The sequence below is a fragment of the Emticicia sp. C21 genome, from assembly GCF_003418935.1.
Classification (GTDB): Bacteria; Bacteroidota; Bacteroidia; order Cytophagales; family Spirosomataceae; genus Emticicia.
Genome location: NZ_QVMT01000011.1, coordinates 57,672 through 115,342, shown reverse-complemented (window position 1 = coordinate 115,342; position 57,671 = coordinate 57,672). Strand labels below are relative to the sequence as shown.

Sequence of the window (57,671 nt, the reverse complement as noted above, 5' to 3'; positions counted from 1 at the left end):
AAAAAGTAGATACGCTAAAAGCATGGGACTACGAAGTAAAAGTAAAGCAGATTTTAGGTAAATTAGGTATCACAGATTTTGATAAACTCATTGGCAACCTATCTGGAGGCCAGCAGAAACGTGTAGCACTTGCCCGTGTATTGATTGAAGAACCTGACTTCCTGATTTTAGACGAACCTACCAATCACTTGGATCTAGATACTATCGAATGGTTGGAAGGCTATCTATCCTCATCAAATATTACTTTACTTTTGGTTACCCACGACCGTTATTTCTTAGATAAAGTCTGTAACCGAATCTTAGAAATCGCCGATAACCAGATTTATAAATTCACAGGAAATTATAATTACTATCTAGAGAAAAAAGAAGCTCAGGAAGCTGTAAATGCAGCTACCCAAAAGAATTATAGAAACCTGCTGCGGAAAGAATTAGAATGGATGCGCCGCCAGCCAAAAGCTCGCGGGACAAAATCGCAGAGCCGGATTGATGCTTTCTATGATTTGAAAAGCAAGACTGTTAAGAAAGGCCCTGAAGAAAAATTGGAATTGAGCATGAAGATGGAGCGGATGGGTAGTAAAATCATTGAAATACAACATGTGAGTAAGGCTTTTGATACGCAAAAGGTAATTTCGGAGTTTTCGTATACTTTCAAGAGGGGTGATAGAATTGGAATTGTGGGCAAAAATGGAATGGGTAAAACTACCCTGCTTGAAGTTATCACTGAGAAAGTAAAACCTGATATGGGTAGGGTTGTAACGGGCGAAACCATTAAAATAGGATACTATTCACAAGAAGGGCTGGATTTTGAAGATGGGCAAAGAGTAATAGATGTAGTGCGAGAGATTGCCGAATATGTAAAAATGGCCGATGGAAGCGAGCTTTCTATATCCAATTTCCTGACACTATTTTTGTTTCCACCGGCTATGCAATATAGCTTTGTTCATAAATTGAGTGGTGGCGAAAAACGTCGTCTGCAATTATTGAAAATATTGGTTCAAAACCCGAATTTTCTGATTTTAGATGAGCCCACTAATGATTTGGATATCTCGACGCTGAATGTACTGGAAGATTTCTTAATCAGCTTTGGTGGTTGTCTGTTAGTAGTATCTCACGACCGTTATTTTATGGACAAAATTGTTGACCACCTTTTTGTTTTCGAGGGTAATGGTCACATCAGAGATTTTCCGGGTAATTATACTGATTATCGTATCTGGAAAGATGAACAGCCTATTCAGAATGCAAATGGGAACGTAGAAAGTAGTTCTGATAATAAACCATCTATTGCGCCACAGATCCAGAAAGTAGAAAGTAAAAGAAAGCTAAGTTTCAAAGAACAAAAAGAGTACGAAAGTCTCGAGAAAGACCTTGAAAAATTAGAATCAAGCAAAGCGCAACTGCTTGATAAAATGAATTCTGGTAATGGTTCGCACGAAGAACTGGCAGCTTGGGCGAAAGATTTTGAGAAAATAAATGAAGATATTGCCGAAAAAGAAATGCGTTGGTTAGAATTATCAGAATTAGCTTAAGGTATTCAAAATGTATATGCTCCTTCTGTGTAATTTATTAATAAATTATTAAAACTATTTTCAACCTTTATATAAACACAAAACCTATGAATCTTTCTAAATGCATTCTTGTTCTTTTGTTAGGTATTTCTGTCAATAGCTTTGCTCAATCGAAAGGTATTCCTATTCAATCATACAACCACGTGGGATTATATGTAAAAGACCTACAGGCAAGCGCTAAATTCTATCGTGAAATTGTGGGTTTACAACCGCTTACGGTTCCTGATAACCTAACAGCTATCAGACGTTGGTTTCAGATTGCACCAGGGCAGGAATTACACCTTTTATTAGGGAGAAAAGATCCGGTAACTAATAATGATAAAAATGGTGGGCACTTTTCGTGGACTATCCCTGCAAAATCTGCCGATAGTATTGAGGCATATTTAAAGGAAAAAGGTGTAGCTTATCATCGCCAGCAAAGATTTGACGGAGCGTATCAGATTTACGTTACTGATCCGGATGGTTACGTAATTGAATTGAATGAGCCTAAAGTACAATAAAATCTATTCAGAAAAAGCTAAAAGATATTTCGATGGAACAGGTAAATAGTTGGTTACAATATTTAATGGATTCGGAAGAATTAATCCGAACGGGGGGCTTAGTAGCTATTACCCTGATTATTTTCATTGAAAACGGTTTCTTTTTTGGTTTCTTCCTTCCCGGCGATTATCTTTTGTTCCTTTCAGGCGTGTTCTGTGGTACCAAAATCCTGAATGTTCCACTCCCGCTATTGATGCTTTGTATATTTCTTGCAGCAGTAATAGGTTCGTTTGTTGGGTATTTTTCTGGTTGGTATTTCGGCGACCGGATACAAGCAAGGCCGGACTCCCTATTTTTCAAGAAAAAGCATATTGAAAGCACCCGTAAGTATTTTGCCAAATATGGTAGCCAGACATTGATCATTGCTCGTTTTCTTCCGGTAGTGCGCACGTTCTCCCCTATTCTGGCCGGAATTGTAAAGATGCAATTTTACAAGTTTTCAATTTTTAATGTTTTAGGTGGAGCTATCTGGGTACTTTCGCTTGTTGGCGGTGGTTTTTATTTTGGAGAGCGTTTTCCCGGAATTATCAATTACGTAGAATATATCATTATTTTCTTCCTTGCGGTAACAACCTTTACGGTTGTCAGAGGTTATCTGAACGCAAAGAAAGAATTGAATGAAAGTAAATAAATACTGGTGCAAACCTACAATAATACAGATTTACATCAGTATTTATTTCAAATGACTTTCTAGTTGCAATGATAACGTTCTGTTTATATTGCACATATTGGCCTGATTTTACATGTCGAACTCAAAAAGAAAAATTCAATTAAACAATCTACGGTATTTGATTAAGGAAGTGTTTAGTCACAGCAAAATATGCATCTTTCTTTGTCACTATCTAATCTTTTACACTTACTTTTGGTATAGATTTAAGACTTTTCTTTATAGCGACACGTCTTCGTCTGGCCACTTTAATTTCATATCCATTAGTCAGATAAATTCTCACGTCTTTTTGATACGACCGATACTGGCCGATATACAACTGATTAACAAGATAAGATTTGTGTACGCGTAAGAAGCCTTTTAGGCGCTCATCGGCTTCATGATGTTTAAGTGACAAAGAAGAGACAATCTTCTTGCCATCTTTTAGGTAAAACTCGGTATAGTTAATATCTGCTTTGAGATAAACTATATCCTGCGAATAGATATTATAATCTTTAAACATAACCAGGGAGTTTTAGAGGGTTTCGATTAAAATTCTTTGATAAGTGTAGATAAATAGCAGTTTGACCTAATTGAGAAATCACTTGCGATAGCAGTTTCATTCCTCTTTTTTTTATCAAAGTTCTAAAAGAAAGAAAGCAGATAAAATACTAACCTAATGGTATTTTTGATGGAATCTTCTACTGTCCAGACAGTATATGTCAAGCCCACAAAAGTATAAATACGCTGGTAGTCACATGATTATACGTGAGTCAGTTTAGAAATTGAAAAGTAAGTCGATAAGTTAAATCAGAATTTTGGGTCAATAAACTCCCACTCTCTGATGTGTGAAGGTTGGTGTTCTTTTTTGACAATAGCTTCAAATTGCTTTATCAATTCAGGGTGAAGACTACTAATGTCAGTAGTTTCTTTTTCGTCGTTTTTTAAATCGTAGATTTCCCAGTTGGCGTCTTTATCTTTTTTCATATTACTCTTCACGCCTTTAAAGTTACCCATACGAACAGCCACCTGTCCGCCCTTTTCGGGAAATTCAAAATAAAGGTAAGGATGATGTTTTTGCTGTTGAGTATTGCCTAGTAGGGTTGGCAGAAAAGAGATACCATCGTTTTTGGCTGGTTTTACTCCCGTAAGCTCAGCTAGTGTTTCCATCAAATCGTATTGGGTAGACACTAAATCCGAGATTTGTCCGGCTTTTATTTTCTTTGGCCATTTGGCTATAAAAGGTTCTCTGATACCACCCTCATACAAATCCTGCTTTCTGCCACGAAGTCCGGCTATGCTGTTGAAAAAATTAATATCAGCCCCACCTGTATCAAAAGTAGCACCGTTATCACTGCTGAACATTACCAATGTGTTTTCATCCAGGTTCAGTTCTTTTAGCAAGGCCATAATACGCCCTATCTGTTTATCCATATAGGTAATCATAGCAGCATAAGTAGATCTAGGGTAAAGGGTTGAAGCATAGCCTTTCTCTCCTCTATAAGGCTGCTCCTCAAATTGACCAATATACTCTTTCACAGCTTCTTCGGGAGCCTGAAGAGATAAGTGTGGGCCAGTGTAAGGTAAGTATAGGAAGAAAGGTTCGTCTTTATGTTGGCGGATATAAGTAAGCGTTTTCTCGGCCATCTTTGTTAATGAATAATCCTTGCCTTTGAATTTCTCAAATGCCTGGGGATTTGTTTCATCTTTCGGCAAAGCCTCATGTACCTTAATGTACGAATTGCGCAAAGTATCCCATTTACCATTTTCCCAAAGGTGAGTTGGATAGAAGTTATGTGCCTGTTTCTGGTCCAGGTAACCGTAGAAATAATCAAAGCCGTGTTTGTTAGGATCTCCGGTTGAGTTACTCATGCCCAATCCCCATTTACCAATAGCTGCTGTAGCATACCCAGCCTTTTTCATCAAATCAGCAATGGTAAAAGCACCTTCTGGTAAAGGCATCTGGCCTCCCTCTTTGTTGTCTTCAAAACCACCCAATTCGTAGTTCCCTCTGATATAGGCATGTCCTGCATGTTTGCCGGTCATAAGCATGGTTCTGGCAGGTGCACAAACAGGTGCACCGGTATAATGCTGAGTAAATCTTATGCCTTCTTTAGCCAGTTTATCCAGATTTGGAGTCTTGATTTTTGTTTGTCCATAACAACCTAATTCGCCATAACCCAGATCATCTGCATAGATATAAATCACATTAGGCTTTTTAGCTTTTTGGGCTTGTAAACTTAATGCGAAGAAGCATAGGAACAAGATTGCGACGATTCTCATTTCAATTGGTGGGTTATATCAGACTTATAGATGGTCTAAATTAAAGAAAGAGTATCACAAAACTATATAAGTCTTATGATACTCTTTAGTTTATAATTTATTTTATTTCTTCGTAATGGCCTTAATAGCGTCTACTTCGCTTTGTTTGTAAACAGAGCCATCAGTACGGAAAACCTCGTGGAACCACAAAGCAGGCTCTCCACCATTTGGCATCGGCTCATCCCATGCAAAGATTGTATTGGTTTTACCTTGTACCAACCCCCAATTAATCGCACCTACTTTGTATTTAGCAAATATTGGCAAACAGGTTTCAAAAGTACTTTTATGTTTGCGGGCCATATATTCGGTACAAATCAACGGACGTTTGTATCTGCTTTTCAATTCTTTAATTTGCGCCTCCAGGTTTTCAGCATCTTTATAATTATGGAAAGTAATGATATCTGAATTAGCAAACATAAACTCATTACTCATTGGATGGTCTGTCCACCAACCTGCAGTAATTGGTTGAGATGGTTTTGCAGCTCTTGCCCATTCAAATGATTTTCTTAATAATGGCATTACGGCATCATTATAGCCCGAATTGCTTGGCTCGTTGAATAAATCCCATACAACTACCCTTTTATCATTGGCAAAAGTACCGATAATATCTTTAGTGTAAGCTTCCAGGCTTCCCCATGTTCTTGAATCGAACAACATTTTGGTGCCCGGGCATCTTGCCCAACCTGAATTATGCTTGCCAATAATTGGCTCCATTTGCTTGCCTGCTTTTGGATTGTCATTCCAGCAAGAATCAAATAAGACAAACATGATTTTGATATGATGTTTATCTGCAATAGTCAGGAATTGGTTGATTCGGCTGATAAAACCAGCTTTGTCGGTATCATAAGGAATATTATGCAGAAACACTCTCATAATATTCATGCCCAAACCTTCTGCCCAACCTAATTCTTTATCAATTGTCGCTGGGTCAAAAGTATCGGCCTGCCACATTTCCAATTCATTAATGGCTGTGTTCGGAATATAATTAGCACCTACAAATTGTGGCTGCTTTGCATACCAGGCATTGGCTTTTTCTACTGTCCATCGTTGTGCGTTGGCAAGAAAGGAAACAAATAATAAGAGCAACAAAAGGCTTTTTTTCATGAGAATACGAATACTTGATTTATTTATGTTTAAAAACTATTTGAATTACAATTTAAGAGCGCTCATTTCTTTTATAGCATTATAAACTCTTTGGGAAAGAGTGCAAATAGTAGGTCAGGTAAAATGACTAGGGGTTAATATTACACAGGGTATTACAAAATTAATACTTTGTAATACCCTGTCAAATTAATCTGAATTTAAACTAACTCTTCTACTTTTTCCGCAGCCTTTTTCGTAACCTTTCTGATGGCATCTACTTCACTTTGTTTGTAGACAGAACCATCAGGTCTGAAAATATCATGAAACCATAAGTCCGGTTCATCTCCCTCAGGCCAAAGTTCGTCCCAAGCATAAATAGTATTTGATTTACCCTTCACTAAGCCCCAGTTAATGGCTCCTACATTGTACTTAGCTAATATAGGCAAACAGTCTTCGAAAGTGCTATCATGTTTTCGTGCCATATATTCGGTACAAATCACAGGTCTCTTATATTTTTTTTGCAATTCTATAATCTGTGCCTCCAGATTCTGCGGGTCTTTATAATTATGAAAAGTAATAATATCTGAATTAGCAAACATAAATTCATTACTCATATCGTGGTCATCCCACCAGCCAGCAGTTAAAGGTTGCGAAGGTTTGGCAGCTCTCGCCCACTCAAATGCCTTTTTCAACAGAGGCATTACTGCATCGTTATAGCCCGAATTACTAGGCTCATTGTAAACATCCCACATGACCACTCTTTCATCCTCGGCAAAAGTGCTGACAATGCCTTTAGTGTAGGCTTCCAGGCTACCCCACGTTCTTGAATCAAACAACATTTTAGTGCCCGGACATCTTACCCAACCCGAGTTATGTTTACCCGGAATAGGTTCTATTTGCTTGCCTGCCACCGGATTATCATTCCAGCAGGAGTCAAACAAAACAAAAATCACTTTTATATGATGCTTATCTGCAATTTCCAAAAATTGATTAATGCGACTGATAAAACCCTTTTTGTCGGTATCATAAGGAATATTATGTAGATACACTCTTATAATGTTCATTCCAAGGTCTTCTGCCCAACCTAATTCTCTGTCAATAGTTTCAGGATCAAAGGTATCAGCCTGCCACATTTCCAGCTCATTAATAGCAGTACTCGGAATAAAGTTTACACCTACAAACTGGGGTTGTTTAGCATACCAGGCATTAGCTTTTTCTACTGTCCATCTTCGCGCATCAGCAAAGTATGAGGCAGAGAAAAAAGGTGTCAAAAAGTTTTTTCTCATGACAAACGAATAATTATTTAGGTTATATAAATGTTTGGTTAAAATTACAATCGTTGAGCTTTCATTTCTTTAATGGCGTGGTCAACTGCACGGGCAGTGAGTGCCATATAAGTTAATGAAGGATTTTGAGTTGAAGTAGAAGGCATACAGGCCCCATCTGTCACAAATACATTTTTGCAATTGTGCATCTGGTTCCATTTATTTAGCATAGAAGTTTTAGGGTCTTTTCCCATTCTTACACCACCCATTTCGTGGTTTTCACTACCTGGATTTCTTTTGGTATCAGATGTCTGAATATTTTTGAATCCTGCTTTTGAATACATTTCTGAAAACTGTTCCCAGAAATCTTTCAGCATCTTATCGTCATTATCATCATACTGAACCGACACATGCAACTGCGGAATACCGTACTTATCTTTTAAATCTTTATCTAACCAAACCCGGCTTACTTCCTTAGGAATCGTTTCACCCATCATGTGGGAGTTTATTTGCCAAAGTCCCAATTTTGGTTGCATCAACTGGCTTTTCAAATCTTCACCAATACCTGTACCACTTGGTACCAAACCACGCGAAGTGCTGAAACCTGCGGCATACCCTCTCAAAAAGTCGGTTTCCTGCTTATATACATTCCGGAAACGAGGCACATAACTGCTATTCGGGCGTTTGCCCTCAGTCGTTGAATCCAGCAATCCATCATATTCGGCAGTAATTCTACCCCTGAAAGTATGGAATGCCATGTATTTCCCTAAAATGCCATTATCATTTCCTAATCCATTCGGAAAACGATTAGAAATAGAGTTCAGCAAAATCAGGTTAGAATTGACTGTAGAAGCATTCACAAAGATAATTCGGGCATAATACTCAATCATTTCTTTGGTATTGGCATCTACAATGCGCACACCAACTGCCTTTTGCTTTTTCTCATCATAAATAACCGAATGAACCACCGAATGCGGACGAAGTGTAAGCTTGCCTGTACGCATGGCCCAAGGGATAGTGGCAGATGCACTGCTGAAATATCCTCCATAGGGGCATCCTCTCTCACATATGACACGGTTCTGGCATTGAGCACGGCCTTGTTTATAATGAATATCTTTGGGCTGTGTCAAATGAGCCGCGCGGCCCATCACAACATATCTATCCTTATAATGAATTGACATTTGTTGTTTGAAGTGTTTTTCAACACAACTCATTTCGTGAGCCGGTAAAAACTCTCCATCCGGCAAAGTAGGCACACCATCCCGGTTACCAGAAATCCCTGCAAACTTTTCTACGTAACTATACCAAGGAGCAATGTCGGCATATCTGATAGGCCAGTCAGTAGCATAACCATCGCGAGCCGGGCCTTCAAAATCAAAATCGCTCCAGCGTTGGGTTTGTCTTGCCCACAACAACGAGCGCCCTCCTACCTGATAAGCACGCATCCAATCAAAAGGATGCTCCTGAACATACTCTTGCTCTGCATCTTTTACTAAAAAATGCAAGGTACTTTCACTAAAAATATAATGTCTGCTTGGGATTTTGTATTCTTCGATAACAGCCTTGGGCACTTGTCCTAAGTGTTCAAACTCCCATGGATTCTTTAAAGTAGTAGGATAATCTTTAACGTGTTCAATATTACGTCCACGTTCTAAAACAAGGGTTTTCAATCCTTTTTCAGTCAGGTCTTTCGCTGCCCAACCACCACTCATACCAGAGCCAATCACAATAGCATCGAAAGTACGTTCTTTAATGCTGTCAATATTCAAATACGACATCAGGAAATTCTTATTAGGGTTCTAAATCTGAATAGGTTAAATAGGTCTTTATTACGTTATTTCCTATGTAAATATTTTAATTTTCAGTCAAAAAATCAATACTTTTTCTAAAAATATTCTAATTCAATCGTTTCAATACTTGCTGACCCACTTTAGTACCTTGTGTTTGCCCATGTTCAATCGCATCTACAAAATGAATGCCTCCGTAAAACCGCGAAATAGCGGCCTCTTCAGCAGCAGCATTGAACGAAGCAAACGAGCGGGGCGGCAGGCCGTATCGTTTTTCAACCGTATCTATATAAGCAAAATTATCACCTAAAAAATGTGTCAGAATTACGGCCGATGTAGTTGAAATCGTTGAGTGGCCACTCAGGTATTCAGGAAATGGAGGGGTCTGTAATAATGGTCGCCAGTTAGGGTCAATGTATTTTCTGATGGCCGTTTCCGGACGAACACGATTACTCCGATACTTCTCTCCCCAACAGCCTATAAAACCATCCATTAATCCTATAGCTACTGCCGTATGAATCTGCAAACTTTTAGCAAGACTCAGGTTCTTTTGTTTACACACTATGCCAACAATCCCCATCCAATGCGCACCCGGAGAAATCTTTTTTACACCTACCATCAGGTGCCCGTTATCTTGCAAAGCAAAGGGATTACAATCCCAGAAAGCAGCTATCTCTCTATGCTCTTTTGACAATTTCTCGTTATAAAGGTTTAGCATTAATTGATAAAATTCTGATTTCTTATCCGTTGAAAAAGGAATAGGTTTTATGGGATCAAACTGATTAGCAGAATCAAGTGTGAAAGACCGGACAGTATGAAAATAAGGCTCAACCGGAGGGAAATAAGCAGGTGGTGTAGGAAACCAATCACCATCTTTACCTCCAGGTGTATAGCGTGGATAATTGCTGATTTTATTGTATTTATCTGCTTTCGCATAGGCTAATATCTGCTTGCTGATGTCTTGAGCATAGGTTAATGAGTTCTCCATCACTTCCTGCGAAAAACCAAGGGTCTGACAAGAATCTATCCATTTTTCCTCATAATCTCCTAGGATTTTTCCCGATGGCTGCATTTTCTTAGCGGTTTCCATCATGGCGAGAATAGCTGCTGCATCTGGTGAAAAAGCACCAGAAACTTTAGGTTTCTTTATATCTGGGTAGCCATTCAGTTTACCTTCCATTGAAGGAATAGAATCGTTGTTTTGAGAAGCAACTTCATAGCCTGCCAGACAGGCATAAGAAAAGAATCGTGATGCTAAAGGAGGATTTGATACATCATGAATCATGATGTCGGTCATTCGGTTAATGACGTTACTTATTTCCTTGCTATCAAGTTTAGGTAATTGTTCAGTTTTGTTTGTACAACCAATTGTTATATAAGCACAAACTAATATTAGTAATGCAAATCTCATTGGGATGAATAGTATTAAGGTTTTCTTTTTTAATTACTTTTTAAAAGTGTAGGTTTTCAATGCCTGCTGATTTATACCAAAAAGTAACAAATTATTCACAGCAAGTATGCTTCTTACATCACCTTTCACATTTAATCCGGACTGCTGTTGTTTAAGGGTAGAGAATTGTCCGGTTCCATCTCCCTTTAAAACAAGGCCAAAATTAGCATCATATCTACCAAATCTCAAACGCCCCCGATTAATGTTTCCGGCCAGTATAATATCTTTTTTTCCGTCATCATCTGCATCAATTGCCGACATAGCAAATACCGGAGAAAACTGCACTTCCAAAGGCAAGCCTTTTTCTTGAAACTTACCTTTGGTATCACTTAAAAATAGAGTCGTTTTGAGTGTGTTAATGGTTAGTTTTTTAGCATTGGTTAATTCTTCACTGGTAAAAATTTCTTTTATACTTGCATCAGCATAGCTTTTATAATCAGGAAAACGGGTACGCATAATACTTAGCTGGTCAAGTAATTCATCACGCGTTACATAAGGATAACTTTTGCCTTGAATATAAAAACAGAGAATTGGATCAAGTGAACCATTATCATCAAAATCTTTATAGAATAGTTCAGCGGGTTCTTTTTCACTGGCTTTTAACTGAGAGTTCAAACCTAAATTCCCAACCAACAAATCTGCTTTGTCATCATTATTAAAATCCTCAACCAGAAGCTTATTCCATAATCCGGTATATTGTTTCTCAAAATAAGTATTAGTTACATTAGCTAATTTACCTCCATTTAAAGCAAATACCTGAATAGGCATCCAATCTCCTACTATTATGAGCTCAGCTTGTTTATCATTGTTCAAATCATACCAGGCTGCGTCAGTTACCATACCTATGTTTTTGATTTCTTCGCCAATACTATTCGTCTGGTCAACGAATCGAGCTCTCCCGCCATTACTCTGGTTAATTAGAATATAACTCTGTGGTGTTTCAGGATAACGACCTGGAATTACTCTTCCCCCTACAAATAGGTCAGGTTTACCATCCAGATTTATGTCAGTTACTCTTACGCAACTTTTGCTGACTAACATTTTCGGCAAAGCATCGGTAGCCTTAGTAAAGTTGCCTGTGCCGTCGTTAATATACAAGCGGTCTTGCAATTTTGGGTCGTCAGTCATCATGCTTCCATAGCCTCCACTTACTACATACAAATCCGGGAAAGTGTCACCATTAGCGTCGAAGAAAATGGCATCAGCATCCTCGTTTTGCTTATCAGCTTCGAAAGCGGGCTGTAGTTTAGTGGTAAAGTTACCTCCTTTTATCTGAAGATGTAATGCTCCTGCCTGTCCACTGCCTCCACCTATAAAAATATCTTCCAATCCATCACCATTTACATCGGCTTTTGTCATACAAGGGCTGCTGAAGGACAATGGATTTATTAATAATGTTTGCTGTTTAAAATCATTAATGGTATTACTTGCTGCTATATATTTGATATCTACACTGGTTTCTTTGAATAATGGTACTTCCGTTTGTGTTGTCTGATTGGATGATTTGGCATCTTTCTCTTCAATAACCAATAGTTTATCTACAGCCATATTAGTCAATATATGTTGTTTTCCACTTAGCCAGACTATTTTTAATGAATCAATGGCTGTATCATTTCCTAAACCAAAATGTAAAACAGGTGATACGCTTGACTGATAACCTCGTGTTGGCATTTGTTCAAGGTATTGCACTTTTCCGTTTTTATATAAGGATACCTTTGCCCCTATTCCTAATTTATTCAATCCCTCACCATTGAGTTTAACTCTCAGATAATGATTTTTTAGCTGTTTATCTGCATCATTCTGATAGATAAAAGCTGCTTGATTAATATTACTCACTACTAAATCCAAATCACCATCGTTATCAAGATCAGAATAGGCAGCTCCATTACTATTGGCATTATGGTTCATACCCCAACTGTTTACTACGTTTTTAAATTGCAGATTCTGACCATTCTTATACATATAGTTAGTCAGGTTTGATGAAGGGATTTTCAAGACCAGATCGAGTACATTCTGGCGTTGAATATTTGCCTGATTATTCTGAATATAATCGCTCATATATTTCAGAAAATCCATATTGGTATAATCACGCAAATAACCATTGGTTATATAAAGGTCTTTCCATCCATCGTTATCATAATCAGCAAAGAGTGCGCTCCAACTCCAATCAGTGTTAGAAATACCAGATAATTGCCCAATTTCTGAAAATTGAGGATATTTAGTTGTTGAACTGTTATTCAAAACTCCCTGATTCAATTGCAACATATTACGCATATATTGATGGCCAAAACCTACTTTTATGTTGAAATCAAACTTTTCGTAATTGTCGGGTGCCATCAATAGTTTTTGTCGCTGATTGCTTTCCGGTAACATATCAAGCGTAAAAATATCTGTCAGTGCATCGTTATTAATATCAGCGGCATCGCTACCCATTGAGAAGTGAGAAAAATGGCCTACTGCCTCACTGATTTGATTGATAAAGCCGCCTTTTTTATTATTGATATAGAGAAAATCCGGGATAGTATAATCGTTTGAAACGTACATATCTTGCCAGCCATCATTATTATAATCGGCGATAGCTATTCCTAGCCCGTACGATAGTGCAGAGCTTAATAGGCCTGCCTGTTTGGTAATATCTTTGAAGATAGGCTCTCCGTTTTTTCCTTTGTCATGTCTGAAAAAACGCATACCATTTTCGGGATCTTCTTTTTTTAAAATCTGAGCAGTTGTGGCTTCGTCTAGTACCGGTAAAGATTTAGGATTATGGTTTAGTAAAAACATATCTAAATCTCCGTCTTTGTCATAATCAAAAAAGGCTGCTTGTGTGCTGGTTGCAGGGCTGTCTAAACCGTAGTCATGGGCCTTTTCTATAAATGTGGGAATGCCACTGGCATTTTTCCCCTGATTAATAAATAATTGGTTAGTACGTTTTTCAGGCAATAAATTACCTGAATAGCAAACATAAATATCTAATAAGCCGTCTCCGTTCACATCCGCCATCGTTGTTCCGGTTTTCCAAGGGCCTTCTCGTCCTGAAACCCCTGCAGTGGTGGTTATATCTTCAAAAACCATTGAACCTTTATTGAGATAAAGGTGATTGGACTGCATATTGCTCGTGAAATAAATATCATCTAAACCATCGCTGTTTACATCCCCTAAGGCTACACCACCCCCATTGTAAAAATATTCATACATCAACACATTAGTATTCAACCCTTCATTAATGATGTTCTGAAAATCAATATGTGTTTTTTCAGGAGCTAAAAGTGTAAAAAGCTGAGGCTCATTTGATGTTTTATCGGTAGGATTTTCAGCAGATTTCTTTTCGCTTTGGCAGGCCAGTAAAAACAATAATAGGTTTAGTGCAACGAGGTTTAGGGATTTCATCGGATAGGTATTAGGCTTCAATAACAAAAATTTTGGGTAGTTGGGTACCTGTAAGGCACTCAACTACCCAATTTATTAACATACGAATTAGTATCCAGGATTCTGTACTAAATTCTTATTACGGTTCATTTCATCGCGATGGATAGGTAAGAAATACATTTTATCTAACCATGTACGGTTTTCTTTCCCCGGATCAAGATCAGTTACTTTATACTCATAATTATAATTTTCAGGATCGTATTTGTATAATGTAACCGTTTTACCTGGTTTCAATGTACCTGTTATACTAATAATGTTGGCTTTTCTTCCCAGCGTTGTTGGTGCAATCATCCAACGGCGGGCATCGTAATAACGTTGCTCTTCAAATGCCATCTCGATACGACGTTCGTTACGATAACGTTGACGAAGTGCATCGCCTGACTCTGTTAACGCAGGCATACCCGAACGGAAACGGATTTTGTTCAACCAGGTACGCGCTTCTGCGTCTTCACCCAACTCTATACAAGCTTCTGCATAGTTAAATACTGCTTCTGTAAAGCGTAAAGCAGGCCAAGGTACTTGTTGCCATGTATTTTGGTCAACTATAGCAGGACTTGGGTCAATGAATTTGCGGGTATAATAACCAGTATAGCTTCCATTCCAGTCTTCAACCGTACTCTTACGTGTATCTAAACCAAAGTAAGCTACTTTACCTGAACCACTGCTTAATTCATATTGCCCGGTTTGGATCTGGTTAGCTGGGTCTTTAGCTGCAACGTCAGCTGTACGTGGTTTCCAAGGGGCACCATCATATAAAATCGACGCATAGAAACGTGGGTCACGATTTACATAAGGCTGACTGGCATGTTGTGGATTTTGCCAGTTGAATTTGGTACCATCCATCATTTCGAAATCATCAACATAGTGTTGGATAGGTGCATTACCTGCCCAGTTGTGGTAACCATTAGGGCCGTTAAACAAGCCTTGGCGTCCGCCGTCTTCCTGCTTTGCATTAATGAAATATCGACCAAAAAGCATTTCTTTCTCACCGCCATTTCTAGAAAGCGAGATGTTCATATAATTGGCAGTACCTTCTTCTTTGGTTGCAGGAGCAGATAAATTCAATGCATGCCCATAACCTGGTAAGTCTAGTACAGCTTTGGCAGCCGCTTTAGCTTTTGTCCAACGTTCAGCACGGCTACCGCTTGCAATAGCAAGTACTTCTGGTTTGCTGAATGCCGCCATTACAGTAGATTTTGCTTTGGCAGTATTTACATCATACAAATCGCTGGCTGCATATGTTAAAATACGTGCTTTAAGTGCTAAGGCTGCTGCTTTAGAAGCTCGTCCATTAGCCATAGTTACACCATTCAACAACGTAGCAGCCTGGTCACAATCTTTTACGATAAAGTTGATACATTCCTCCATCGTATTACGTGGCGCCAGATAGTCAGCTTCACCTAAAGCATATGGACGATCAACCAATGGTACTCCACCGTAGTTACGAACCAATTGATGATAAAGATACGCACGCATAAATGTGGCTTCTCCTTTCAGGCGCTCTACTATTTTGTTAGTATTTGTAAACGAAACCTTTTCAAGATTTGCCAATGCAAGGTTACAAGCTCTGATACGGATATACATCTGGCCCCAACTTGCACTGCGATTGTTACCTGTAGTGTTAGTACCATTTCCCCAACCTATATCAGCCGGATTTGAACGTGCTTCTGTAATTGTAGTGATACCACGACCCGGGTGAGTAAAAGAGGCTTCGTCGGTTAAAGATGCCTGCATTTCTTCACTGAATCCGCCCATGTGCAAACTTGCGTAAAGTTCAGTTACGAAAGCCTCAGCCAAGGCTGCATCTGACCAAACAGCAGATTCTGATACTTGGTCAAGCGGACTGGTATTTACAAAATCATCATTACAACTTGTTACAGCAAATCCCGCTATAACAGCCGCAGTTAATATTTTCTTAAATTTATTCATTGCTGTTTAAGTTAAATTTTTTAGAATGTTGCTGTTAAACCTACATTAATGATTTTTGATTGTGGATAGTACTGACCAGTTGAGTTATCAGTTTCCGGATCATACACTTTCAGTTTATCCCATGTCAACATGTTTAGTCCATTTACATAAACTCTAAAATTATTTAAACCAATTTTTGATCCCAAGGTAGCAGGAATAGTATAACCTACTTCGAAGTTTTTCAGACGGATATAGTCTGTACTTCTTAACCAATAGGTATTACCATTTGAGTAGTATTGGTCACTACGGTTAGCAATACGTGGGTGTACGCTACTTGGGTTGTCGATTGTCCAACGGTTTTCATAAATGTCCAACAAGAAGTTACCGATGTTACCAGACTCACCTGCACTTACATATTGCTTAGCACCTGCAGCTCCTTGGAACAGGATAGCAAGGTCAAAGTTTTTGTATTGTGCACTAATATTAGCACCACCTTGGAACAGAGGTAAGTTAGTATTATCTGTACGAACCTGATCGTCAGGTGTAATCTTGCCATCACCATTGTAATCTTTGTATTTCATATCTCCCGGGCGCAATTGGTTTACGATAGATTTGTAATCAATCGGGTTTGCGTCAATTTCTGCCTGATCTTTAAATACGCCATCGTATAAATAAGCCTGATATGTATTCATTGGACGACCGGTAGTACGTTGCCACTCAGGCGCACCTGGAGCTTCGTCCCAGAACACTACTTTGTTTTTAGCATATCCACCATTTACACTCACGCTGTATTTAAAATCACCAACCTGGCTCCGATAACCAATGTTAAATTCCCAACCTTTGTTAGAAACCTCTCCGATATTTTCAGCAGGAAGTGTCAAACCAGTAGATTGAGGAACAGAGGCATTTCTGAACCACAAGATATTTGTACGTTTGTTTGAGAACACATCAAATTCGAATGACAGTTTACCATTGAATAATGATCCTTCTAAACCTAAGTTAGAGTTATTGGCAACCTCCCAGGTAATATTATTATTAGGAATACGTGTTTCAAACAAGGTTTTTGTCTCCGTGTTATTGATAATATAACTACGGAATCCATAGGTTGATAAGTACTGATAAGTAGCTGCAGTAGTTGTATTAGGTAAATACACCTGATCATTACCCATTTGTCCCCATGATCCACGAAGTTTCAAATAGCTGACCATAGGTAATGCTTTCTTGATAAAGTTTTCTTCAGAAAGTACCCATCCTAACATCACACCTGGGAAGAAACCGTAACGTGTTTCTTTAGGGAAGATATCAGAACCATCATAACGCCACAAGAACTCAGCAAGGTATTTCTCACGGAAGTTGTAAGCAGCACGACCGAAATAATTGATACGAGCTGTATTGTAAGCACCACCACCGTTGTTTTTCTCAAGGTCACCACCAGCAAATAGTTGGTCAATAGCTGTAGAGATAAAGTAGCGGCGGAAGGCGTTGAAGTTAGTACCTGCAATAGTTTCACGGTTAGTACCTGCTAATACAGTGATGCCATGGTTACCGAATGTACGTTCGTAAGTAGCAATACCTCCTAGTAATATGTTCAACTGAGTTTCGTTACCAAGTGTCAAGCGAGGTTCGGCAGGACCGCGTTTACTTGCCACAAGTGTGGGTGTACCATCAGGGTTATTAGTAGTACCTTTTTCGTATAATGTCCAAGGTGTCTCCCAACGCCTAGTTGAACGTATACGTTTGTCAATAGCAGCAGTACCTGTAAATTTAAGGCCTTCAATACCAGGGATTTTGATATCTATCTGTCCATTAGTTTGGAAGTAATCCTGTTTATCATGCTCATAACCTGTTTGATTTGTAGTAATTACCACAGGGTTTTCACCGTTTTCGATGTCAGGACCTGGTAAACCATTTGGCCAGTAAGCAGGTTGATGTGGTTTACCACGCATCTGCATACGGAAGATAGCACCAGCCGGTTTTGTAGGGAATTTTCTGAACTCCTCACGGCCTAATAAACCTACTTGAATATTGATGTATTTATTAATTTTAGCATCAAGGTTTATTCTGATGTCATATTGCTCATAAGCTGTCGCTGATTTCTTATAGAATGCATCCTGGTTCTGATAACCTAGCGAAGTCAGGTATCTGATATTTTCTGTACCACCAGTTAATTGTACATTATGACGCGACTGTGGCGACCAGTCTTTCAAGGTTGCTGCATACCAGTCTGTGTTAGGATATAACCATGGATCTGAACCATCGGCATATTTCTGAATATCAGATGGGGAGAATGGAGCTTTGCGTTGATCACCGTTTGGTCTTGTATGTACACCTGTTGATTTATAAGCCTGATTGGCAGCAGCCCACTCACTTACTGGCAACTGATAGATATCAAGGTCATTCAACATCTGAACATACTGAGAAGCATTTGCTAAGGCAGGAACAACAGTTGGTCTTGCCCAACCCTGGTTGAATGAGTATGATAACTCAGGTTTACCTGTTTTACCTCTTTTCGTAGTAATCAGGATAACCCCGTTGGCCGCACGTGAACCATAAATGGCAGCAGAAGCATCTTTCAATACAGAGATACTTTCAATATCGGCTGGGTTCAAACGAGATAAACCACCGGCACGGTTAGGTATTCCATCAATTACAATCAGGGCTTCACTATTATTCAATGTATTGGCACCACGGATACGAATAGCTGAGTTATCATAACCAGGCTCTCCACTTCTATTGACGGCAACAACACCCGGAAGACGACCTGCTAATGAGTTACTTAGGTTTACGGCTGGAGATTTTACCAACTCAGTACCTTTCACGCTTACAACCGACCCTGTTACAGTTTCTTTTTTCTGAACACCATAACCTACAACCACTACTTCACCCAACGATTTTACATCCGGTTTCATAGCTATATCAATGGTAGTACGGTTACCTACAATTACTTCTGTAGGTTCAAAACCTACGATACTGAAAACTAATACCGATTGATTATCTGGCACAGATAAGGAATAATTACCGTCGGCATCGGTAGTTGTACCTTTTGTTGTACCTTTTATCAATACACTCACACCTGGCAAACCTTCATTCTTATCAGCTTCGGTTACTTTTCCTTTTACTGTTTGCTCAATTATTTCTCCGTTTTCCATTCGCAGTTCGTCGATATGGGACATTTTCTTCAATTGAGATTTTTTACGCAGTAAAATTCTGTCTCCGATTACCTCATAAGAAATCTGAAGCGGTGCGAATAAATCATTTAGTACCTCTGCTAAGTTATTACTTATAACAATTGATACTTTCTGATTCAATCGTATAGTGTTTGAACTATACACAAACTTCACATCAGCCTGTTTTTCTATCTGGCTTAGAATTTTTTTAACTTCAAGTGATTCTATCTTTAGCGAAACATTCGTTTTAAGAACTTCCTGCCCATTCACATCGTAGGCGTAGGAAAGTCCGCTAAAGAGGGCGACCATCAAGAGTTGAGTAAACGTAATTTTCATTGCTTTGAGCAAAAAATTTTTTCTACGTACGTCTTTTTTCATACATTTAGGTTGTTTTTATACTTGTGATAGGTAAAAACTACTTCTCTCAAATACCGAATTGCCGTTCGGCTGAGAGTTTTGCAAGGCCGATGATGTTTCAACATTGTCGGCTTTTTTTGTTTCATGTTTTCATTCTGGTTTGTTATAGTTATTTTTTGGTGATTGTTATGATTTATAAGGTTTAATAGATGATTTCATTTTATTTGCAACCTTCGCCACTAATAAAGAAGCTGGTGCCTCTTTGTTCAAATCTTGCATTAACCGTTCGACAGATTAATTCAAGTTGAGTTGTCAGCGGCAGGTCGTTTAAATCGGCGGTAAAGGCGCATTGGTTTAAATCCTGATTCTCTATTATTATTTCTATGCCGTATACGTCTTTTAACTTCTGTAATACTACGGGTAATGGAGCATCTTCAAATACAAAGCTTATTTTGTCGGAAATACTCGTCAGAGCAATCGGATTTTCCACGATTCCTGGTGTTATTTTCTTTGAGCTTTTATCAAAAACTACTTTCTGATTCGGTGTCAGTATTACCCCATTTTTCTTGTCCGATAATTTCTCAGTCATTTCATAGACTGATACCCTACCTGAAGTAACTGATACCTCTATGGCTTTGGCATTATCATAAGATTTCACATTGAAACTTGTACCTAATACCTCTGTCACTAAATCTCCCGTGTGTACGATAAATGGCGCATTCGGGTTTCTTTTTACTTTAAAAAAAGCTTCACCTTTTAGATATACATTACGTGTTTCCTTGCCAAAGTGCTTGGGATAACTTATACTACTATTCTTTTTCAATTTTACTACAGTGCCGTCTTCCAGTTTTATTTCACTATCAGTACTCGAAGTGTTTTTTACTTCTATATCACTTGTGTGCTGCGCTTGAGAAACCTCTGCCACTACATCTGATTTTTTATTTTTCATCATAAGAAAAATATTAACCAACCCTATCATAAGCATAGCAGCTACGCCCCATTTAAGAATAGTAAATGCCCTACCAGCTTTTGACGGGATTTCTTCTTCATACATACCAATTGTGCTGCTGTAAATCCTGTTCCAAAGATGCTTTTTAATAGCTTCTTTTTCGTCTGAATTCAAAAGTAACTGACTGTTTTTGAGCATATTATCCTGCCATTCCCAAATCAGTTTTTCTTCTTCAGTGTCACATTCGCCTGCTAAATATTTTTCTAAGAGTTTGTCGAATTCGTGCTGGTTCATAGACCTAAGGCCGTATGTAACGGTATCTTTAATTTTTAACAAAATTAATTATCGGTATGATAAGCTTTGAGTTGTTCTTTTAATACTTTGAGAGTTTTGGTCAGGTGATATTCCACCGCCTTTTCTGAAAGATTCATTCTATCGGCAATATCCTTTACTGACTGATTTTCAAAACGACTAAGTTTAAAGATTTCACAACTTTTTTCAGGGAGCTTTTTCATCGCTTCTTCCACTGCTTTTGACAAGTCAGTAAAATGAACGGTTTCGTCTGTTGAATATGATTGCTTTATCTGGCTGAGTATCAAATATTCCTGATACTTTCTTTGTGTAATTTGCGATTTTATGTAATTGGTTGACAAATGTTTTATTGAAACGACTAAATAAGAACTTAGATGTTTAATAACACTTGACTGACGGCGATTCCAAAGACTTTCAAACAAATCGTGCACTAATTCTTCAGCCTCTTCTTTTGTTCCAATTTCATGATAGGCCACTCCAAACAATTTGTACCAATACCGATTATATATTTCTTCAAAAGCTGTTTCATTATCGCTCTTCAAGAAATCAACCAATTCTTCATCACTAAGTTTTGGGTACTTCATTATAGGTAGGTCAGTTTTCAAACGTATGAATTCTAATATGTATAGTCAATTAAGTCTCTAAAATCCCTAAATCATTTTAAATATTCTTAAAAAAATACAAACAAAAACGGTTTAGCAAATTTACGTAATATGGTATTTTTTAAATTAAAATCATCAAAACAAAAGAGGTCATTATAAGCAGATATTCTCTAGAAATCAAATACTTAGCTCCTTTTAGAACTCCAAAGAGAAAAGAATGCAAAAGTTTTTAAAATATTTTAAAAATTCTTCGGATAATCCTATTCAGTCGAAAACAAGTTTTGTTGATCTTCTGAAAAGCGCGAATTCTAATCAATAAGATTAGACTTTATCAAGACTTTTTGGGAAAGTTTGCACTATAAAATTACTAGGTGAGGTCTATACAGACTGGGTTAATTAGGTTTCACGGGTTAGTTAATACTAGTTGTAAAATTGGCAATATTATTAAATATTAAAAAGCAATTAATATTTTTTTTTAAAATATACCTGTGGTTTCTGAAAATGTTCATTTCTTTGGAGAATTAATACTTTAACTATAAAGAGTCTTATGATTGCCTCATTAACCGACGATTTATCTGCACGGAAAAAACTAAAAAAAGCCCGTATCTCTACCCTATTTATCTTTCTGGTTTGTGGTATTGGGTTAGCTACCTGGGTACCCATGGTGCCATTGGCTAAAATCCGACTTCAACTCAATGACGCGACTCTGGGTCTTATATTACTTTGTTTAGGGGCAGGAGCCATGACTATTATGCCTTTTACAGGTTTGCTTATTAATAAATTCGGTAGCCGATTAATTATGCTTATTGCAGCTCTTATAATTGCAGCTGTATTACCTCTTCTTTTATTTGCCAATACCAGCATTGCTTTAGCTATTTCTTTATATCTATTTGGGATAGGAATTGGAGCTATCGATGTATCGATGAATGCACAGGCTGTAATAGTACAGGAGCGAATAGGAAAATATATTATGTCTTCGTTTCATGGTCTTTTTAGCGTTGGTGGACTTATCGGATCATTGGGCCTAGGCTTTTTCTTAGGATTAGGCTTATCTTCTACTGTTGCTGTCTTCTCTATTTCCGGCCTATTAGTACTTATCTCTATAAGTCAATATAACAATCTACTTCCACATTCAGAAGAAAAGCAAGTCGACTCAGCGACGCTTAATATACCTAAGGGTAGGGTGTTGATTTTAGGCTTGATGTGCTTTGTAGCATTTCTGGCAGAGGGTGCTATTTTGGATTGGAGTGCTGTATTCCTCCAATTTCACAGAAACTTTACAGAATCTACCTCCGGGCTAGGTTTTGCTGCCTTCTCGGTGGCCATGTCAATTATGAGACTATCTGGTGATAAAATTATCAATCAGTTTAGCTCTCAGAAAGTAGTGCTTTATGGAGCAATCCTTGCTTCTGCTGGTATTCTTCTGGCTATTCTTATCCCTTGGGGAATTGCCACTATAATTGGTTTTATACTTGTAGGAATCGGCTGTGCGAATATTGTTCCTGTATTTTTCAGTACTGCCGGAAATCTGCCTGATATGGCGCCAAGCGCGGCCATTGCTGGCGTAACTACACTTGGCTATATCGGACAACTAGCAGGCCCTGCTCTATTGGGCTTGGTAGCCGAACTGACCTCCTTATCAGTTGCTTTAGGTTCAGTGAGTGTTTTGCTGATGATTGTTGCTTTTACCTTTAAGGAGAAATAGAGTTTTTACTCTCAACGGGTTCTTGAAACTACATTAGAAAAATATGCCGATTCTAGAAGAAGTCGGCATATATGGCAAACAATTATTTGTATGTACTAATTCATCACAACGGTAAAAGCATTCTTGCCTTTTTGTGATAAGGTCTTGTTGTTGAGTATAATGCGACGCACAGGGTGACTATCCCATTTAGTTTTAAAGCTTTTGTACTCCATACCTTCGGTTGATGGCAGGTCTGTTGAAACTGTCCAGATTTTAGCATCGTACAATACTGTTACGCTTTGCTTCTTAGGTGTGGTCAGAACAATCTTGCCTGGAGCATCTGTATTTACTTCACAAACCGTCATGAATACCTGCTCCAAAGAAGTTGGCTTCTGGGTTAAAGTATAGTCGTCTGTGATTTCTACCTGATTTTTTATTTTATTCAGTTTCACCGTACGATTCCACGTTTGGACACCTGTGGATTTATCGTAAGCCGGTGCAATATCCATATTCAAGGTAGCTTCTTTATCGTTTACTACGCTTTTCACATTGGCTCCCTCATATTGACGTCCGGCTAATTGTCCTTTGCCATTAATGATTGGCAGATTATGGTATTGCGATTGCGTAAACCATAATTCGTAACGTTTTGAAGAGAATGTACGAGCCGTATAATTACCGCGTCCTGCATCAATAATTACCGGTTCACCATTGGCATATAACAGAAAGTCTCCTACATCATTATGATTATGGCTTTCGGCATTATGACCAGCATGTGTTGCCAGATAAAATCCGTTTGAGGCACGGGTAGTAAGCACCTGTATATCATGAAACCAGGCATCAGGATATGGTTTATAAGCAGTGATAGTCTTTGGTATCTGGTTTAATGCAAGAATATTGGATAATCTGCGCATGCGATGAAAACTACCATTTGCAGTAGAGGTAGTAGGAAATTTTTTAAAAGCCCAAAGCCCAAACTGCTTAAGTGTATCATCATTTAGTGCTTGCCCGAAACGATATAGCATTATTCCATCAGGACGAAGTTTTGGATCAGCATCAGCAAAATTCACAAAGTAATCATCGGCAATATGTGTTTTATACACATAAGCCGCCAGGTTTTTCACAATTGGCTGGTCAAAGATATTGATTTTACCGTTAGAAGCACTCGATAAGGTTTCAAGGGCATCGAACACACAAGCACCTGCGGCAAACCAGTAACTAGGACCTTCGTCGCAACCACCATCATCACCCAAGCTATTCAGGTAGGCATCCATCAGCGTAGAATAAGTATATGCATTGGCAGCTCTTTTGCTTTCGTCAGACTCTAGAAATAAATCAGCTATCAGCAGGTTAGAAACTATCCAGGGGTTCCAGTTATTTACCGGATTTTTTTTACTCAACCAGCCATAACGTTCAACTTGTTTGATTGGCTCAAAAATCTTACGGTTTGTTTCTGAATAAATTCTTTTGCGGATCAATGGTGAGATTTTATCCAATTTATCACCCACGAAATAATCGGTTAATCCTAAAGCAGAGGCCGTTTCAGCACCGAATAGATCTACAGTTGGGTCTTCTACGTCAGGCAAACCACTTTTTGCTTTCTGAACGCCTAAGTGTGCAGGCACACCCCAATAGGTCTCTTCACAGATAGCCCAAACATAGTTCATAATATCTTCTGTAAAACGCCCTTTACCCTCAACAGATTCCGCCAGAACTAAATCCATCAGATTAACACGGCGACCAAATGATATTTTTGAATGCTCTTCACGATCGCCAGAGCGTACATAATTCATCAGAATTGTAGCCGACATTTGTGGCATTTCTTTCTTAGCCGTTAATTCTCCTGCCTTAATAATTGATTGAATCAAGCTATCCGGTAAAGCGGCTTTCCATTCTTCTGGTGTCTTCGGATAGGGCTTCCATTGGCTTCTAGGAATTAGACTTGATTTATAGGCATCTAAAGAATATTTTGTACCCAGAATATTTCTTTGAGTCACTTGAGCCTGGCAAATCAGGGTAAGGCTTATTAATGAATATGTGAGGAAGATTTTCATAAGTTTGAGAATTGAGTGATTGAGTGAGTAAGTGATTGAGTGATTAAAAACTATGTTACGCAATTAGTAATATAAATCACCAATTCACTCAATCACTCATTCACTAAATTTATTTCATTTCCAGTCTTTCAATGTCGGGATGGTTTGTTTAGTTTCTGTTTTTGTCCCTTCTGGAATTAATAAAATTGTCAGACTAGCTTTGCTATTGGCAGGGAGAGCCGCTTCAAAACCTATTAGTGTCGTACCCGGATTTGGTGCATCAAAATCATTTCTGCCTTCGGTTGACCACGTTTTCAGCGTAACATTGGCTGGTTCTAATACTTTTAATTGCAATTTTTTGCCCTTTTTTGTTAAAGTAGCTGAACCATTGGCATCAATACTTACTTCTGCTGGTGTTAGCATTGCCCAACGTACTGTCGTTGGGTTTTCGACAGTGACTATCTCATCTTTTACAGCCACATATTGTTGGTCTATAATAGCTACTCCCCTTTTTACTTCACTGGCTTTGCCTTTATAAACCTGACTAATATCGCTTACTGCGCTTAAAAACTTTGGTTGAGTGGTGTATTGTTGAATACCCGCCTTACCCTCTACTCTTTGAAACTCGTTATCAAAAGCCAGCGTACTATGAGCCAGATTATTGTAACGATATACCTGCCAGCGTTGAGAGTTTTGTGTCATGCCCCAGAGATTTACACCTTTCGATTCAAGAGATTCATATTCCTGCATACCGAAATCCATTGACCAACGTTCACTATTAGCATCCATTACGAACGAACCAATGTCCATATGACCATGACTTACAGAGGGTGAACCTGTCTTAAAACCAACGTAAATAGCATTAGGGTCTGTCCATGAAGTACGCATCAAGGCTACCGGATTCTTACCCTGCCCTACCCAGATTAATTGTTTAGGAGCATTGGCTTTATCGAGCGACATATCTTTTCCCCAGATCATGGCAGCTGGTAGCAAGCGGTCTTTACCCATAGATTTCTCATCATTCAGGTAGTTTTTTTCTGCATATAAAAGGCTATTATCTTTGTTGCGATTAGCAAACCAGAACATCGCAGGGCTTAGACTTGCGCCACTGCCAGCATCAGAATAATTGAAGTTTTTACCAGAAGTACCCACCATATTCTGAAAGTATCCGGCAGTTTTTAAAAATCCCTCAGTTTCAGACAAGGCAAAATCGGTATTGAATACTTTCTGAATGGCACTCAGAAACATGATATTGAAGCTTGTACCATAACCCCAGTAGCTATATCCTTCGGGATATGCCCCTTCTGGTTTATAATCACCCATGGGGATTTGAATTGACCCAATGGCTCTATCAATGATTTGCCTGGCCAAAGTTGGGTTTTCTTCATAAATAGCTAGTGCCCCGTAACTCATTCCCGCGTTACATACCTGATTCCAGTTGTTGGAGTTTTTCAACCAATAGTTGTATTTGCTGTCTAGCGAAGGTTCGATTCCTTTTTTCAGAATGGCAGCCTTAATAATATCTTTTGATGAATGTTGTAAATCAGTAAACAACCAATCATAGCCGATAGCTACTCCCATTGTCATTTCGGCCACATCTAAAAAATGGCTTGGGTTCCAATCACTGAATTGGGAAACTTTTAACAATTCCTGTTCCGCACGATTCAGATATTTTTTATCGTTGGTAATACGATAAGTGTAAGAAAGGTAAAATACTCGACGAAGGCACTCTCTTGAAGTAGCCAATAATCGACGGCCTACCTGTATGCGCTCTAAGGTTGGTTGATTAAGCAACCGGTCGCTTTCAGTAAGAATTACCTGGTGGATTTTTGCCCAGTTCTTGTCAGAGGCGATATTTTTCAGAATAGCTTTTTCTTCACCTTGCAAAAATAGAATGCGTGGATGATTTGGCATTTTTGTTTCCTCTTTCAGGTAAACCAATTGTGCCGAAGCTTTAAATACAAAGAGCAATGAAAGCAGAAAAACAAAAAATCTTTTCTCCATTGGTTTGTTTGGTTGGGGTTGAATAGATATATTTTGTTATGTGCGGCAGTTTATTAAATAAGGAATGCATTTAGTTCATCTAAGCACTACAGAATCATATTTATCAAAAGAATGGATACAATATATGAATAATTGCAAAAAGCATATTTGTCGATAGGAGACCCTATACATGGTGCCTCTACCAAATAATAAATATAAGTAAAATTTCTAAATCGAATCTTTGAAGAAAGAATAACCCCGATTGGGTCGGGATTATTCTTTCTATTGTCTTACCACTTAGGATTTTGTTTCAGATTGTTATTCAATGAAATCTCATTGATTGGTAAAGGCCATAAGTAGTCTTTCTCTGCATCAAATTTACGGAAGCTGGCAGCTTGCACAAGAATGAAATTCTCAGGCGTTAGATTTACAGTAGTACTAGTTCCATATTCTGTTTTAAAGAAATAATTTCCTAAAACAGGTTTTGGCAATTCGATCTCTGCTGTTTTCCAACGGATCAGATCCCAGTAACGGAGACTTTCCTGTGCCAGTTCTACACGACGTTCGCGACGAAGCTCTTCACGCATATCCAAACCGTTCTCTGCCACAAATACATTAGTTAGTTTGGATACTTTTGCTCTAGTACGTAATAAATTGATAGAAATTTCTAAATCTGCATCGCTGATTTGATTTTCCAGTTCATATTTAGCTTCAGCGTAGGTCAACAATACTTCAGCATAGCGAAGAACTGCGCGATCCATCAAAGAGTTTTGGGTTGTCCAGTCATCAATGTTTGAATATTTACGGAATGTAAATCCTGTTTTGTTAAATACTAATGGAGCTATATCAAATACTGGCTTTGTACCCATATATGCATCCCCTCTTTTCATAAAGGTAGCAGACATACGCTCGTCACGATTAGCAAATACATCTAATGAAACCTCAGGAGTTTTAAACAAAGGCGATTTGTTAATGGGTAAACCGTCTTTCATCAAATATGAATCTGCTAAGCTCTTGGTTGGACTCAGGTTACCGTTCTCTAAACTACCTCTGAAATATGCATGCGTACTTACACGCTCAGCCACAGAAACACCATATTGTCTTACGATAATATTTTCTCGGTTCTGACGCCCTTCGCCTTCATATTGAAATAGGCTGAAATAGTTAGAGAATAAATCGTGTTGCTTACTATCCATTACAGCTTTAGCAGCAGCTACCGCTAAAGTAAGGTGTGTGCTAGGTTCACCATATTTATGGAATTTTGAACGTGTACCTTCAAAAAGCGCTATTCTTGCTTTAAATGCTAAAGCAGCTGTGTTAGAAATACGACCATAATCAGCTGTGCCTAAAGCAGTTGGCGTTGGCAATTTACTAGCTGCAAAGTCCAGATCCTGATAAATCTGTGCATAGATTTCAGCTCTTGAAGCAGCAGGAGCAGTTAGTTCCGGAGAATTATCTTCTAATGTTTTCAGAATTAGAGGAACATCGCCATATTTTTGAACCAGTGAGAAATACGCCCAGGCTCTGAAAAAGCGTGCTTCGCCCGTATAACGGTCAATAACTGCTTGTCCGGCAGAAGCAGCTCTTGGTGCTTTTTCTATAATATTATTGGCTGCTCTGATAAGCTGGTAAGGCGTATTATAGTTTCCATCGGTAGCAGGTGCCAGACGAGAACCATCACTGATGTTATTAGATGCAAGGCCTACCGCATCATCAGACCATACGTCTTCTGTATTAAAACCCGGTAAAAAGGTATATAAGTAATTAGCTGCCGATTTCAGGTCAGCTTCCGAACGCCAGAAAGTGGCGTCACTAATGTTTGTTTCAGGTAGTCTGTTTACATCGCAAGCAGATATGCCTACCAAAACAGCCACACCTAATGCTATATGTTTTATGAATGATTTCATATATAAAATACTAGTTGGATAATTAAATTAATACCCTTGCTTAAAATGAAAGATTTAAACCAATTGATGCCGTAGCAAAGAACGGATAGTCGTTATCAACGTTATCTCGTGCTTCTGGGTCAAATAAACCTTTGAATTTACCCAAAGCTGAAATAGTGAATAAATCTTGTCCTGAGAAGAAGAATCTTGCTCTTGAAATATTAATTTTAGATGTCCATGTTGTAGGTAGTGTATAACCCACTTGTAAATTCTTTAAACGAGCATAAGCCGCATTTAATACCCATTTATCAGATGATACATAATTATGTGTAGCGCCAACATAAGGTCTTGGATATAAAGCGTTCGGATTTTCAGGTGTCCAGTAATCATTATGTACTGCCAAAGCTTGTTTCCAGGTAACCAAAAGTGGAGCTATATTTTCTGTGTTAGGACGGTAACTACGTTCTCCAACACCTTGCACAAAAGCAGAGAAATCAATATTTTTCCATTGAAAACCAAGTGTAACACCAAACAAGTAGCGAGGTTGAGTTGTACCTAATAGAACAAGGTCACCATGATTATCAATATTACCATTTCCAATAGTTAATCTACCATCACCATTTTTGTCAATATATTTTACGTCCCCGGCACCCGCACGGTTATCCTGAAAAGCCCATCCTTTTACTTCATCAGCACTTGTAAAGTAACCCGCCGTCTCGTATCCCCAGATAGTATTTAAAGGATAACCCTCAATTAATCCATTCGTTCCGGCACCAATCACTCTACGACCTGAGAAATTGATTAGCTTGTTCTGGTTGTCAGATAAATTAGCAGCGATGTTATACGAGAAATTACTACCAATATTACCACGATAACGTGCTTCTAACTCCCATCCCCACGATTTCAACTCACCGTTATTTTTACGAGGTGTACCAATACCAATTGTAGCAGGTAATTGTTGCGGAGTCAACATATTACGGTTATATTTTACGTAATAATCGGCTGTAACTTGTAATTTATTCTGGAAGAAACCCAAGTCAGCACCAATGTTCGAAGTCTCAATAGTTTCCCAAGATAATTGTGCTGATGGAATGGAACTTTGGAAAATGTATGAGGTACGAGAATCGCCTAATACAAGGTTATTGTTACGGCTTAATTGATTTAAGTAATCATAATAACCTAATGTATTACCCAAAGCACCTCCTAGACGGCCCCAGGAAGCTCTTAGCTTTAATTCAGAGATAAATTTCAATGAATTTGAGAACCATGATTCACGGTGGATATTCCAACCTGCTGAAGCTGATGGAAATACCTTTACACGATATCCAGGTGCTAATCTAGAGCTTTCATCAGAACGTAACGTTCCTTCGATCAGATATCTATCTGCATAACTATAATTTGCTCTACCAAATACTGACTGGTAAGCATAGGCATAAATATTCTGGCTATTGCTCTTGGTTTTATCATCACCTAAGTTCAATGTTGGTAAATCGTTGCTTACAAGGTTAGATGCTGCAGTTGTGGAAGCAGAATAACGAAAGTCTTCCCATTGATACCCTCCAAATAAACCAATCGAGTGTTTTCCGAATTGTCTGTCGTAGTTAGCCAAAAACTGTAAGTTATAATTGGTTGTTAACTCATTACCTATAGAATAAGAATTAACTTGGTTTAAATAGCTAAGGATTCTTGACTTACCCCAAAGCGGTACAGTACGAAAGAAAGTTTCCCTATCTCCACGCCGATACTGGGTACCTAAAACAGCTCTTAAGTTTAAGCCTTTCACAATATCAGCCGCTTTTAAAGTGAAAACACCGTCAAAGTAATTGCGTTTGTATTCATTGTATCCACCAGACTCTAATGAAGCATATGCTGTGGCAGCTGAACCCGCACCATTGTATCGTCCTTCAGGTGTAAAGAATGGTGTACGTGTACGTAAACGATAAATCTGATAAATCAAACCTTGTCCGTTCAATCCGGCAGAAGATGCCTCTTGTTTATCGTTTGTATAAGATAGACGAGAGTCAATAGAGAAAATCTTGTTTAATTGTGCACCCAGATTTAAGCGAAGATTATAGCGATTATAGCTATCAGGGCCTACTTTAAAAATCCCATTTTTGCCATAATAGCCACCAGAAAGTAAGAAATTCAATTTTTCAGTGCCACCTCTTACAGTCAGGTTGTGCGTACGCATGGATGAGTACTTTCTTAAAAGCTGATCAGCCAATGGTACCTGGTTGTAGAATAAATAAGTACTAGTATCTGTAGGGTTTATTACATATGGAATACCATCCTTAATACGTTGAATATCTTCTGCTGAATACTCGGGGCCACTACCAGAATTGGCACGAGCTAAATTAGCAAATTCAGCTTCCTGTAATAAGGTCATTCTATCTGGCACGTTGATAGACCAGTCTGTACCTTGTTGGGCTAAATAATCGAAAGTAACCTTTCCTGCTTTTCCTTTTTTCGTTGTAACCAAAATAACCCCGCCAGCTGCTTGTGCACCATAAATGGCAGCCGCCGCAGCATCTTTCAATACGCTGATGCTTTCTACATCATTAGGGTTCATGGTTTGCAATGTATTGCTTGGTACAGCAACCCCATCTAATACTACTAATGGACTTACAGAACCATTCGCAGTTGTGGCACCACGAATCTGAATACCAATATCTTCGCTACCAGGTTGACCACTCGTACGGGTAATAATCAAACCGGGGCTCATCCCCTGCATAGCCGTTGCCAGGTTACTCGCAGGGCGGTTTTCGATAGCTGCTGCATCAATGCTTGATACTGCACCTGTCATATTCGCTTTTTTCTGCGTACCATATCCTACTACCACCACTTCCTCCAACGATTGCATGTCAGAGCCCAACACTACATTAATGGTTGTTTGTGTTCCAACTGCAATTTCTTGTTTCTCATAGCCTAAAAAACTATAAACTAATACCGATTTATCGTTAGGCACTGTAATTGAATAATTACCTTGTGCATCGGTTGTTACACCACGGGTTGTACCTTTAATGGTAACACTCACACCCGGCAATCCCTCTCCACCGTCTTTATCAGTTACCTTACCTTTAATAGGTTGGTCAACTACTGCCGTTGCAGTAGTTTCTTTTTCCGGTACAGCAGCAGGTTCAATATCCTCCAAAAGCGCTTGTTTATCTTCCGAATTGAGAATAATCTGGCCGCCAATCACACGGTAGTTGACCTGCATTGGTTTTAATAAAGACTCTAATACATCTGATAGTTTTCGTTCAGATACTGTATAATTCACTTTACGGTTGGCATGAATGGCTTTTGAGCTATAAACAAATTTCACATCAGTCTGCTCTTCAATCATACCCAACACCATGCGAAGACTTTGATTTTCGGCTTTAAACGAGACGGACTTATTCAAGAACTCCTGCGCTCTTGAGTCATAAGCATACGAAACAGAAGCGAAAATCATTGCCAATACAAGCTGAACAGCAGAAATTTTCATAGCAAGTAGCAAGATTTTACTTGTTTGTAATCTTTTTTTCATACATTTGAACAATTTTGTTAGAGGTAAGAATTTGACAAAAGAAGCCCTGATTTTCACGAGCAGCGAAAACCTCTTTAGGGCATTTTAGGGCTGACAATGCTGGTACCATTGTCAGCTTTTTTCATTATACAATAGATTGAATTTATTTTTTAATCATACACACTCAATTGGGTTAGCGTTAAATAGACTTGGCGTTTGTTTTATATATTGCTAAGGTTGAATAGCTAATCTTGTTAAATAAGGAGTATGCCTGCCTGTAGTGCCCGATAAGCAGCAAACATTTAAACATACTCCCGGAATTAAATAGATGGTAGTTTATTAAGGTTGAATAGATACTTTTTCCGTAATCGACTAATTCTTACTCACATCCTTTTCCACTTATTAAAATCGTCGTTCCTTTTACTTCATATTTGCCGTTAATAGTTGCACATATTATGTCTAACTTAGTATATAGTGGTTGTTGAGTAATATCGGCAGTGAGCGGACAAGCACCCAGCTTATCGTTTTCAAGTTCAATATCAATCCCATATACTTTTTCTAATTTGTTTAGTACCTCTCCTATAGGTGCATCATCAAACTCAAAGGTTTCAGGTTTGTTAGTGATAGTCCGGATCTGTGGCAATGGTTTTTCCACCAATCCGGTGATGAAGTGTTTTTCAGCAGTAAAAAAAGTAACTTTATGATTGGGTGTAAGTACCACCCCAGGATTCACATTATTTACTTTTTCTTTTTCATAGACAGATACCTTACCTGTCAGTACTTCTACTTCTACTTTTTTGGTAGCATCAACAGTGCGTACATAGAAACTGGTACCTAAAACTTTGGTAACCAATTTATCTGTAATGACATAAAACGGCCTTTCTGGATTTTTACTTACTTCAAATAGTGCTTCGCCTTTGAGTTGCACCTCTCTTTTATTCGCAGCAAAATGATTAGGATAATGAAGTTGGCTGTGTGGACTTAGTGTTACGAAGCTTCCATCTTCTAAATCTATTCGGATAGGTTTAGCTGACGTATTGTCCATGGAAGTAAATTCATTTTTTGATTGTTGTTGTGCGGATACAATAGCAGATTGGCTGTTTTGTTTATTGAGATACCACCATGTACCTACTCCTAAAAGCAGGGTTATGGATGCCGCAATTCCTACACGATACGAGCGCCAGATGCTTAAACCTTTTGAAGTGTCCGGAGAAGCGTCAGCAGGTTCAAATGATTCTTCTTCGATTTTTCGCCATAATTTATATTGTAATGCTTCCCATTCTTTTTCGGAATAGTTTTGTCTCGGCTCTTCGTCAATCAGTTCATACCACTGCTCAACCAAGGCCTTTTCTGACTCACTACATTTTCCTTCTAAATATTTCTGGAGAAGTTTACCAAACGCTTTACGGCTTTTCATCAGATAGTGTCTCGTTTCTGTCTTTATTAACTATGTCTAACATTGCCCCAAAAAACCGCAAATAGTTTTGTAAATTCTTTGAATAATACCTTAAAAAGTAGCTTTTTATAAAAAGTTCTTTGAAAAATGCAAACATTTTTGGAGCAAGGAAAAAGAAGAATGGAAGAAGTTTTTAAACCGAAAATTGTAAAATGAAGGATGTAAAACTGAAAAAGGAACTATGTAAAACAGAAAATAAATTAGGTTCTTAAGGAATGTAAAATGAAACAATGCTAATAAAGGAAGTTATGAATTTTGTAACCTTAGCTTATTGGTAACCTTGCGCCTATGTTTAGTATTTTGTAAAGGAGCTAAGTCCTTTCCGGTAATGTTTCGCAATTCTATAGTTTTTGTCTACACCTTTTTCGGTTTTACGTTCTTCATTTTACATTTTTCTGTTAAAGCATTCTTCTTACTTTCTCTAAAAAAATATTAATTCATAAACATAAGCAGCCCCCAGGTAAGGAACTCTTTAAGGTGTTCACGCATGAAGCGGAGAGATTGAGAGATGTGATACTCAACAGTACGTTCTGGAATATTGAGAATTTCAACTATTTCTTTAGTGCTTTTGCCTTCGAGTCGATTGAGGCGGAAAATATGTTGTGTTTTTTCAGGCAATTGCTCAATAGCCTGTTCGATTGATTGAGTCAAATCGTCATAAGCAATTTTTTCTTCCAGACTATTCTCTTCTTCGTCGCTTTCAGTTGAAGCATAAGCAACGAATTTTTCTTCCATTACCTGCTTCTTGATATAAGTAATAATCTGGTATTTGAGTGCAGTAAAAAGATATGGCTCTAAAGTCTGGATTTTCTGAGTAGCGCGCTTTTCCCAAATGGTAACAAAAAGATCTTGTACCAACTCTTCCACCTCTTCCTTCGCATAGATTTTCCGCTGAGCTTTCTGAAATAATTTACGCCAATACCGACGATAAATTTCTCCAAAAGCTTCCTTATCTCCCAAACTCATCAGTTTGACCAATATGTCATCACCTAAACTTGTGTACTCCACCTATCCAAGTCTTTTTTTAAAGCACAAATATAGCTTTTTTAAAGAAAAACAGGACAGAAAACAGGTGTTTTTATGGTGTTTTAACTCTTTTGTATCAGTTTAGGTCAAAATTTGCATAGTTAACCGTTTTAGCCGAATAGTGTCCTAAATCCTGTCAATTTGACACTTTAAACCACTCTGAGTACATCACATAATTATTAGCTGTACGCATAAATACCTCTTCTAATTCAGGTGTAACTGATTTAAGGAATTTAGCAGGATTTCCAGCATAAATAGAGTTGGGAGGAACGACTGTATTCTGTGTAATAATAGCACCTGCGGCAATGATTGAACCTGTGCCAATTACAGCGCCATCCATAATAATTGCACCCATACCTACCAGTACTTTGTCTTCGATAGTACAGCCATGCACGATGGCATTATGAGCAATACTTACGTTGTTGCCGATGGTAGTTTTAGTCTTCTGATAAGTACAATGGATCACCGCTCCGTCCTGAATATTTACTCTATCTCCCATAATAATCGAGTTCACATCGCCACGAACTACGGCATTAAACCAGATTGTACAATCTTTACCCATAATTACATCGCCTACAATGGTTGAATTAGGTGCAAACCAACAATTATCGCCCCATGTCGGGCTGATTCCTTTAACAGGTAATAAAAGAGCCATTTGAAATGATAATAATGTGGATAAATGAATTTGCACAAAAGTACGAAGAGTTGTGACAATTTATTGAGCGATTGTGTGAATTAGTGAATGAGTGATTAGTTAATATTAATGAAATCAACCAATCAATTGACACCAGGCACATAAATCAAAAGTCAAACGAATTAATCACTCATTCACTAAATCAAACAATCACTCAATCTGCCTCTTAATGTGGTACAGAGCGTTTTTTAATCATACCACCTTTAGTATCTTTAATGCTTGTCATGACTACAAACGCATTGGGGTCTATCTTTTCAATTTCGAGGTTGAGTTTACTTACTTCAAGACGGGTAATTACTGTATAGACTATTTTCATTTCCCCCTCGGTATAACCTGTTTTACCGAATCCTCTTTCGCCTTTATAAACAGTTACACCTCGTCCCATTTCTTCAATAATCATTTTCTTTATTTCCGCGGCCTTTAGCGATATAATTGTAACCCCAGTATATTCTTCAATCCCTTCAATTACAAAATCAACTGTTTTTGAGGCAGAAAGGTAAGTAAGCATAGAATAAAGAGCCGTTTCCATAGACAAGACATAAGCAGCTACGGAGAATATAATCACATTAATTACTAAGATTACATCACCGATAGTCAACCCCATTCTACGGCTAAGGGTAATAGCAAGCACCTCGGTTCCATCAATCACACCACCACCTCTCATGGCCATTCCGATACCGAGTCCTAAAAAGAATCCACCAAATACAGAAGTAAGTAATTTGTCGTGAGTAATTTCAGGATAAGGTATAAACGCTACTGCTAATGCTAGGGCTGCTATCCCGATGGCGGTTTTTATGGCAAATTCTTTGCCAACCACTGTTAAACCTATAATAACAAAGGGTATATTTACGATAATAAGCATTAATGAGAGCGGGTAGTCTTGTGCCGCTGTAATAAGGAGCGAAATACCAGTGGCTCCGCCATCTATAAATTCATTGGGTAAGAGAAAACCATCCAATCCAAAACCGGCAGAAAGTACACCAACAGAGATTAAAAAGAAGTCTTTAATTAATCGTCTGATAGTGACCTTCACTTCACGAATCTCCTTGGCAATCTGGTATTTGGAACGGTCAGCATGTTTTTCGTCGTCGTCTTTAAGTAGGTTTAGTAGCGCATTCAAAATAATTTTAGGTAATCGGAGTAAAACATTTTCTTTTTCTTTTCGCATAAGCTTTATCTTTGGTGGGTAAAAGCGAAGTTAATCATTTTTGGTGAATTTTCCTTGAACCGTATAATTAATAATTCCTTAAAAAATCGTTTAAAAGCTATAGTTTACCATTATAAAATAGCTAATTTTAAATAAAAAACCTATGAAGCGCCTGTTAAAATTGTGTTGTATTCTGGCACTTTCAGGTGCTGTTTTTACTTTTTTTTCTTCTTTCCATCGCAAGCCTAAATTTAAGGTTTTAGTGGTAGCCTCCCGTGCTAAAGACCATCTCAATATGATTGCCGCAGCCAAACCTTTTTTTGAAAAAATGGCTTTGGAAAATAACTTTGAATTAGAATTTACCGATGATACAAGTGCAGTAAATGAAGTAAATCTGATGCAATACAAAGTATTTATACAGTTGCATCTGGCACCATTTGATATGTCTGCTGCTCAACAGGCTGCTTTGCAACAGTATATTGAAAATGGTGGCGGTTGGGTCGGCATTCATGCCGCAGGGCTGACCGGAGATATGTTTAAATCGCCCAAAAGAGTATATTGGCAATGGTTTGAAGATTTTATGGGCCGAATTGCTTATTCTCCACATCCAAAGTTTCAAAAAGGCACATTTGTGATAGAAGACCGCAAACACCCGGTTACCAAAAATTTACCCAGGCGTATAGAGGTATCTGATGAATGGTATGAGTTTAATAAAAGTCCACGAGGAAATGTAAGAGTATTGGCTACCGCTGATGAATCAACCTTTACACAAAACAAGCCGATGGGCGACCATCCTATTATCTGGTGTAATGAGAAGTATCCGCATACAATTTATATTGGTATCGGGCATGATGCTTCTCTTTGTGAGAATAAAGATTATACGGCGCTTGTGCGTAATGCGGTTTTGTGGGCTGGAAGTAAGAAATGAGTTATTTAATTATCAATCTAATAACCATGTGTATAGTTTTGAAAAACGCTTTATTTTCTGGCTCTTACTTTTTTGAGCTGTAAAAAAGTAAGCAAGATTAGCCGTCCGCAAAAAAGCCATCATTCAAACTCGTTCAATTAAAAATCCGATAGTTATGATACCATACTCATAATTTAATCTACGATTTTTAATTACACTCAAACAGGAATGATGGTATGAGGTTAGCATTTTTAGTTGTTATATTTTAGTCAGAATTTTCTTATTTCTTTCGTTAAATCACTGTTATGAGGCAAATATTAGTTATTCTTTTTTTTTCAACTTTCTGTAATTTACTTTATGGCCAAACTAAATTTAAAGTACTAGCTCTTGCTGAAAGTGGAGGGCATCATATTCAGTATTCTACCCGGGCGAAGGTGTGGTTGAATCAATTGGCGGCTGATAGTAGTTTTGCTATTGATTATATTCAGAATACTGATGTCATTGATGAAAACTATCTGAATCAGTATCAGCTTTTTATTCAATTAGATTATCCTCCTTATGGATGGAAAGAAAAAGCCTCAAAGGCTTTTATTAAGTATATTGAACAAGGTAAGGGAGGTTGGATTGGTTTTCATCATGCCACTTTGTTGGGTGAATTTGATGGTTTCCCGATGTGGAACTGGTTTTCTGATTTTATGGGAGGCATACGATATAAGAATTACATCGCTACTTTTGTGGCGGGAACGGTAAACATTGAATATAAACAACATCCTGTTATGAAAGGTGTACCCACATCCTTTACCATAAAAAAAGAAGAATGGTATACATACAATAAAAGCCCAAGACCCAATGTGCATGTATTAGCGAGTGTAGATGAAAATTCGTATACACCAGACACCAAAATAAAAATGGGAGACCATCCGGTGATATGGACAAATGGGAAAATGAAAGCCCGAAATGTGTACATATTTATGGGGCATTCCCCTGAGTTATTTGATAATGAAGCTTATAAGACTTTGTTTAAAAACGCTATTTTCTGGGCTGTGGGCAGATAATTGAAATAAGCAAAAGTATGAGAACAGTATTAATTATAGATGATGAAGAAAAACTCAGAAAATTACTGGCACGCATTATTGAGTCAGAGGGGTTTGAGGTAGTGGAGGCGGGAGATTGCAGGGCTGGTTTAAAGAAACTAGAGCAGTTTGCTATTGATGTTGTTCTTTCAGACGTAAAGCTACCCGACGGAAACGGGGTTGATTTACTACCCAAAATCAAATTATTGCACCCATTGGTAGAGGTAATTTTATTGACTGCTTATGGTAATATCAATGATGGGGTTCAGGCCATGAAAAATGGTGCTTTTGATTATATAGTAAAAGGTGATGACAACGAAAAGATTATTCCCCTACTCCACCGGGCAATTGAGAAAGTACAATTACAAAAGAAAGTAAGAGACCTTGAAAAGCGAGTTGGTGAAAAGTTCTCTTTCGATGCTATTATCGGCAAATCGAAAGCGATTCAGCAAGCCATAGATTTAGCAAAAAAAGTAGCACCGATTGATACAACTGTTTTATTAACAGGAGAAACCGGAACAGGTAAAGAAGTATTTGCACAAGGCATTCATCAGGCAAGCTCAAGAGCCGGAAAAAGTTTTGTAACGCTCAATTGTAGTACATTCAGCAAAGATATTCTTGAAAGTGAATTGTTCGGACATAAACAAGGAGCATTTACCGGGGCTATCAAAGATAAAAAGGGCTTAATTGAAGAAGCAAACGGAGGTACTTTACTTCTGGACGAAATCGGAGAAATGCCTTTAGAATTACAAGCCAAACTACTACGCGTATTAGAAACCAGTGAGTTTATTAAATTGGGTGATACCAAGCCAACCAAATCTAATTTCCGGCTGATAGCGGCTACTAATCGGGATTTGAAGCAGGAATACGAAGCCAATCATTTTCGTTCAGACCTTTATTTTCGTCTGAGTGTATTTGAGATTCATTTGCCGCCTCTGCGCGAGCGGACAAAAGATATTGAGCCGTTGACTCACTATTTTATGCAACAGTTTTCGGCCAAGACTAATAAGCGCGTTGAAAAGATTGATGATGAATGTCTTGAAAAGTTAGAAAGCTACGAATGGGTAGGTAATATTCGTGAGTTAAAAAACATAATTGAAAGAGCTATTATTCTGGCAGATTCTAATACGCTGACTGCTGATTTACTGCCATTTGATATTCAGCAGCCACGACAACAAAACAAAGGAACACTTTCAGCCTTCTCAATGGCAAGTGTAGAAAAACTGCATATCCAGAAGGTATTGAACTATACCAAAGGCAATAAGACAGAAACTGCCCGGTTATTAGAGATTGGTATTGCTACGCTTTATAGGAAGATTGAGGAGTATGGCTTGTAATGATTTTTTTTGAAATCGAATTTCCAATATTAATTAACCACTGAGTAACCCGGAGTTTTGCACAGAGTTTCACAGAGGTAATGAGAAACTTCGTGCAAAACATTTACTCAATACTCCTTCACTCCATTTTGAGAAAAGCTTATCATTTTGATAGGCTTTTTTTTGTCTGCATTTTGGCATGGTCTTAATAATTCACTCACTATCAACTACTTATAATTCCAAGAAAAGAATAGGCATAAACATTGGCATATCATTACCATAACTAAATTTTAAAACAATGGTAACGCTCATTTTAATCATTATTGGTGTAGTCCTGTTCGGGGTTTGTTACAAATCCATTCACTTTTTTGAAAATATATAAAACCATGACACTCCTATTCATTTTATCAATGTTGGTTTTTACATACCTCGTGTATGTCTTACTTAAACCTGAAAAATTCTAAGTCTCATGAACAATGAAATATCAGGCATTATTGCCCTATTTGTGGTCACACTGCTACTGGCCATTCCCTTTGGAAAATACATGGCCAAGGTTTATACAGGTGAACAGACTTTCTTTGACCCTGTTTTTAATCCCGTTGAAAAGCTTTTTTATCGCATCAGTGGTATTGATGCTAGTCAGGAAATGAACTGGAAACAACATTTAACTGCCCTTCTAAGCATCAACTTTATCTGGTTTCTTCTGAGTATGTTTATTTTGATGAATCAGGGTTGGTTACCGTTGAATCCTGATGGCAATCCCTCCATGTCACCCGATCTGGCATTTAATACCGCTATCTCATTTGTTGTTAACTGTAACCTGCAGCACTATTCAGGCGAAACAGGGGTTTCTTACCTGACACAATTAATTGGCCTGATGTACCTGCACTTTGTTTCAGCAGCTACTGGTATGGCCGCTTGCGTTATTGTCTTCAATGCCATGCGCAATCGTCAGGCAGAAAAGCTGGGTAATTTCTATAATTACTTTTTAAAAAGTTGTACTCGTATACTTCTACCTCTATCCATTATCGTTTCTGCACTCTTAGTTTTCAATGGCACGCCGATGACATTTGAGGGAAAAGATACCATTACTACTTTGCAAGGTGATTCGATGAAGGTTTCAAGAGGTCCGGTAGCTGCTTTTGTTGCTATTAAGCATCTCGGCACTAACGGCGGGGGTTTCTTTGGTGCAAACTCTGCTCACCCGCTCGAAAATCCTAATTACTTTACCAATGCTCTGGAAATGTTCTCTCAGATGATTATCCCGCTTGCTTTCATCTTTGCTTTGGGCTATTACCTGAAACGCAAAAAACTAGCCTGGACGATCTTTGGAGTCATGACAGTTGGCTTTTTGTCTCTCACTATTCCGACGGTCATTGCAGAAATCAACGGAAGTCCTGCCATACAACATTTAGGTGTTGTACAACCAACCGGAAGCATGGAAGGTAAGGAAGTAAGATTTGGCACAGCCGCTTCAGCTTACTGGAGCATTGCAACGACTGTTATTTCAACTGGGTCTGTCAATAGTATGCACGACAGCAGTATGCCGCTTTCAGGTGCTATGCAGATGTTAGGTATGATGATAAATGCCTTTTACGGAGGATGCGGAGTTGGTATCTTAAACTATTACATTTTTATCATTCTTGGGGTATTTATCTCAGGCTTAATGGTAGGTCGTACACCTGAGTTTCTAGGTAAAAAGGTAGAAGCGCGAGAAGTAAAAATTGCCGCTATTATCGCCATTCTTCATCCCTTATTGATTCTGGTTGGTTCTGCTTTAGCGGCCTACCTAACTGCCAACGACACTCCAATGGGTTGGTGGTTTAACGGAAACGCTACTGGCTGGCTCAATAATCCTGGTTATCACGGATTCTCTGAAATGCTGTATGAATATACATCGAGTGCGGCCAATAACGGTAGTGGATTTGAAGGTCTTGGCGATAATAATCCGTTCTGGAATATTACAACAGGTATAGTGCTTCTTCTAAGCAGATTCTTACCGATTATCGGTCCAGTGGCTATTGCAGGTTTACTGGCAAACAAAAAGTATATCCCTGCAAGTGCCGGGACATTGAAAACCGATACATCCACTTTTGCCATTATGACGCTTGCTGTGATAGGTATTATTGCTGCCCTATCATTTTTTCCTGCTTTGGCCTTAGGCCCATTGGCAGAACATTTTACTCTATTTAAATAAGTAATCCCATGACCAGAAATAATCAAATCTCGCTATTTGACAGACAATTGGTAAGAGAAGCCATCGGGCAGTCTTTTATCAAACTCAATCCCCGACTCATGTTTCGTAACCCTGTTATGTTTACGGTTGAAATCGGGACAGTTATTATGCTGTTTGTTTGTATTGCCATATTCTTAGGTGCTGCCAATCAGGGTAGTCTCACTTATAATATAATAGTCTTTTTAATTCTGTTGACTACCTTGCTCTTTGCCAATTTTGCCGAAGCTCTAGCTGAAGCACGAGGTAAGGCACAAGCCAACAGCTTACGGAAAACCCGTGAAGAAACACCTGCCAAGGTTATTCAGACTGTGGGCGAAATGTATCTGAACGAAATACTGATTGTACCATCTTCTCAACTGAAAAAAGGATATGTATTTGTATGTGAATCAGGAGACATCATTCCGAATGATGGAGAAATTATTGAAGGTTTAGCAACCATAGACGAAAGCGCTATTACAGGTGAATCTGCCCCGGTAATTCGTGAAGCGGGTGGAGACAAAAGTAGTGTGACAGGTGGTACAAAGGTATTATCTGATAAAATCAAAGTAGTTGTAACCACACAACCGGGCGAAAGTTTTCTGGATAAAATGATTGCTTTAGTTGAGGGAGCAAGCCGTCAGAAAACGCCAAATGAAATTGCTTTGACTATCTTATTAGCAGCTTTTACTATCATCTTTATCATTGTCTGTGTAACCTTGAAACCTTTTGCTGATTATGCGCAAACACCAATTACCATTGCTGCTTTTATTTCACTCTTTGTCTGTCTGATACCCACTACTATTGGTGGACTCTTATCAGCCATTGGTATAGCTGGAATGGACAGAGCCTTGCGTGCAAATGTAATTACGAAATCAGGTAAAGCTGTTGAAACCGCTGGGGATATTGATGTGCTACTTTTGGATAAAACCGGCACAATTACCATAGGTAACCGTAAGGCTACGCACTTCTACCCTATTAAAGGAGTAAATCAGCAGGACTTTATTAAAGCCGCAGTTTTAAGTTCTATGGCTGATGAAACACCCGAAGGTAAATCAATCATCGAACTGGCAGATGTGGATCCATCTACCTACAAAATAAGTAAGCCTGTTTTTATCAAATTTACTGCAGAAACCCGTAGTTCGGGAATTGATTTTGATGACACAAGCATTCGCAAAGGAGCTTACGATGCCATCAAAAAACTGGTTGAAAAAGCAGGAAATGTATTTCCCGCTGAAACCGGAGAAAGAGTCAAAAGTATTTCGAGCAATGGAGGCACACCGCTGGTTGTGGCAGAGAATGAAAAGGTTTTAGGCGTAATTGAGCTACAGGACATTATCAAAACAGGTATTCAGGAGCGTTTTGAGCGGCTGCGCAAAATGGGCGTAAAAACAGTAATGGTTACCGGAGATAATCCATTAACTGCCAAATATATAGCAGAAAAAGCAGGCGTAGACGATTTCATTGCCGAAGCCAAACCAGAAGACAAAATGCAGTATATCCGCAAAGAGCAACAATCGGGTAAACTCGTAGCCATGATGGGTGACGGTACGAATGATGCCCCTGCCCTGGCCCAGGCTGATGTAGGAGTTGCCATGAATAGCGGTACACAAGCCGCCAAAGAAGCAGGTAACATGGTAGACTTGGATAATGACCCAACCAAACTGATTGAGATTGTAGAAATAGGCAAACAGTTATTAATGACTCGTGGTACCTTGACTACTTTTTCAATTGCTAATGACGTTGCCAAATACTTTGCCATTGTTCCGGCCTTGTTTATTGCTACAATTCCTGCCTTGCAGAGTTTAAATATCATGGGTTTGCATAGTCCTGAAAGCGCTATTCTTTCAGCGGTTATTTTCAATGCAATCATTATCCCGTTACTTATTCCATTGGCTTTGAAAGGTGTTGCGTATAAACCTATCGGTGCAAGCGCTATTCTTCGCCGCAACTTATTAATCTATGGTTTGGGTGGTATTATAGTGCCATTTATTGGCATTAAAGTTATCGACCTCGCTGTATCACTTTTTATCTAAAACAATCATGAAAACATTATTTTCAGCTATCAGACTTACTCTGGTAAGTATGGTATTATTCGCAGTCGTCTATCCGCTTCTCATAACTGGTATAGCACAATTAGCACCAAATCACGGAAAAGGAGAAATCATACAGTTAAACGGAAAAACAGTGGGTTATCAAAAACTGGGGCAGTCTTTCACAAATGACAAATACTTCTGGAGCCGTCCATCAGCAGTGGGTTATAATGCAACAGGGTCTGCCGGAAGCAATAAAGGGCCAACCAATGCAGATTATCTGGCAACTGTTCAGGCAAGAATTGATACATTCTTGGTGCACAATCCAAAAATAGAAAAATCGCAAATCCCTTCTGAGCTGGTTACGGCCTCAGGTAGTGGTTTAGACCCTGATATTTCTCCGGCATCCGCAAGAATCCAGATAAAACGTATTGCAGATGCACGAAAGATTCCGGAAGTTAAAGTTATGGCTCTTATCAATTCATATACACAGAAACCACTTTTAGGTATATTTGGTCCAGAAACCATTAATGTTTTGGAGTTAAACGTGGCTTTGGATGGGTTGAAATAATGCCGACTATTTTAATTAACCACAGAGTAACACGGAGTTTGGCACAGAGTTGCACAGATTTTAACTTCTCTCTGTGCAAAACTCAGTGCGCCTCTGTGGTAAAATTTTAAAAACTTAAGTACAACAAAATGAAAAACCTATTTTTAACAGTATTAGCTCTCATGGCTTTGAAAGCTAATGCGCAGGAAACACCGAAAGCATTGACTTTTTCGGGTTATATAGAAACGTATTATAGTTATGATTTCAGTAATCCGGCTAATCACGAAAAATCAGTTTTTCTGTATAATCACAACCGACACAATGAGTTGAATCTAAATCTAGGATTATTAAAAGCAAGTTATAATACAGATAAACTACGAGCCAATGTAGGAATTATGGTTGGTACTTATGCTCAATATAATTTGGCAGCAGAACAAGGACTTTTGAAGAATCTTTACGAAGCTAATGTCGGGGTAAAAATTTCAACGAAAAGTAATTTATGGATTGATACAGGTGTGATGTCATCGCACATCGGCTTTGAAAGTGCTATTGGTAAAGACTCATGGAGCTTAACCAGAAGCTTGCTCGCAGAAAATTCTCCTTACTACGAATCCGGCGTAAAATTGTCTTTTACCTCAACCAATGAAAAATGGTATATGGCAGGGCTGGTTCTAAACGGATGGCAGCGTATCCAAAGAGTACAGGGCAATCAGACTCCTGCTTTTGGTACGCAACTGACTTATAAACCGAATACGAATATAACATTCAATTGGAGTACCTACGCGGGTAATGAACAACCGGATAGTGTAATCAAATGGCGATATTTCAATAATTTCTACGGGCAATTTCAATTAAATGAGAAACTGGGGCTTATTGCAGGTTTTGACATTGGTTTTGAGCAAAAAGCGAATAAAAGTTCCAAATATAATAGTTGGTTAACGCCTATCCTTATTGCCCGCTATGCAGCCACCAATAAAGTCAGAATTGTTGCTCGAGCAGAGTATTATCAGGATAAAGATGAGGTGATTATTACCACAGGTACTCCAAATGGTTTCCAAACTTTTGGTTATTCTCTAGACTTTGATTACGCCATTATTGATAATCTGCTATGGCGTGTTGAGGGAAGAGTTTTTCATAGTAAAGACAAAATCTTTGCTGATAAAAATCAGAATTTTTATTTAACCAGCGCCTTGTATTTTAGTTTTTAATTTCATTTGTAAAACTTCATGTCAACAACCGATAACAAAGAAGAAAACGTACAGCATTTCCTGGATTTAATCAAAAAATCAAGACAAGGAAAGTTCAAAATCTATATTGGTATGAGTGCCGGGGTAGGTAAAACCTTTCGTATGCTGCAAGAAGCTCATTCTTTGTTACGGAATGGTATTGATGTAAAAATAGGTTATATCGAAACGCATTTACGTAAGGAAACACACGATTTACTGGAAGGTTTACCCATTATTCCTCGCAGAAAAATATTCTATAGAGGAAAAGAGTTAGAAGAGCTGGATGTACAGGCTGTCATTAATCTAAGACCAGAAGTGGTAATTATTGACGAATTAGCTCATACCAATATTGAGGGCAGCAAGAACGAAAAACGTTGGCAAGATGTACTAGAGATACTTGAAGCAGGCATTAATGTAATCAGTGCGGTCAATATCCAACATATTGAAAGTCTGAATGAAGAGATAAAAGAAATAACGGGTATTGAGGTAAAAGAAAGAATCCCTGATAGCATAGTAGGCATTGCAGATGAGGTAGTAAATATAGATTTAACAGCCGATGAATTAATTACGCGCCTGAAAGAGGGTAAAATTTATACTGCTGACAAGGTCCAGATGGCACTAAATAACTTCTTTAAATCTGAACAGATATTGCAATTAAGGGAGCTGGCTCTGAAAGAAGTGGCGAGTCAGGTCGAACGAAAAGTTGAGACCGAAGTATCTAAAAATACGGCCATCAGGCATGAGAAGTTTCTGGCCTGTATCAGTAGCAACGAACAGACTGCCAAAACAGTTATCAGGAAAACTGCCCGATTGGCGAGTTATTATAATAGTAAATGGTTTGTGCTATATGTGCAAACACCGAAAGAAAGCCCGGATAAAATTGCATTGGATAAACAAAGGCACCTGATTAATAATTTTAAATTAGCCACACAATTAGGCTCAGAAATTATCAGGGTTGAAAGTAGTAATATCTCAAAAAGCATTATGGAGATAGCCGAACAAAGGCAGATTACAACCTTATGCATAGGCAAGCCGCATTTGAATCTTTTTAATGTGATTCTGTCGACTAATATTTTTAATGAATTGCTAAAGAAACTGTCTTTTGTAGATATTGATGTGGTGATATTGTCGTAGCGCAAAGCCGCCCCTAACCCCTAAAGGGGGGGCGCATTTAATTCAAAACTTCATCCTCCCTCTCCACTGTTGGAGAGGGGGCTAGGGGGTAAGGTAAAATTAAATAAAATGAAAATCAGGACTAAATTGACCCTCGGTGTGGGTTTACTTTTTATATTGATTACTTTGCTTACCTATGTAGGAACAAAGTCTATCAATGCTTTGAAAAATGACACGGAGAATATTTTAGTTGCCAACTATAATACCCTTGAATATTCCCGCAATATGTTGATGGCGCTTGATGAATTAAGCATTGATAAAGTTGCTATAAGGAAAATTGAAGAGAATCTATACAAGCAGCAGGCTAATATTACGGAGATAGGAGAAAAAGAAGCAACTCAGAATCTCCGTCAACACTTTGCAGCTTTGAAGATCAATAATTTTGATAGAACTACTCACCTATTGATTCGTAAAGACATCGCTGAAATCATGCGATTGAATATGGAAGCTATTCAGCGTAAAAGTGATGTGGCTAAGCAAACAGCGGCCTCATCAACCATCGGAATTGCCATTACGGGTACACTCTGTTTTGTGATTGCATTCACTTTACTGATTAATCTCCCCAGCAATATTGCCAATCCAATCAAAAAACTAACCGAAAGTATCAAGCAGATTGCGGCTAACGATTATTCTCAACGTGTGTATTTTGAAGATCATAGTGAGTTTGGAGAATTAGCAAAGTCGTTCAATACAATGGCAGAAAAACTGGAAGAGTATAATAACAGCAATTTATCTCAACTACTATTTGAAAAAAAGCGGATCGAAACGCTTATCAACAATATGCAGGATCCTGTAATCGGTTTAGACGAAGACAAGAAAATACTCTTCGCCAATGATGAAGCCCTGAAAGTAACAGGGCTAAAATCCGAACAGGTGATTGGGCAGCAGGTGCAGGATGTATCTTTAGTAAATGATTTAGTGCGCTCTTTAGTAAAGGATTTAATAATGCCGGAAAACAATAACAAAGAAGAGAAAAAACAACCTATTAAGATTTTTGCTAATAGCAAAGAAAGCTACTTTGAAAAAGAAGTTGTGGATATTGCCATTATGCCAACAGGCGAAAAAGAGAAAAGACATATAGGTTACGTGATAGTTCTGAAAAATATTACACCATTCAAAGAATTAGATTTTGCCAAGACCAATTTCATTGCAACTATTTCACATGAGTTGAAGACACCAATATCTTCTATCAAAATGAGTACACAATTGTTGGAAAGCCAAAAAACAGGCGAGATTAACCATCAGCAAAAGCAATTGATTGATAGTATTAAGGATGATAGTCAGCGATTACTGAAGATTACAAGCGAATTATTGAACCTGTCGCAGGTTGAAACGGGTAATATTCAATTGAATATTCAGAAAAGTACCCCATATCAGATTCTGAACTATGCCACAGAGGCTGTAAAAGTAACAGCAGAGCAAAAGAAAATACAGTTATTGAGCGATGTAGAAGAAAACCTGCCGGATGTAAAAGCTGATACCGAAAAAACTGCCTGGGTACTTATCAATTTTCTGACGAATGCTATAAACTATTCTCCTGAACAAAGTAAAATTATAATCAAAATTACAAAACAAGACAAACTAGTTAATTTCTCAGTCAATGACCAGGGCAAAGGCATAGAAAAACGATACAAAGACAAAATCTTTGATAAGTATTTTCAGGTACCGGGGAGTATAAAGACCGGCACCGGATTAGGCCTTGCCATCAGTAAGGAATTTATTGAAGCACAAAACGGTACAATAGGCGTTGAGAGCGAAATTGGAATGGGCAGCACTTTTTATTTTAAGCTATTAACTTCTTAAAATTATCAATTACACTAGTTAATCTTCTTCATTTCAATGACCTCCAAAATTAAATGGGCTGTATCAGATAACTCTAGAACATTTAAACAATACCATCAAACATGCACAGGCCACATATGCACAGATTTCGCTGCATGGGAAAAAACAGATTAATCTGAATTAGCCGGCGATGGAAGCGGTTAAGAATTAAATTGTATGTGCACAAACCGAAATAATTTCTTTCTCAAATGTAGTCACTTATACAATTTCATACTTAAATAGTTGGCTAAAGAGCAATTTTACCCCATCAAATACAACGGGGCTGGCGTTGGCTATAATAAATTTGATAGGCTGTAGTATAAGAAAAGTGTTGGATAAAGAACTTTATAAGGCAAATGATATTTCCAGAACAAAATTCCTAAACATTATCAGACATTCTTTATTTTTACACCAGTATATATAGAATTTCTTATTCAATCGCTTTCTTATGAAATATACCTTTACATTCATCAGTTTTCTTTTCTTTTCATTTATCTATACCTTCAATTCTTTCGCTCTACCCCCTATCCAGTCAGATGATCTAAAGTGTGAATACCTAAAAAATCCGCTAGGGATTGATAATCCCAGCCCACGTCTTACATGGGTAATTACAGATAATAGAAAAGGTGCTAGGCAAACGGCCTTTCAGGTACTTGTTGATATTGATTCGATGAAAGTAGTGCAGGAGATTGGTGGTGAATGGAATACAGGCAAGGTAGTTGCAGGCAATAATCTGGTAGTGTATAAAGGCAAAGCTTTAAAGCCATTTACCAAATATTACTGGAAAGTGGTGGTATGGGACAAAGATGGTATAAAGGCTCTCCCAGCTCCGGTGAGTAGTTTTGAAATGGGTATGATGCACATGCAAAACTGGAAAGGTGCCTGGATTAGCGATAGCCGAGATGTAAAAACTAAGCCTGCACCTTATTTCAGAAAGAGCTTTTCAACAGAGAAAACAATCAAATCAGCAAGAGCATATATAGCTGCTGCGGGTTTATATGAATTGTATATTAACGGACAAAAAATAGGCAATCATCGCCTGGACCCTATGTATACCCGTTTTGACCGTCGAACTTTATATATAACTTATGATGTGACGGCTAATCTGCAAAGTGGTAAAAATGCCATTGGCGTATTATTAGGCAATGGCTGGTACAACCACCAATCTACAGCCGTATGGTATTTTCATGAAGCTCCCTGGAGAAATCGGCCAACTTTCTGTCTGGATTTACGGATTACCTATGAAGATGGTACTGAAGAGGTGATTTCTAGTGGGAAAGGATGGAAAACAGAGCTAAGCCCGATTATTTTTAATAGTATTTATACGGCGGAACATCAGGATGCCCGTCTGGCAAAAGAAGGATGGAATACACCTGCTTATGACGATAACGCTTGGAAAGATATAATTTTCAGGACTTCTCCTTCACAAAACATTGTAGCACAAGCGATGGTACCTGTCAGAAATATGGAAGAAATACCAGCCAAAAGTCTAAAAAAACTGAATGATACAACCTATCTATTTGATTTAGGCAGAAATATTTCAGGAGTCAGTCAGTTAAAAGTAAAAGGTGTAGCAGGCGCAATAGTAAGGCTGAAACATGCTGAGCGCTTGAATCCTGATGGATCAGCTGATATGTCGAATATTGATATACACTATCGTCCCACCGATAATCAGGACCCTTTTCAGGTAGATATTTATACGCTTAATGGTAAAGGAGAAGAAACTTTTATGCCCCATTTCAATTATAAAGGATTTCAATATGTGGAGCTAACTTGTCAACAGCCGCTTGAATTAACCAAAGAAAGCCTGACAGGATATTTTATGCATAGCGATGTAACTCCGGTGGGACAGGTCACGACTTCAAACCCAACTATAAATCAAATCTGGCTGGCTACCAATAATGCTTATTTATCTAATCTTTTTGGTTATCCTACTGACTGCCCTCAGCGAGAAAAAAACGGTTGGACTGGTGATGCGCACATTGCCAGCGAGACAGGCTTATATAATTTTGATGGCATCACAGTTTACGAAAAATGGTTGGCTGACCATCGGGATGAACAACAAGCGAATGGCATTTTGCCCTCAATTATACCAACAGGCGGTTGGGGTTATGAATGGGGCAATGGGCCTGATTGGACGAGCACAATTGCCATTATTCCCTGGAATGTCTATCTGTTTTATGGTGATACGAAGATATTGACGGATAACTACGATAATATGAAGCACTATGTAGATTATATTCAGACCATTGCGCCAAAGCACCTGACGACCTGGGGCTTGGGAGATTGGGTACCCGTGAAATCAAAAACACCGGTTGAGTTTACTTCATCAATTTATTATTTTGTTGATGCAAGTATTGTAGCTAAAACAGCTAAACTATTAGGCAAAACTGCTGATGCAGAATATTATGCAGGCTTGGCGCTGAAAATCAGAAATGCGATTAATGAGAAGTATTTAGATAAAGAGAAAGGCATTTACGGCAGTGGAGTTCAAACTGAATTAAGTGTGCCTTTGCAATGGGGAGTTGTGCCTGATGATATGAGAGCCAAAGTAGCTGCTGCGCTTGCTGAAAGAGTGAAAGCAGATAATAACCATATTGATGTAGGTTTATTAGGTACTAAGGCAATTCTGAATGCCTTGAGTGAAAATGGCTATGCTGATTTGGCTTATACTATGGCCTCTCAGGAAACGTTTCCTTCATGGGGTTGGTGGATAAAAAATGGAGCTACAACCCTTTATGAAAACTGGCCAATTGATGCCAAATCAGATATTTCAATGAACCATATTATGTTTGGAGAGATTGGGGCATGGATATATAAGGCTTTAGGAGGTATTAAACCAGACGAAAAACTCCCGGGCTTTAAAAATGTATTATTAGAACCCCACTTTGTAAAAGACTTGCAAAGTTTTGAAGCAAAGCATGATAGCCCACATGGAACGATTGTATCAGCTTGGAAAAGAACAGACAATACTATTACTTATAATTTCACAACTCCGGCTAATACTACAGCTACCCTACGTTTAAATATGGGTGCCAATCAATTAGTTTATGAAAATGGAAGAGAAATTAGAGGAACTGTGATTAAAGGTGAGGATGGTAATTTGAAAACGGTAGTGTTTATTTTGCAGGCTGGAAGCTATTCGTTTGATATAAAATAAGAAAATATAATTTCAGTTGAATGTCAGTGTAATTATCAGATTACACTGACATTTCCTTTATATTCCAGGTATAAGTACTATATTCACGCTCATAATATTGAAAACACACTTATAACCACTGCTGTAAATATAAATCCAATTAAAGCACGTTAAACTTTTATGAAAAAAACTGATGAAGTTCTCTTCTATCAAGAGAGCATTGAGTCCCTATTCAAACAATTTAACACCTCTCAGGCCGGACTTTCAGCCGCGGAATCCGGTAGTCGTTTACAGACTGACGGTTATAACGAACTAGAAGAAAAAAAGAGGACACCTACCTGGGTTCTTTTTCTCAATCAGTTTAAAGACTTCATGATATTAGTGTTGGCTGGTGCCGCTATTCTCTCAGGTGCTTTTGGTGATCTGGCAGATACTATTATCATTTTTGTGATTATCATTCTCAATGCAGTTGTCGGTTTTATTCAGGAATTCAGAGCCGAAAAGGCAATGGAGGCCCTAAAGAAAATGAGCATTACCAAAACACAGGTAATACGTGATGACAAACCCCACGAGATTGAATCGAAAGAATTGGTACCCGGTGATATTGTGGTACTTGAAGCAGGCAATGTGGTGCCAGCAGATATCCGACTCTACGAAGTAAATGCCTTACGTATTGATGAATCATCCCTGACAGGCGAATCAGTTCCTGTGGATAAAGAAATTAATGAATTAAAAGAAAACAGTATTCCTTTAGGCGACCAATTGAATATGGCTTTCAAAGGCACTTTGGTTACCAATGGTAAAGCAGAAGGCTTAGTAGTGCGGACCGGTATGAATACCGAATTGGGGAAAATAGCCGGACTTCTACAGGAAAAAGAAGCGGTTACTCCGCTACAAGCCCGCATGACCAAGTTTGGCAAAAACCTTTCCTATATCATTTTAGGTATTTGCGTAGTGCTTTTCGTTTCCGGTTTGGTAAGAGGTGAAGAAACGTTCAAAATCCTGCTTTTATCGGTAAGTTTGGCTGTAGCAGCTATTCCCGAAGCCTTACCTGCTTTAATTACAGTGGCTTTATCAAGGGGTGCTTCACGCTTAGCCAAGCAGAATGTTTTGGTCAGGAAATTGCCTGCGGTGGAAACCTTAGGTTCTGTCACCTATATATGTAGTGATAAGACAGGCACATTGACCCAAAACAAAATGCACCTGGTGGAAAAGCATGAACAGGAAATTGAGACTTTGGAAGAAGGGTTATCCATGCTGAAACTGGGCATGCTACTCAACCATGAAGTAAAGTTTGAAGAGCAGGACAAACCTATTGGGGAAGCTACAGAACTTGCTTTGACAGGACATATTGTAGAAGAATTATCGTATAAAAAATATACCTCTCTTTTTAAAAAGTATAAACGCGTTGGTTTGATTCCATTCGATTCAGAACGCAAGTGTATGACTACCGTTCATGAATATGATAAAAAATATCTGGTTATCAGTAAAGGAGCAAGCGAGGCAATCGCCGAAATTATCCAAGATAAAAAGGATGAGAAGCAACTGAAAGATATTTCGGAAGAATGGGCTGAAAGAGGTATCAGAGTCTTGGCTTATGCCTATCAGATATTGGATAAATTACCACAAAAAATTACTCCCGAAAATATTGAGAAGAATCTGATTTTTGCCGGATTAACAGGGTTGATTGACCCACCACGTGAAGAAGCCAAAGCAGCTATTGCCGAATGTAAAACAGCAGGTATTAGACCTGTGATGATTACAGGAGACCATCCGGCCACTGCTCAGGCCATAGCCAAAGAATTAGGTATTCTAGACGAGGGGGAATTTGCAATTACAGGTGTGGAATTGGAGAAACTTTCGGAGAAAAAATTCTTATCGCAGGTAGAAGAAACGGCTGTTTATGCCCGTGTTTCTCCTGACCAAAAACTCAGAATTGTGAAAGCACTGCAATCGAAAGGGCATTTTGCTGCGATGACGGGTGATGGTGTTAATGATGCTCCCTCATTACGAGCCGCTAATATTGGTATTGCTATGGGTATTAATGGCACCGATGTAAGTAAGGAAGCCGCACATATGATACTACTAGATGATAATTTTGCTACAATCGTTAAGGCTATTAAGGAAGGGCGCAGGATATTCGACAATATCCGTAAGTTTGTAAAGTATATCATGACCTGTAATGGTGCAGAGATATTAGTTATTGCCATTGCGCCTTTTTTAGGATTAGAAAACCCTCTCCTACCCATTCATATCCTTTGGATTAACTTAGTGACCGACGGATTACCTGCATTGGCTTTGGCCAACGAAAAAGCAGAAGCGAATGTTATGAAGCGTCCCCCACGAGCTCCAGACCAAAGTCTTTTTGCTGATGGTGTGGGCTATCATATTATCTGGATGGGGATATTTATGGCGGCTATTACTTTGGGTACAGAGGCCTGGGCAATTGCTAATAATCTGGAACATTGGCAAACGATGGTGTTTACAGTATTAAGTCTTTGCCAGTTAGGTCACGTAATCGGTATCAGAAGCAATACTTCCGTATTTAAACAAAAAGGCTTGTTTTCTAATTGGGCATTAATCGGGGCAGTAGCACTTACTATGGCTTTACAATTGGCTGTGGTCTATATTCCTTTTATGAATACCGCTTTTAAGACACAACCATTGTCTTTACAAGAAGTAGGTATTTGTGTATTAATGGCAGTTTTAGTTTTTGTGGCAGTAGAGGCTGAGAAGTTGCTTAAATTGTTGTTCACAAAGAAAACTGAAAAAGATAATAGACCTGAAATAGTTAATAAAAAAGACAAAAATTAATAGCTGATACCGGATAAAATTAAATCCCTGCTGATACTTTCAGCAGGGATTTGAATTTTATTAATCTATCTGAATTACTTCTTCCTTGGCAATTTTTCATCACGCATAGCTGCATTGTATACAAATGATGCAACAATAGTGGCTACCTGTTTCAAATCATCAGGTTGAAGGTGGTCGTAAGAATCCATATTGGTATGGTGCGTACGAGTGCTATATTCAATTTCGTCCTGAATAAACTGAAAGCCCGGAATACCAACACCAACAAATGCTAAGTGGTCGGTACCACCAGTATTACGAATAGTTACTGTTTTTGCTCCTAAATCATGGAAAGGTTCAAACCATTTAGTGAATATCGGACGACAAGCTTCATTACCTTGCAAATAAATACCTCTTATTTTACCTGTACCATTGTCTATGTTGAAATAAGCTGCTACCTTATCACCTTCAGCATTACTCTTTTTGGTAGTAGGGTCAGTAAAGTGATTTTTCACATAGTTTCTTGATCCATGCAAACCTTGCTCTTCAGCACTCCATAAACCGATACGGATAGTTCTGCGTGGTTGAATATTCAGGGTTTTCAAAATTCTAACCGCTTCAAGCATTACAGATGAACCCGCGGCATTATCAGTAGCCCCTGTAGAACTTTGCCACGAATCCAGGTGAGCGCCCAGCATTACTACTTCATCCTTCAACGCCGGGTCAGTACCTTTAATTTCAGCTACTACATTGTATCCTTGTAAATCTTGTGAATAGAATTTGGTTTTTACGTCAATCTCCATTTTCACCGGAATACCTGCTTTAGCTAATCTACAAAGTGATAGGTAATCTTCGGCTGCCAACATAATATCCAACAAATTTTCGGGGTCAGAAGCTTTGTATGAACCGCCGCCTGATACAAACAAAGTACCATCTTTACCTCTATTGCTCATGCTTAATAAAGCCAGAGCACCTTCCTTTTTTGCCATTTCTTTGGTTTTGGTCGAAAGTAGGGTACTTCTTCTCATAGCAGCCATCATTGATCTGAAAGCAGTATCAGGTTGAGAGCGGGTTTGTGGTGCATCATTTGCCATTTTCTCTAGTTCTTCGTCAGTATAGCGACTGGCATCTGCCTTGAATGATGGCGTGATTTTATCGCTTTTATATAATAATATAATCTTGTCTTTCAGTTTGCCTTTATAGTTTTCAAGGGCAGTTGTATCGGTTTCATCTATCAAAAAGATTTCTGCTTCTTTCAATTTACCTTTGGTTCCGGCTGTCCAGGTTTTAGGATAAGCAATCAGCGGGCGATAATAGGGTGCCGTCATGGCAAGGTAGCTTTTTTCCAGTTCCCAGCCTTTGCCAAACTCACCCCAGGGTTCAAGTTTAGCATCTGTCAGTCCCCATTCTGTTAATTTACCTTTGGCATAATTGGCTGCACGCATAAACCCCGGTGAGCCTTGGAGTCTTGGGCCGCTTACATCAGTAATGTTGAAAGCGATTTCCATTACTTTAGAGTTATTTAAGCCTTCCTGACGGATTTTTTTAACCATTTCAAGATCAACTTTTTCATCCTGAGCACTAAGCCCCAGGGAAATGCAGAAAAGCACAATTACGGGTAGTAATTTTTTCATGAGGAGATGTTTAGTTTGTTTGATTTATTACAATTTGCTTTGAGAAATCTAAAATTAGATATTCATAGACTTCTATCCAAAATATTGAGATTAACCTAGAATAATATGCGATTAACAAGGCTTAATGGTTGATATGGGGATAATTGTTCTCACGCTATTATTACCGCAAATTAAATATTCAGTATAGTGATGCTGATGATGTTGTGAAAATAAGTGGGGGTTCAAAATTTTGAACCCCTAAGAAAAACTGAATTTCATTAGAAGATATTTTTACCTCGAAAAATCTAAATCCTGAAAATCGAAACTAAAATCAGTAAGAGGTGAAATGGCTTTCATTTTGAAACCTGCGCCTTTACCATTGTTATCAAGATCAAACATTACATAAGCATCAGCATCCAGGCTTCGGTCAACCCATTTTACAATATAGGTATTGCCTTTATAGGGGAACATTTCCCCGTTAAGTAAATGAGAGCGTTTAGAAGTAAACCATAATTTGCCATTTTTCATGGCAATCTCCACATCTCCGAACCATTTATCATGATAAGTGCCAGTAAAGAGGTTGTTATCTAACTTTATTGCACTTTTCTGTTGTGCTTCAATATCTTTCCATATCTGGTCGGTAATTTTCTTAGCATTAGCAAAGCTTTGTGTTACTCTATCACTATTTTCTTTTAAACGGTCAATGCCTTTTACCCCCAAATAGCTATCTTTAATAGTATTCGTAATAGTAGTAAATGCAGCTCCCTGTTGTTGATTAGTAAATACAATAATACCTAGTTTTAATTCCGGTATCAAAGTTACTTGTGTAACAATACCTGCCAGACCACCGGTATGAGAAGCTTGTTTATATCCTTTTACATCGCTTAGGTTCCAACCCAGACCATAGCTGGCAAAGTGTGTATTATAGGAGTTCGTACCACGCACTGGGAGTATGGTTTGTGGTGTCCACATTTCATCATGAACTTCTTCGCTGAATAATTGTTTACCATTGCCATACTTGCCTTTAT

Annotated in this window: 37 protein-coding genes (2 of these 37 cut by a window edge); 16 read left to right on the top strand and 21 right to left on the bottom strand. The window is 38.4% G+C overall.

Going from position 1 to position 57,671, the window contains the following annotated elements:
* The 3 genes from D0T08_RS21390 to D0T08_RS21380 form a co-directional block, all read left to right on the top strand.
* Positions 1-1,526, top strand: partial view of an ABC-F family ATP-binding cassette domain-containing protein gene (locus D0T08_RS21390; protein WP_116984727.1) — the 3' portion only. Its footprint begins 352 nt before the window's first position; the window shows 1,526 of its 1,878 coding nt (coding positions 353-1,878); the start codon falls outside the window, past its left edge; the stop codon is at positions 1,524-1,526.
* A gap of 86 nt (positions 1,527-1,612) precedes the next feature.
* Positions 1,613-2,065, top strand: coding sequence for a VOC family protein (locus D0T08_RS21385; protein ID WP_116984726.1), 453 nt, complete (start codon positions 1,613-1,615; stop codon positions 2,063-2,065).
* A 32-nt stretch (positions 2,066-2,097) separates the two neighbouring features.
* A complete protein-coding gene (locus D0T08_RS21380) occupies positions 2,098-2,736 on the top strand; it encodes a DedA family protein (protein ID WP_116984725.1) in 639 nt (212 codons plus the stop codon).
* A 211-nt stretch (positions 2,737-2,947) separates the two neighbouring features.
* Here the strand turns inward: D0T08_RS21380 and D0T08_RS21375 are convergent, their stop codons facing one another.
* From D0T08_RS21375 to D0T08_RS21325, 11 genes are all read right to left on the bottom strand, one after another.
* On the bottom strand, positions 2,948-3,274 hold the full coding sequence (locus D0T08_RS21375; RefSeq protein WP_116984724.1) for a LytTR family DNA-binding domain-containing protein: 327 nt from the start codon (positions 3,272-3,274) through the stop codon (positions 2,948-2,950).
* A 287-nt stretch (positions 3,275-3,561) separates the two neighbouring features.
* Complete coding sequence (locus tag D0T08_RS21370; protein WP_116984723.1) at positions 3,562-5,034, bottom strand: arylsulfatase; 1,473 nt, start codon at positions 5,032-5,034, stop codon at positions 3,562-3,564.
* Between the two features lie 102 nt (positions 5,035-5,136).
* Positions 5,137-6,177: a cellulase family glycosylhydrolase gene (locus D0T08_RS21365; RefSeq protein ID WP_116984722.1), complete on the bottom strand. Its 1,041-nt coding sequence runs from the start codon at positions 6,175-6,177 to the stop codon at positions 5,137-5,139.
* A gap of 197 nt (positions 6,178-6,374) precedes the next feature.
* Positions 6,375-7,442, bottom strand: a complete 1,068-nt coding sequence (locus tag D0T08_RS21360) for a cellulase family glycosylhydrolase (RefSeq protein WP_116984721.1) — start codon at positions 7,440-7,442, stop codon at positions 6,375-6,377.
* Positions 7,443-7,486: 44 nt separating this feature from the next.
* A complete protein-coding gene (locus tag D0T08_RS21355) occupies positions 7,487-9,199 on the bottom strand; it encodes a GMC oxidoreductase (RefSeq protein ID WP_116984720.1) in 1,713 nt (570 codons plus the stop codon).
* 118 nt (positions 9,200-9,317) lie between these two features.
* A complete protein-coding gene (locus D0T08_RS21350; RefSeq protein WP_116984719.1) occupies positions 9,318-10,619 on the bottom strand; it encodes a vanadium-dependent haloperoxidase in 1,302 nt (433 codons plus the stop codon).
* A 33-nt stretch (positions 10,620-10,652) separates the two neighbouring features.
* Positions 10,653-14,045, bottom strand: a complete 3,393-nt coding sequence (locus D0T08_RS21345; protein WP_116984718.1) for a VCBS repeat-containing protein — start codon at positions 14,043-14,045, stop codon at positions 10,653-10,655.
* Positions 14,046-14,132: 87 nt separating this feature from the next.
* Positions 14,133-16,013, bottom strand: coding sequence for a RagB/SusD family nutrient uptake outer membrane protein (locus D0T08_RS21340; protein WP_116984717.1), 1,881 nt, complete (start codon positions 16,011-16,013; stop codon positions 14,133-14,135).
* Positions 16,014-16,033: 20 nt separating this feature from the next.
* A complete protein-coding gene (locus D0T08_RS21335; RefSeq protein WP_116984716.1) occupies positions 16,034-19,537 on the bottom strand; it encodes a TonB-dependent receptor in 3,504 nt (1,167 codons plus the stop codon).
* 199 nt (positions 19,538-19,736) lie between these two features.
* A complete protein-coding gene (locus tag D0T08_RS21330) occupies positions 19,737-20,759 on the bottom strand; it encodes a FecR family protein (protein WP_116984715.1) in 1,023 nt (340 codons plus the stop codon).
* Positions 20,760-20,803: 44 nt separating this feature from the next.
* Complete coding sequence (locus tag D0T08_RS21325) at positions 20,804-21,361, bottom strand: RNA polymerase sigma factor (RefSeq protein ID WP_116984714.1); 558 nt, start codon at positions 21,359-21,361, stop codon at positions 20,804-20,806.
* A 565-nt stretch (positions 21,362-21,926) separates the two neighbouring features.
* Here D0T08_RS21325 and D0T08_RS21320 point away from each other — a divergent pair.
* On the top strand, positions 21,927-23,084 hold the full coding sequence (locus tag D0T08_RS21320) for an MFS transporter (protein WP_116984713.1): 1,158 nt from the start codon (positions 21,927-21,929) through the stop codon (positions 23,082-23,084).
* Between the two features lie 95 nt (positions 23,085-23,179).
* Here the strand turns inward: D0T08_RS21320 and D0T08_RS21315 are convergent, their stop codons facing one another.
* The 8 genes from D0T08_RS21315 to D0T08_RS21280 all read right to left on the bottom strand — a co-directional run bounded on the left by D0T08_RS21315 (position 23,180) and on the right by D0T08_RS21280 (position 36,811).
* Positions 23,180-25,114 carry a heparinase II/III family protein gene (locus tag D0T08_RS21315; RefSeq protein WP_116984712.1) on the bottom strand — a complete coding sequence of 645 codons (1,935 nt, stop codon included), beginning with the start codon at positions 25,112-25,114 and terminating at the stop codon, positions 23,180-23,182.
* Positions 25,115-25,228: 114 nt separating this feature from the next.
* Complete coding sequence (locus D0T08_RS21310) at positions 25,229-27,097, bottom strand: heparinase II/III family protein (RefSeq protein WP_116984711.1); 1,869 nt, start codon at positions 27,095-27,097, stop codon at positions 25,229-25,231.
* Between the two features lie 269 nt (positions 27,098-27,366).
* A complete protein-coding gene (locus D0T08_RS21305) occupies positions 27,367-28,983 on the bottom strand; it encodes a RagB/SusD family nutrient uptake outer membrane protein (protein WP_116984710.1) in 1,617 nt (538 codons plus the stop codon).
* Between the two features lie 40 nt (positions 28,984-29,023).
* Entirely contained in the window at positions 29,024-32,488 is a 3,465-nt protein-coding gene (locus tag D0T08_RS21300) for a SusC/RagA family TonB-linked outer membrane protein (protein WP_229239020.1), read from the bottom strand.
* Positions 32,489-32,846: 358 nt separating this feature from the next.
* Positions 32,847-33,884 (bottom strand): FecR family protein, encoded by a 1,038-nt coding sequence (locus D0T08_RS21295; protein WP_116984709.1) that lies wholly within the window; start codon positions 33,882-33,884, stop codon positions 32,847-32,849.
* 471 nt (positions 33,885-34,355) lie between these two features.
* Positions 34,356-34,931 carry an RNA polymerase sigma-70 factor gene (locus tag D0T08_RS21290; RefSeq protein ID WP_116984708.1) on the bottom strand — a complete coding sequence of 192 codons (576 nt, stop codon included), beginning with the start codon at positions 34,929-34,931 and terminating at the stop codon, positions 34,356-34,358.
* Between the two features lie 154 nt (positions 34,932-35,085).
* On the bottom strand, positions 35,086-35,604 hold the full coding sequence (locus D0T08_RS21285) for a gamma carbonic anhydrase family protein (RefSeq protein WP_116984707.1): 519 nt from the start codon (positions 35,602-35,604) through the stop codon (positions 35,086-35,088).
* Positions 35,605-35,809: 205 nt separating this feature from the next.
* A complete protein-coding gene (locus D0T08_RS21280) occupies positions 35,810-36,811 on the bottom strand; it encodes a YitT family protein (RefSeq protein WP_116984706.1) in 1,002 nt (333 codons plus the stop codon).
* Positions 36,812-36,953: 142 nt separating this feature from the next.
* Between D0T08_RS21280 and D0T08_RS21275 the strand changes: the two genes are divergently transcribed.
* The 12 genes from D0T08_RS21275 (at position 36,954) to D0T08_RS21220 (ending at position 55,054) form a co-directional block, all read left to right on the top strand.
* Entirely contained in the window at positions 36,954-37,718 is a 765-nt protein-coding gene (locus D0T08_RS21275; RefSeq protein ID WP_116984705.1) for a ThuA domain-containing protein, read from the top strand.
* 284 nt (positions 37,719-38,002) lie between these two features.
* Positions 38,003-38,752, top strand: coding sequence for a ThuA domain-containing protein (locus D0T08_RS21270; RefSeq protein WP_116984704.1), 750 nt, complete (start codon positions 38,003-38,005; stop codon positions 38,750-38,752).
* A 17-nt stretch (positions 38,753-38,769) separates the two neighbouring features.
* Entirely contained in the window at positions 38,770-40,107 is a 1,338-nt protein-coding gene (locus D0T08_RS21265; RefSeq protein WP_116984703.1) for a sigma-54 dependent transcriptional regulator, read from the top strand.
* A gap of 365 nt (positions 40,108-40,472) precedes the next feature.
* A complete protein-coding gene (locus tag D0T08_RS28260) occupies positions 40,473-40,550 on the top strand; it encodes a potassium-transporting ATPase subunit F (protein WP_116984844.1) in 78 nt (25 codons plus the stop codon).
* 5 nt (positions 40,551-40,555) lie between these two features.
* On the top strand, positions 40,556-42,283 hold the full coding sequence (kdpA, locus tag D0T08_RS21255) for a potassium-transporting ATPase subunit KdpA (RefSeq protein ID WP_116984702.1): 1,728 nt from the start codon (positions 40,556-40,558) through the stop codon (positions 42,281-42,283).
* A gap of 8 nt (positions 42,284-42,291) precedes the next feature.
* Positions 42,292-44,334, top strand: a complete 2,043-nt coding sequence (gene kdpB / locus D0T08_RS21250) for a potassium-transporting ATPase subunit KdpB (RefSeq protein WP_116984701.1) — start codon at positions 42,292-42,294, stop codon at positions 44,332-44,334.
* A gap of 7 nt (positions 44,335-44,341) precedes the next feature.
* Entirely contained in the window at positions 44,342-44,902 is a 561-nt protein-coding gene (locus D0T08_RS21245; RefSeq protein ID WP_116984700.1) for a K(+)-transporting ATPase subunit C, read from the top strand.
* A 128-nt stretch (positions 44,903-45,030) separates the two neighbouring features.
* Positions 45,031-46,089: a porin gene (locus D0T08_RS21240; RefSeq protein ID WP_116984699.1), complete on the top strand. Its 1,059-nt coding sequence runs from the start codon at positions 45,031-45,033 to the stop codon at positions 46,087-46,089.
* A gap of 18 nt (positions 46,090-46,107) precedes the next feature.
* Positions 46,108-47,241, top strand: coding sequence for a sensor protein KdpD (locus D0T08_RS21235; RefSeq protein WP_116984698.1), 1,134 nt, complete (start codon positions 46,108-46,110; stop codon positions 47,239-47,241).
* A gap of 108 nt (positions 47,242-47,349) precedes the next feature.
* A complete protein-coding gene (locus D0T08_RS21230; RefSeq protein WP_116984843.1) occupies positions 47,350-49,083 on the top strand; it encodes an ATP-binding protein in 1,734 nt (577 codons plus the stop codon).
* Positions 49,084-49,549: 466 nt separating this feature from the next.
* On the top strand, positions 49,550-52,261 hold the full coding sequence (locus D0T08_RS21225; RefSeq protein WP_116984697.1) for an alpha-L-rhamnosidase: 2,712 nt from the start codon (positions 49,550-49,552) through the stop codon (positions 52,259-52,261).
* Between the two features lie 159 nt (positions 52,262-52,420).
* The gene (locus D0T08_RS21220) at positions 52,421-55,054 is read left to right on the top strand and encodes a cation-translocating P-type ATPase (RefSeq protein WP_116984696.1); all 2,634 of its coding nucleotides are present in this window, start codon (positions 52,421-52,423) and stop codon (positions 55,052-55,054) included.
* Positions 55,055-55,128: 74 nt separating this feature from the next.
* Here D0T08_RS21220 and D0T08_RS21215 read toward each other — a convergent pair whose 3' ends face one another.
* Entirely contained in the window at positions 55,129-56,664 is a 1,536-nt protein-coding gene (locus D0T08_RS21215; RefSeq protein WP_116984695.1) for a M20/M25/M40 family metallo-hydrolase, read from the bottom strand.
* Between the two features lie 270 nt (positions 56,665-56,934).
* On the bottom strand, positions 56,935-57,671 hold the final stretch of the coding sequence (locus D0T08_RS21210) for a serine hydrolase (RefSeq protein ID WP_116984694.1). The gene runs 817 nt beyond the window's last position; the window shows 737 of its 1,554 coding nt (coding positions 818-1,554); its start codon lies off the right edge, out of view; its stop codon occupies positions 56,935-56,937.

Bases quoted from the DNA above. Each gene is read 5' to 3' on its own strand.
- D0T08_RS21385 (WP_116984726.1), top strand. From the start codon at position 1,613: ATGAATCTTTCTAAATGCATTCTTGTTCTTTTGTTAGGTATTTCTGTC.
- D0T08_RS21380 (WP_116984725.1), top strand. From the start codon at position 2,098: ATGGAACAGGTAAATAGTTGGTTACAATATTTAATGGATTCGGAAGAA.
- D0T08_RS21375 (WP_116984724.1), bottom strand. From the start codon at position 3,274: ATGTTTAAAGATTATAATATCTATTCGCAGGATATAGTTTATCTCAAA.
- D0T08_RS21370 (WP_116984723.1), bottom strand. From the start codon at position 5,034: ATGAGAATCGTCGCAATCTTGTTCCTATGCTTCTTCGCATTAAGTTTA.
- D0T08_RS21365 (WP_116984722.1), bottom strand. From the start codon at position 6,177: ATGAAAAAAAGCCTTTTGTTGCTCTTATTATTTGTTTCCTTTCTTGCC.
- D0T08_RS21360 (WP_116984721.1), bottom strand. From the start codon at position 7,442: ATGAGAAAAAACTTTTTGACACCTTTTTTCTCTGCCTCATACTTTGCT.
- D0T08_RS21355 (WP_116984720.1), bottom strand. From the start codon at position 9,199: ATGTCGTATTTGAATATTGACAGCATTAAAGAACGTACTTTCGATGCT.
- D0T08_RS21350 (WP_116984719.1), bottom strand. From the start codon at position 10,619: ATGAGATTTGCATTACTAATATTAGTTTGTGCTTATATAACAATTGGT.
- D0T08_RS21345 (WP_116984718.1), bottom strand. From the start codon at position 14,045: ATGAAATCCCTAAACCTCGTTGCACTAAACCTATTATTGTTTTTACTG.
- D0T08_RS21340 (WP_116984717.1), bottom strand. From the start codon at position 16,013: ATGAATAAATTTAAGAAAATATTAACTGCGGCTGTTATAGCGGGATTT.
- D0T08_RS21335 (WP_116984716.1), bottom strand. From the start codon at position 19,537: ATGAAAAAAGACGTACGTAGAAAAAATTTTTTGCTCAAAGCAATGAAA.
- D0T08_RS21330 (WP_116984715.1), bottom strand. From the start codon at position 20,759: ATGAACCAGCACGAATTCGACAAACTCTTAGAAAAATATTTAGCAGGC.
- D0T08_RS21325 (WP_116984714.1), bottom strand. From the start codon at position 21,361: ATGAAGTACCCAAAACTTAGTGATGAAGAATTGGTTGATTTCTTGAAG.
- D0T08_RS21320 (WP_116984713.1), top strand. From the start codon at position 21,927: ATGATTGCCTCATTAACCGACGATTTATCTGCACGGAAAAAACTAAAA.
- D0T08_RS21315 (WP_116984712.1), bottom strand. From the start codon at position 25,114: ATGAAAATCTTCCTCACATATTCATTAATAAGCCTTACCCTGATTTGC.
- D0T08_RS21310 (WP_116984711.1), bottom strand. From the start codon at position 27,097: ATGGAGAAAAGATTTTTTGTTTTTCTGCTTTCATTGCTCTTTGTATTT.
- D0T08_RS21305 (WP_116984710.1), bottom strand. From the start codon at position 28,983: ATGAAATCATTCATAAAACATATAGCATTAGGTGTGGCTGTTTTGGTA.
- D0T08_RS21300 (WP_229239020.1), bottom strand. From the start codon at position 32,488: ATGAAAAAAAGATTACAAACAAGTAAAATCTTGCTACTTGCTATGAAA.
- D0T08_RS21295 (WP_116984709.1), bottom strand. From the start codon at position 33,884: ATGAAAAGCCGTAAAGCGTTTGGTAAACTTCTCCAGAAATATTTAGAA.
- D0T08_RS21285 (WP_116984707.1), bottom strand. From the start codon at position 35,604: ATGGCTCTTTTATTACCTGTTAAAGGAATCAGCCCGACATGGGGCGAT.
- D0T08_RS21280 (WP_116984706.1), bottom strand. From the start codon at position 36,811: ATGCGAAAAGAAAAAGAAAATGTTTTACTCCGATTACCTAAAATTATT.
- D0T08_RS21275 (WP_116984705.1), top strand. From the start codon at position 36,954: ATGAAGCGCCTGTTAAAATTGTGTTGTATTCTGGCACTTTCAGGTGCT.
- D0T08_RS21270 (WP_116984704.1), top strand. From the start codon at position 38,003: ATGAGGCAAATATTAGTTATTCTTTTTTTTTCAACTTTCTGTAATTTA.
- D0T08_RS21265 (WP_116984703.1), top strand. From the start codon at position 38,770: ATGAGAACAGTATTAATTATAGATGATGAAGAAAAACTCAGAAAATTA.
- D0T08_RS28260 (WP_116984844.1), top strand. From the start codon at position 40,473: ATGACACTCCTATTCATTTTATCAATGTTGGTTTTTACATACCTCGTG.
- kdpA (WP_116984702.1), top strand. From the start codon at position 40,556: ATGAACAATGAAATATCAGGCATTATTGCCCTATTTGTGGTCACACTG.
- kdpB (WP_116984701.1), top strand. From the start codon at position 42,292: ATGACCAGAAATAATCAAATCTCGCTATTTGACAGACAATTGGTAAGA.
- D0T08_RS21245 (WP_116984700.1), top strand. From the start codon at position 44,342: ATGAAAACATTATTTTCAGCTATCAGACTTACTCTGGTAAGTATGGTA.
- D0T08_RS21240 (WP_116984699.1), top strand. From the start codon at position 45,031: ATGAAAAACCTATTTTTAACAGTATTAGCTCTCATGGCTTTGAAAGCT.
- D0T08_RS21235 (WP_116984698.1), top strand. From the start codon at position 46,108: ATGTCAACAACCGATAACAAAGAAGAAAACGTACAGCATTTCCTGGAT.
- D0T08_RS21230 (WP_116984843.1), top strand. From the start codon at position 47,350: ATGAAAATCAGGACTAAATTGACCCTCGGTGTGGGTTTACTTTTTATA.
- D0T08_RS21225 (WP_116984697.1), top strand. From the start codon at position 49,550: ATGAAATATACCTTTACATTCATCAGTTTTCTTTTCTTTTCATTTATC.
- D0T08_RS21220 (WP_116984696.1), top strand. From the start codon at position 52,421: ATGAAAAAAACTGATGAAGTTCTCTTCTATCAAGAGAGCATTGAGTCC.
- D0T08_RS21215 (WP_116984695.1), bottom strand. From the start codon at position 56,664: ATGAAAAAATTACTACCCGTAATTGTGCTTTTCTGCATTTCCCTGGGG.